28 protein-coding genes (2 of these 28 only partly in view) are annotated in these 57671 nt (G+C 71.8%); 7 read left to right on the top strand and 21 right to left on the bottom strand.

Annotated features, from left to right (window positions below):
• The 13 genes from OHS33_RS27415 to OHS33_RS27355 form a co-directional block, all read right to left on the bottom strand.
• Positions 1-833: the 5' portion of a S1 family peptidase gene (locus OHS33_RS27415; RefSeq protein WP_330333065.1), read on the bottom strand. The gene continues 7 nt to the left of window position 1, outside the view; 833 of the gene's 840 nt are visible here — the first part of the coding sequence; its start codon is at positions 831-833; the stop codon falls past the left edge of the window.
• Between the two features lie 97 nt (positions 834-930).
• A complete protein-coding gene (locus tag OHS33_RS27410; protein WP_330333064.1) occupies positions 931-2535 on the bottom strand; it encodes an RNA polymerase sigma factor in 1605 nt (534 codons plus the stop codon).
• Positions 2536-2891: 356 nt separating this feature from the next.
• Positions 2892-3833, bottom strand: a complete 942-nt coding sequence (locus OHS33_RS27405; RefSeq protein ID WP_330333063.1) for a FadR/GntR family transcriptional regulator — start codon at positions 3831-3833, stop codon at positions 2892-2894.
• Positions 3834-3970: 137 nt separating this feature from the next.
• Positions 3971-5770: an ABC transporter ATP-binding protein gene (locus tag OHS33_RS27400; RefSeq protein WP_330333062.1), complete on the bottom strand. Its 1800-nt coding sequence runs from the start codon at positions 5768-5770 to the stop codon at positions 3971-3973.
• 110 nt (positions 5771-5880) lie between these two features.
• A complete protein-coding gene (locus OHS33_RS27395) occupies positions 5881-6630 on the bottom strand; it encodes an NUDIX hydrolase (protein ID WP_330333061.1) in 750 nt (249 codons plus the stop codon).
• Positions 6631-6905: 275 nt separating this feature from the next.
• On the bottom strand, positions 6906-8873 hold the full coding sequence (locus OHS33_RS27390) for a glycogen debranching N-terminal domain-containing protein (protein WP_330333060.1): 1968 nt from the start codon (positions 8871-8873) through the stop codon (positions 6906-6908).
• A 146-nt stretch (positions 8874-9019) separates the two neighbouring features.
• Positions 9020-10345: a DUF4192 domain-containing protein gene (locus tag OHS33_RS27385; protein WP_330333059.1), complete on the bottom strand. Its 1326-nt coding sequence runs from the start codon at positions 10343-10345 to the stop codon at positions 9020-9022.
• Between the two features lie 128 nt (positions 10346-10473).
• Positions 10474-11130, bottom strand: coding sequence for a helix-turn-helix transcriptional regulator (locus tag OHS33_RS27380; RefSeq protein WP_330333058.1), 657 nt, complete (start codon positions 11128-11130; stop codon positions 10474-10476).
• A gap of 210 nt (positions 11131-11340) precedes the next feature.
• On the bottom strand, positions 11341-12861 hold the full coding sequence (locus tag OHS33_RS27375) for a long-chain-fatty-acid--CoA ligase (protein ID WP_330333057.1): 1521 nt from the start codon (positions 12859-12861) through the stop codon (positions 11341-11343).
• Positions 12858-14090, bottom strand: a complete 1233-nt coding sequence (gene hemA, locus OHS33_RS27370) for a 5-aminolevulinate synthase (protein ID WP_330333056.1) — start codon at positions 14088-14090, stop codon at positions 12858-12860. Before hemA ends, OHS33_RS27375 begins: the two co-directional genes overlap by 4 nt.
• A 69-nt stretch (positions 14091-14159) precedes the next feature.
• The gene (locus OHS33_RS27365) at positions 14160-15725 is read right to left on the bottom strand and encodes a class I adenylate-forming enzyme family protein (RefSeq protein WP_330333055.1); all 1566 of its coding nucleotides are present in this window, start codon (positions 15723-15725) and stop codon (positions 14160-14162) included.
• Positions 15726-15988: 263 nt separating this feature from the next.
• Entirely contained in the window at positions 15989-16978 is a 990-nt protein-coding gene (speB, locus tag OHS33_RS27360) for an agmatinase (protein ID WP_330333054.1), read from the bottom strand.
• A 136-nt stretch (positions 16979-17114) separates the two neighbouring features.
• On the bottom strand, positions 17115-18671 hold the full coding sequence (locus OHS33_RS27355) for an acyl-CoA carboxylase subunit beta (protein WP_330333053.1): 1557 nt from the start codon (positions 18669-18671) through the stop codon (positions 17115-17117).
• 555 nt (positions 18672-19226) lie between these two features.
• On the opposite strand from OHS33_RS27355, the gene OHS33_RS27350 reads away from it, so the two are divergent.
• The 4 genes from OHS33_RS27350 (at position 19227) to OHS33_RS27335 (ending at position 25964) form a co-directional block, all read left to right on the top strand.
• The gene (locus OHS33_RS27350; protein ID WP_330333052.1) at positions 19227-22469 is read left to right on the top strand and encodes a helix-turn-helix transcriptional regulator; all 3243 of its coding nucleotides are present in this window, start codon (positions 19227-19229) and stop codon (positions 22467-22469) included.
• The gene (locus tag OHS33_RS27345; RefSeq protein ID WP_443065361.1) at positions 22450-23391 is read left to right on the top strand and encodes a metallophosphoesterase family protein; all 942 of its coding nucleotides are present in this window, start codon (positions 22450-22452) and stop codon (positions 23389-23391) included. The genes OHS33_RS27350 and OHS33_RS27345 overlap by 20 nt, the downstream gene beginning before the upstream one ends.
• Positions 23388-24083, top strand: a complete 696-nt coding sequence (locus OHS33_RS27340) for a 4'-phosphopantetheinyl transferase family protein (protein ID WP_330333051.1) — start codon at positions 23388-23390, stop codon at positions 24081-24083. Before OHS33_RS27345 ends, OHS33_RS27340 begins: the two co-directional genes overlap by 4 nt.
• A 219-nt stretch (positions 24084-24302) precedes the next feature.
• On the top strand, positions 24303-25964 hold the full coding sequence (locus OHS33_RS27335; RefSeq protein WP_330333050.1) for a flavin monoamine oxidase family protein: 1662 nt from the start codon (positions 24303-24305) through the stop codon (positions 25962-25964).
• A 76-nt stretch (positions 25965-26040) separates the two neighbouring features.
• Here the strand turns inward: OHS33_RS27335 and OHS33_RS27330 are convergent, their stop codons facing one another.
• From OHS33_RS27330 to rfbD, 6 genes are all read right to left on the bottom strand, one after another.
• Entirely contained in the window at positions 26041-27444 is a 1404-nt protein-coding gene (locus tag OHS33_RS27330; RefSeq protein WP_330333049.1) for a class I adenylate-forming enzyme family protein, read from the bottom strand.
• A 77-nt stretch (positions 27445-27521) separates the two neighbouring features.
• A complete protein-coding gene (locus tag OHS33_RS27325) occupies positions 27522-28166 on the bottom strand; it encodes a thioesterase II family protein (RefSeq protein WP_330333048.1) in 645 nt (214 codons plus the stop codon).
• Entirely contained in the window at positions 28163-29149 is a 987-nt protein-coding gene (gene rfbB / locus OHS33_RS27320; RefSeq protein ID WP_330333047.1) for a dTDP-glucose 4,6-dehydratase, read from the bottom strand. The genes OHS33_RS27325 and rfbB overlap by 4 nt, the downstream gene beginning before the upstream one ends.
• Positions 29146-30213 (bottom strand): glucose-1-phosphate thymidylyltransferase, encoded by a 1068-nt coding sequence (locus OHS33_RS27315; protein ID WP_330333046.1) that lies wholly within the window; start codon positions 30211-30213, stop codon positions 29146-29148. The genes rfbB and OHS33_RS27315 overlap by 4 nt, the downstream gene beginning before the upstream one ends.
• Positions 30210-30824 carry a dTDP-4-dehydrorhamnose 3,5-epimerase family protein gene (locus OHS33_RS27310; RefSeq protein ID WP_330333045.1) on the bottom strand — a complete coding sequence of 205 codons (615 nt, stop codon included), beginning with the start codon at positions 30822-30824 and terminating at the stop codon, positions 30210-30212. The genes OHS33_RS27315 and OHS33_RS27310 overlap by 4 nt, the downstream gene beginning before the upstream one ends.
• Before the next feature lie 3 nt (positions 30825-30827).
• The gene (gene rfbD, locus OHS33_RS27305) at positions 30828-31736 is read right to left on the bottom strand and encodes a dTDP-4-dehydrorhamnose reductase (protein ID WP_330335230.1); all 909 of its coding nucleotides are present in this window, start codon (positions 31734-31736) and stop codon (positions 30828-30830) included.
• Between the two features lie 394 nt (positions 31737-32130).
• On the opposite strand from rfbD, the gene OHS33_RS27300 reads away from it, so the two are divergent.
• The 3 genes from OHS33_RS27300 (at position 32131) to OHS33_RS27290 (ending at position 35159) form a co-directional block, all read left to right on the top strand.
• Positions 32131-33150 (top strand): ABC transporter ATP-binding protein, encoded by a 1020-nt coding sequence (locus OHS33_RS27300; protein ID WP_330333044.1) that lies wholly within the window; start codon positions 32131-32133, stop codon positions 33148-33150.
• Positions 33147-33998 carry an ABC transporter permease gene (locus tag OHS33_RS27295; RefSeq protein ID WP_330333043.1) on the top strand — a complete coding sequence of 284 codons (852 nt, stop codon included), beginning with the start codon at positions 33147-33149 and terminating at the stop codon, positions 33996-33998. Before OHS33_RS27300 ends, OHS33_RS27295 begins: the two co-directional genes overlap by 4 nt.
• 156 nt (positions 33999-34154) lie before the next feature.
• On the top strand, positions 34155-35159 hold the full coding sequence (locus tag OHS33_RS27290; RefSeq protein WP_330333042.1) for an ACP S-malonyltransferase: 1005 nt from the start codon (positions 34155-34157) through the stop codon (positions 35157-35159).
• Between the two features lie 73 nt (positions 35160-35232).
• Here OHS33_RS27290 and OHS33_RS27285 read toward each other — a convergent pair whose 3' ends face one another.
• Complete coding sequence (locus tag OHS33_RS27285; protein WP_330333041.1) at positions 35233-46899, bottom strand: type I polyketide synthase; 11667 nt, start codon at positions 46897-46899, stop codon at positions 35233-35235.
• 67 nt (positions 46900-46966) lie between these two features.
• On the bottom strand, positions 46967-57671 hold the end of the coding sequence (locus OHS33_RS27280) for an SDR family NAD(P)-dependent oxidoreductase (protein ID WP_330333040.1). Its footprint extends 11798 nt past the window's final position; 10705 of the gene's 22503 nt are visible here — the last part of the coding sequence; its start codon lies off the right edge, out of view; its stop codon occupies positions 46967-46969.

The raw sequence follows: 57671 nt of genomic DNA, 5'->3' as shown, positions 1-57671 counted from the left end.
CGCCGGCCCGTCTCCCCGACGAAGCCGATCAGCGGGGCGATCCGCGTGTACACCCCAGGGCTGTCTGCGCGCCCGCAGCCGCGCCCCCAGGACACCAGCCCGATGAGCCTGCCCTGGGCCACCAGAGGCCCCCCACTGTCCCCCTGACAGGCATCCTTGCCGCCTTCCCGGGCCCCCGCGCAGACCATGGACGCCTCCTGGTACTGACCGTCCGCGTCCCCGGGGTAGGAGCGGCGGCACTCCTCGTCCGCCAGCACCGTCACCCGCGCAGCCCGCAGCGCGTACGCGTAGTCACCGAAACCGCTCGTGTCCCCCCAGCCGTATACGGTCGCGTCCGCACCGGGGGCGTAGCCCGGATGCCCGGTGGCGGCCATCGGCAGGACGTACCCGGCGGGGACGGTCTCGCCCAGTTCCAGTACGGCGAGGTCCCCGGCATTGGTCACCGGGTTGTAGGCGGGGTTCACCCGGGCTCCGCGCACCGGGATCTCCCGGCCCTCGGCGCCCGTCAGCTCGGTCCGGCCGGTGATCACCACGAAATCGGGCACCGACCCCACCGGGCCGCCCAGCACGTTCTCGCCCAGGCAGTGCGCCGCGGTCAGCACCTTGGCCGGGCCCACGATCACTCCCCCGCAGAACTGCCCGGCCCGGGTACGCCCGAACCGGTCACGGCTGGCCAGGGCCACCACCCAGGGGCTGTCCGCCACCTTCACGGGCTGCCCGCCGATCACCACACCGTCGGCGAGGGCGCGGGGCGCCTGGACCAGCGGGGCCACGCCCGCTCCCGCCACCAGGGTCAGCGCACCTGCCAGAGCACGGGCAAAGGGACGACGCATAGGGCCTCCTGACTCTGTGTGTACACGACTGCACCCAGAGTGGAATGACCCGTGGCCGCGCGCACCCCCGCACGGCCACCGTCACGGCTCCCGCCGGCTAGTCCAGGTAGTCGCGCAGGACCTGGGAGCGCGACGGGTGCCGGAGCTTCGACATCGTCTTGGACTCGATCTGGCGGATCCGCTCACGCGTGACGCCGTAGACCTTGCCGATCTCGTCGAGGGTCTTCGGCTGGCCGTCGGTGAGGCCGAACCGCATCGAGACCACGCCCGCCTCGCGCTCGCTCAGGGTGTCGAGCACCGAGTGCAGCTGTTCCTGCAGGAGCGTGAAGGAGACCGCGTCGGCCGGGACGACGGCCTCGGAGTCCTCGATGAGGTCACCGAACTCGCTGTCGCCGTCCTCGCCGAGCGGGGTGTGCAGGGAGATCGGCTCGCGGCCGTACTTCTGGACCTCGATGACCTTCTCGGGGGTCATGTCGAGTTCCTTGGCCAGCTCCTCCGGGGTGGGCTCGCGGCCCAGGTCCTGGAGCATCTGGCGCTGCACGCGGGCCAGCTTGTTGATCACTTCGACCATGTGCACCGGGATGCGGATGGTGCGGGCCTGGTCGGCCATGGCGCGGGTGATCGCCTGCCGGATCCACCACGTGGCGTAGGTGGAGAACTTGTAGCCCTTGGTGTAGTCGAACTTCTCCACGGCACGGATCAGACCCAGGTTGCCCTCCTGGATCAGGTCCAGGAAGAGCATGCCGCGGCCGGTGTAGCGCTTGGCCAGGGAGACCACGAGGCGGAGGTTGGCCTCCAGCAGGTGGTTCTTGGCGCGGCGGCCGTCCTCGGCGATGATCTCCAGCTCGCGCTTGAGCTTGGGCGCGAGCTTGTCCGAGTTGGCGAGCTTGTCCTCGCCGAAGAGTCCGGCCTCGATGCGCTTGGCGAGCTCGACCTCCTGCTCGGCGTTGAGGAGGGGGACCTTGCCGATCTGCTTGAGGTAGTCCTTGACCGGGTCGGCGGTGGCTCCCGCGACCGCGACCTGCTGGGCGGGGGCGTCGTCCTCGTCGTCGGAGAGCACGAAGCCCTTGCTCTCGCCGCCCTCCTCCTCTTCGCCTTCCTCGGCCTTGGCGGCGCCGGGAGCGCCCTCGGCGGACTCGTCCTCGCCCGCGTCGTCGCCGTCCTTCTTGGCCGCCGTCTTCTTCGCCGCGGTCTTCTTGGCGGTGGTCTTCTTGGCCGCCGTCTTCTTCGCCGCGGTCTTCTTCGCCGCCGCCTTCTTGGCGGGGGCGGGAGACTCGGTTCCGGCTTCCGTCCCGGTCACGTCTTCGGCGGCGGTTCCTTCCACCGGTGCGTCCACCTGCTCCGGGTCCGCCGCCCCGGCCTCCGGGGCCGTGGTGGCGGCGGGAGCGTCCGCCGTCTTCGCCGCCGTGACCGTCTTCGTGGCCGTCCGCTTGGCGGGGCTCTTCGCCGCGACGCTCTTACGAGGGCGCTTGGGCGACTCCGCGGCACTGACCATCAGCGTCACACCCTCTTCCTCGAGGATCTGGTTGAGGCTGCGCAGAACATTCTTCCACTGGGTTGGCGGAATCTGGTCAGCCTCGAAGGCCCGACGCACGTCATCGCCGGCGATCTGCCCCTCGGCCTTGCCCCGCTCGATGAGCGCCATCACGGAATCCGACTCGGCGATCTCCGGCGGGAGCGTACGGGATGTGCTGGCCGACACGAACAACCTCTCGGAACGATGGAAACGGCTTCCGACCCCGGCCTGGTCCTGCAACCGGAGCCGACGACCACCGACTGGGGATGGGCCGGCGGCGCGAGGAACAGCCGGGGAGCTGCACAGCACCGGGAACGGCTGCTGTGTTCCTTCCGTCGGCCATCACCTAGGTCATCGCGTGACCTCGCAGAGCGTTACGCCCAATCTTCGTGGCCCGAGTCACATCCCGCGTGCTCCCATGCCGGTCATTCGGTCACGGGTAACCGAGTTCGCGGCCGGCCCGGACGCCGGTGTCGCCGGACCCGACCGGGTCCGGCGACACTCGTCCACCCCATGCTCGCGCCCGTCCGCCGTCCGGCGCGTCAGTGCTCGCGCGGTGCGGGGACCACGCGCTCGACCTCCGGATGGACCGTCAGGAGCTGACGCATGGCCGCCTCCGCGCCAGTGGCGTCGCCCGCGGCGAGCGCCTCGACCATCCGCGCGTGGTGCGCGACGCAGGTCTCGCTCGGCCGGTCGCAGGCGGTGATCGGGCTGCCGGACACCTGGAGGGCGGAGGAGACGATGCCCGAGAGGTGTTCCAGCATCCGGTTGCCCGCGACCTGGATGAGCAGCGCGTGGAACTCGTTGTCGGCGCGGGCGAAGGTGATCGCGTCACCCTGGCCGAGGGCGTGGCCCATGATCTCGACCATGTCGGCGAGCCGCTGCTGGATGTCCGGGCGGCCGTGCCCGGCCGCGAGGCGGGCGGCGAGGGGCTCGATGGTCCAGCGCATCTCGTTCAGCTCGCGACGCTGGTCGTCGCGCTGGGGACCGTACGCGCGCCACTCGATGATGTCGGGGTCGAGCAGGTTCCAGTCGGCGACGGGGCGGACCCGGGTGCCGACGTTGGGGCGGGCGCTGACGAGGCCCTTGGCCTCCAGGACCCGCAGGGATTCGCGGACGACCGTGCGGGAGACCTCGAAGCGCTGGCCGATCTCCTCGGGGACCAGCGGGCGGTCCGCTCCGAGGTCGCCGGAGACGATCATCTGGCCGAGTTGCTGGACGAGTTGGCCGTGCAGCCCGCGGCCGCGGCTGCCCGCCGTGCGGCGGCCCACCCGGCTCAACTCGACGTCGGCTCCGTCCCAGTGGGGTGCACCGACGCGGTCGGTGCCGGAGGCCTCCGCGTAGGGGTAACGGTCGAGTTCGCCCGGGCCGGCGAGGCCGGTGTCGGCGTGGCGGGCGGCGGTCATCATGGTGTGCGCAAGGGTACTCACGAATCCTTTGTCGGCCGTGCTCCGGCGACCCTTGAGGTCTTTGGTGAAAAGCACACGAAAGGGTGATCGGTGCCACCTACGCAATTGACGACTTATCGTAAAGAACCGGGCCTTTTACGGGGAGTTGCGATCCGGTTCGAGTGAAGCGGGCTCCAACGGTCTTCCGGGGGCACAGTTGCGCCCCGCAGCGGTCACCAACGGACTCTGCCGCGCAGTCCGGTGAACCCATAGGCGCACAACAGGACCAACAGCGACAACACCAGCGCGGTGCCGACAGGTTGGGCCATCACCCGCAGGGCGCCCAGCACGAGCCGGTCGGCTTCCGGGGGCCACTGCGCCCAGGACAGGGCGCGCAGTCGGCCCGCCAGCCCGGACGCCGGGTAGGCGGACGGACCGTCGAGCGCCTTGCGTACGAGCGGTACGACGAGCACCTGTACGGAGACCACCGCGCCCAGTCCCGCCAGCGCGGAGCGGAACACGCCGGCGGCGAGCACCCCGGACCAGGCGCAGCCGACGAGCAGCCCGGCCCATCCGGCGGCCGGGGCGATCCACTGCGCCGGGGGCCGCAGCGGGCCCTGATCGAAGACCAGCCCGAGGGCGGCCGCGTCGGCGGTGACCGTGAGGGCGCCCAGCACCAGGGCGAGCGCCCCGCAGACCCCGAGCTTGGCGACGAGCAGGCCGAGCCGCCGGGGCACGGTGCCGCGGTCGGCGGCGAGCGCGGGGTAGCGGTACTCCTCGCCGAAGGCCAGCGCGCCGAGCAGTCCCGCGCCGAGGGCGGCCGGGGGCAGCGGCAGCAGCTCGGGCCAGCCCGCGAGCAGCCGGTTCTGCGGGGTCCCGCCGAACCGGGCCAGCAGCAGGGCGGTGACCACGGAGACCGTCACCACGACGGCCGCCGTCAGGAGCGGGGTGGCGGTGCCGAAGACCCGGCGCAGCTCGTAGCGCAGCGGCCGCAGGGGCCCGCCCACGCGCCGGACGGGTGACGGAGGCGGTGCGGAGCCCGGGCGGCGTCCGCGGCCGTCCGGACCCCCGCCGGGGGCCGGTACGCGGGCTTCGGCGCGCGCGCCCTGCCGCTCTTCGGCCGGACCCGGCGCCGCGGTGCGGGCCTGTGGCACCGGGGAGCCGCTGTCACCGGTCTCGTCGGCCAGCTGGTGGACGAGCACGCCGTGCCGGAAGGCGGCCTCGCCGACCTCGGCGCAGTTGCTGCCGTAGACGGAGAGGCGGCTGCCGCTCTCCTCGACGATCTCCACCGTGCGCCGGGCCGCCCGGGCCTCGCGGCCCAGGACGTCGGCGAGGCGGGCCGCGTGCGGGGTCCGGACGGCAACCCTGGGGCGCAGCCGGGTCCGGGCGAAGTCGGCCGCCTCCTGGTCGGCCACGAGGCGGCCCGCGGCGATGCTGACCACCCGGTCGGCGCTGCGGGCGGCTTCCTTGGCGTCGTCGGTGGTGAAGAGCACGGCCCCGCCGAGGTCGGCGTGCCCGCGCAGCAGCCCGTGCAGCCAGTTCCGCTCCCGCGGGGAGAGCCCGGCGGCGGGCTGGTCGAGGAGCAGGGTGCAGGGATCGGCCAGCAGGGCTGCGGCGAGCCCGACCCGGCGGTCCATGCCGAGCGAGAGCGCGCCGAGCCGCTGGTCGCGCAGGCCCGAGATGCCGACGACGTCGAGCACCTCGTCCGCCCGGGAGGCCGGGACCCCGGCGGCGGCGCAGAGCATCCTCAGCTGACCGCGGACCGTGCGCGAGGGGTGTCCCGGCACGTCGCCGAGCAGGACGCCGACCTCGCGCCCCGGATGCGGGATCCGGTGCAGGGGGCGACCGCGGAAGTAGGTGACGCCGCGGCCCGGTTCGAGTTCGAGCATGAGCCGCAGCGCGGTGGTCTTGCCCGAACCGGGCGCGCCCAAGAGGGCGGTCACCTGCCCGGGGCGGGCCTCGAAGGTGAGGTCGTCCACCATGGGGGCGAGGTCTCGACGGGGTGCACTGGTGAGTCCGATGGCCTGGAGCATCGCTTCTCTCGCGGGGGGTGAGACCACTGTGCGGCAGGGTGAGTACCACGAGCAAGATAGCGCGATATGTCCGATTTACTCGGTAACCGGACCGTCGTTGTGTCGGATCGTCAGACTTCCGGGCGCAGCATCGGCGGGTTGAGCAGCGTGGCCCCGCCGGCCCTGAACAACTGTGCGGGGCGCCCGCCCTGACGGGTCGTCGTCCCCCCGGCGGGGACCAGGAACCCCGGGGTGCCGGTGACCTTGCGGTGGAAGTTGCGCGGGTCCAGGGCCACTCCCCAGACGGCCTCGTACACCCGGCGCAGCTCTCCGACGGTGAACTCGGGCGGGCAGAAGGCGGTGGCCAGCGAGGAGTATTCGATCTTCGACCGGGCCCGCTCCACCCCGTCCCCCAGGATCCGCGCGTGGTCGAAGGCGAGCCCCGCGGACTCCTCCTCGGCGGCGGCGAGCAGCTCGTCGACGGGGGCCCAGCGCGCGCTGTTGGCGTCCCCTCCGGCCCGGGGTGCGGGCAGGTCGGGTGCCAGCACCAGGTGCGCGACGCTGACCACCCGCATCCGCGGGTCCCGCCGCGGATCGCCGTAGGTGGCGAGCTGTTCGAGGTGCGCGCCGTGCACCCCGTCGCCGGTCGCGGCGGGCTCGTGGGCGCACAGCCCGGTCTCCTCGGAGAGCTCCCTGGCGGCCGCGGCCGCCAGGTCCTCGTCCCCGCGGACGAAGCCGCCGGGCAGCGCCCACCGGCCCTGGAACGGCTGCTCACCCCGTCGTACGACCAGCGCGCAGAGCGCGTGGCGGCGCACGGTGAGCACGACCAGGTCGACGGTGACGGCGAAGGGCGGAAAGGCCGACGGGTCGTAGGGCGACATGCCGCGATCATAGTCGTCTGCCTGACGATAAACAGCGCTTCCAGCAGACACCGCCTAGTGCTGTGGCCGGAAAGGTTTGCCGGGTCGCGGTGTTCGGTGCCCTGGGGTCTCCCCAGGCCCGAAGGGCCGAGGGGACGCATCGCAAGGCGGAGGGCCGCGACTCGTACTGGACGTACCGTCGTGGTCCGACAACGCCGGGGGCACCTCCCAGCGGTAGCTGGGGGAGAGGTGCCGTGCCGGGCGCCGTGACACGGTGAACCTTTCCGGTCACAGCACTAGACACCCAGCTGAAGCGCATCGCAGGCCTCCTCCACCATGCCCAGGCCCAGTCTGCTGACCCGGACCGCGAACGGTTCGCCCGCCACCCGCAGACCGGAGAGCCGCAGCTCCCCCAGCGGCGCACCGGGCAGCGGAGCCAGCGCCACGGTGCCCGCCGGGGCATCGGGGCGGATCCCGGCGAGAGCGGCCAGCACATGGATCGCGGTGGCGGCCGCCACCGCCGCGGGGCGGCAGGCCGCCGGGTGCGGCAGCGGGGCACTGCCCGCGGTGCGCTGCTCGGCGGCATACATCTCGGGCAGCCGGTACCCGAACCGCTCGGCCGCGTCGAGGAGGCCCCGCAGCAGTCCCACCGCCTCCTTCTCGAACCCGGCGCCCGCCAGTCCCGCCACCGCGACGGCGCTCTCGTACGCCCGCACGGCGCCCGAGTGGTGACCGAACGGGTTGTGCCCCGGCTCCCGCACCGCCATGCTCCGCAGCCCCCAGCCGGAGTCCATCGGCGGCGCTCCCAGCAGCCGGGCCAGCTGCTCGGTCCGGATCCGGTCCAGCAGCCCGGGGGCGAGCCGTCCCCCGCCCAGCAGACCGGTGTCCAGCAGGTGCGCGGCGGCCCCGGTCAGCCGCGGCAGGGGCCGCCCGTCGGGGTGCAGGGCGGCCGCGGGCCGTCCGCCGTCCGGACCGTCGAGCCAGAAGGCCTCCACGAACCGGACGCGCAGGGCGGCGGCCCATTCGCGCCACTCCTCGGCGCCGGACCGACCGCACCCGGCCAGCAGATCCGCCCCCAGCAGCGCGGCCCGATGGGCATGGGCCTGGGTCTCGCACCGCCGCGGTCCCGGATCGGGGTCGGCCAGGAAACCGTCCTCGGACAACGCCCCGCGCAGCCAGTCCAGACAGCGCTCCGCCGTCGGCAGCAGCCGCTCCACCTCCGGCTCCGGCAGCCCCCACCGCCGCGCCTCGGCGAGCACCACGGGGAAGGCCAGGGTCGCCTCCGTGCCGGTGCAGCCGGGCGGCAGCTGCGGGCCCGCGCCCCGCAGCGGTCCGGGAATCTTCCCGGCCCCGGGTCCTCTCCCGGTCTCCTGTGTCCGGGCCAGGACGCGCAGGGTCGCGGCGGCGAGTCCGGTGCCGAGCGGAAGCGCCATCCGGGCGGCCCACAGCGATTCGGCGGGAGCCAGCCCGCACCGCCACGGGACGCCGGCCGCCGCGTAGGCGTCGGAGGGATCCTCGGGATCCCTGAGCAGCAGCGCGCCCAGGTCGTCGAGACCGGTGCGCAGCCAGGGGTCGACCCGGGGGTCGTCGCATTCGGCGCGGGCCGGGGCGAGCGGGTTGGCGACCTGCCCGGCCGATGCCCGCGCGCCGCGGTCCTGGGAGGTGCGCAGTTCGATGGTGCGCGACTCCCCCGGGCCCAGTTCCAGCTGCCAGCGCAGCAGGCCGGTCGCGGCGAGAGCGTCGTCGGGGGCGGGCTCCGCCGTGGTGACGGCCTGGGCCCGGCCGGTGCTCCAGCGCAGGCCGCCCGCGTGCACCGCGGCGGGCAGTTCGGGCCCGCCGCGCCCGGCGGCGATCGCGGCCAGCTCGGCCAGGTCGGTGGCGAGCGAGATCTCCACGGGCAGCCGCACCCGGCGGGCGGTGTAGCTGCGCAGGGTGATCCGCTCGGTGCCGTCGGCGTGCCGGATCCGCTCCACGCCGATGTCCGGGTCCGGCCCCGGCTCCGCCCCGATGCGGACGGTCGCGGTGAAGGCGGCGCGGTCCGCGCCGAGGCTGCGGCCCTGGACGGCGACCGGGTCGCGGCCGCCGATCCGCAGGACGCAGCGCGACAGCAGCCGGCGGCCGGAACGGTAGATCCCGTCGATCCCGTGGCCGGTCAGCTGGCCGTGTTCGGGCGAAATGACGAGACAGGGCGCGGCGACGCAGATGAGGGCGCCGTGCACGGGCGGCAGCTCGGGCCGTCGGGCGGGGGGAACGGGGTGAACCATGCGTCGCCTTGTCTGCACTCCGGTCGGTTTCGCAGGGCGGCGGCGCGACCAGATCCCCGCCACCCCACAGCTGAACGCCCGCACCCCCGCCCGGGACACGGGCCGTGGGGGCGGCTGCGCCCGAGGGGCGGCTCCCCGGGGCCGGTTCACTGCTCGCTCCCGGCCGTGCGGCGCCGGGCGGGGGGGGTGGGTCGGGTGGTCCGGGGTCGCCGCCCCGGCGGCCGGGTGACTGCGGCGGCCCGCTCGCGGCGCGGCTCCCGCCGTCCCCGCTCCGCGCGCAGGCACTCCCGCAGCCCCTCCGGGTCGATGCCTTCGTTGCAGGCGTGGTGCAGCAGTTGGGCGAAGCGGTAGTCGGCGTCGGCCCGCAGGGCCAGTCCCAGGGCGATGCGGGCGGTCGGCTCGTCACCGATCGACCAGTACACCCAGCCCGCCAGGGTCAGCGGGGCGGCCGCGTGCTCGCCGTAGGCGCCGACGCAGCGCCGGGCGAGGGCGCGCCACAGACGCAGCGCCGGGGCGGCTTCCTCGTCCTCCATCCACTCCGCGGCGATGTCCCTGATCTCGCGGTCCTGGAGGCCGAGGATGAGGGAGGCCGCCTCGTCGTGTCCGAGGAGCGCGTCGTCCCAGTCCTCCGCGCAGGGTCCGCCGTCGGCGGGCGGGGCGAGGGTGAGCCGCCGCATCAGGGTCCGGGCGAGTTCCAGGGTGTCCGCGCCCACTTCCTCCCGGGTGGCTCCGTCGAGGATCTTCGGTACGAGGGCGGTGGCGGCCAGGTCCAGGGCCCGCTCCTGTTCGTAGGCGAGCGGTCCGCGCAGTGGTGTCAGGCGGCCCTCGATCTCCTGGAGCGAGCCCCTGACCCGGAGTCCGGCGTAGGTGGCGGCCGCGGCCATCACCGAGGTGCCGGGCACGGTCAGGGCGGTCCCTTCGGCCGGGCAGCACCGCGCGTCGGGGCAGCAGTAGGACCAGTACCGGCCGCCGGAGAGGCACAGCGCCTCCAGCACGGGCACGTCCAGCGCTCCGCAGGCGAGCCGGATGCGCTGGGCGAGCGGGCGCAGCCGGGTCATCACCCGCTGCCCGCTCTCCCCGCTGCGCGGATCCTGGCAGAGGAAGACGACGATGCCGTCGGGCTTGCCGCCGCGCCGTTCGCTGCCGTGCACCAGGCAGTCGGCGACCTGGCGGGCGGTGTCCTCCCATTCCCCCCGGTCGGTGGGAATGCCGACCCGCAGCCGGCCGCCGAAGCGGCCTCCCTCGCCGTGCAGGGCGACCATGACGAGGGAGTCGGTCGGATGGAAGCCGAGCATGTAGGGCAGGGCGTCGGCCAGTTCGGCCGGGCTGCGCAGGGTGATCTGCGAGTCGGCGGCCGCCGCGGGGCCGCCCGGCCCCGTGGGGGGCGCCGCGTGGTGGAGGGAGGGCTTGCCGGACGCCGCCTTGCGGGGCCGGGTACCGGACGGGTCGCGTGATTCCTGATTCTTCGTCATGGCTCGACGGTCCCGTGGGCCCACGGATCGCGAAACCCCTGTGGATAACGTTATCCACAGGCCAGGGACGTCATGGGCGCGATGTCACGGACATCGGGTTGCATGGGTGCATGAGCACAGGGGGTACGTCACAAGGTGAGGAGACCCGCGTCGATGGCGCGCACCACGGCCAGCGTGCGGTTCGGGCAGTTGAGCTTGGCCAGGACGATGCCGACCAGGCGTTTGACACCGTGTTCGGAGATGTTCAGCGACCGGGCGATCTGCCGATTGCTCAGACCTCCCGCGATCAGGCGCAGGACCTGGAGTTCACGTGCCGTCAGCGCGATCGGGGCTCGCGCCGGAGCCGCACCGCCATCCGTCTGCTCCGCCGCCGTCACCGATCGCCGCGCCAAGGTCTCCGACGCGTAGAAGCGCCCGGCCGCCACATCGGAGATCGCGTCGTGCAAGGTGTCGGGGCGCAGATCCGCCCAGTCCAGGAAGCCGCACGCCTGATCGGCCCAGGACTGCTCGACCGGAGCGGCGGCCGAGTCGACCAGGATCAGCACGCGCATCTCATGCGTCCGGAGGCTTTCGGCGGTCTCGGCGGAGAGGGGACCCACGTCATCGCTGGAGAGGATGACCAACTGGCCTCCGGAGAACGGGGCGAGATCATCGAAATCCGCGTAGGACCGCGCTTCGAGGGGGGTGTCCAGCGAACGGAACATTCCCTCGACGCCATAGCGCCGCATGTCGTCGCGGATGACCAGGACTATCTCTGTGTCTTCCTCAAGAGTGCGGGTCGGCACGCTACCTCACTTCCCTGCGGCATTGCGCAGGCACCCTGCGACGGCGGTTCCGTGGGCGCCGAAGGCCCACACCGAGTCATTCAATCGGCCGGGAGAAGGCCCCGTCACCGCCGACCACCCCTAATCTCCGCGCGCGCCCCCCTAACGGCAGTTGTCAAGAGGGTCGGCCGCGGCGGGGGCGGGTCCACAGGACCCGCCCCCGCGACGGCGTCACGCGTAGCGGTGTGCCAGCTCCCGCTTGAGGACCTTGCCGCTCGATCCCAGCGGGAAGCTCTCCACGAACTCGACGCGGCGCGGGTACTTGTAGGCCGCCATGTGCACCTTGCTCCAGGCCACGATCTCGTCCGCGAGCATCCCGCTCGCACGCTGACCGGGCTTCACCCGGACCACGGCGCACACCTCCTCGCCGTGCCTCGCGCTCGGCACGCCGACCACGGAGGCGGCGGCCACGGCGGGATGACCCAGCAGTACGTCCTCCACCTCACGGGGGTAGACGTTGTACCCACCGCGGACGATCATGTCCTTCTTCCGGTCGACGATGGACAGATAGCCGTCCTCGTCCTGCACGCCCATGTCCCCGGTCCGGAACCAGCCGTCGACCAGCACCTCGGCGGTCTCCCGCAGCCGGCCGAGATAGCCCGCCATCACGTTGTGCCCGCGCACGACGATCTCGCCTATGTCGCCCTGCTTCAGCAGCCTGATGCGCCCTTCCACCTCCGCGTCGGCGATGGCGACCCGTACGCCTTCGATGGGCAGCCCCACCGTGCCCGGCTTGCAGGGGATGCCCGGCTGGTTGTATGCCACGCAGGGCGAGGTCTCGGTGAGCCCGTACCCCTCGTACACCTCGCAGCCGAACGCGGCCCGCACCCGGTCGAGCACCGGCACCGGAAGGGCCGACCCGCCGCTGTACACGCGGGTGAGGCGCGGCGCCGGGGCTCCGGCCGCGATCGCTTCGAGCAGTGCGTGGTACATGGTCGGCACGCCCATGAAGACCGTGCAGCCGTGCTCGCGCATCAGCCGCAGGGCGTCGTGCGCCTCGAAGCGCTCCATGACCACCAGCGTCGCGCCGGCGTGGAAGGTGACGGCCATCCCGCAGATCTGGCCGAAGGTGTGCGACAGCGGCAGCGCGCCGAGCAGCACGTCGTCCTCGCCGAAGGCGAAGGGGGACACGGCGGTCACGGCGATGTTCGTCGCGACGTTGCCGTGCGTGAGCATCGCCCCCTTCGTCCTGCCCGTCGTACCGGAGGTGTACAGCACCAGCGCGAGGTCGTCCGTCCCCCGCTCGGCATACGTGTCGATGGGCTCGGCGCCGTCGTCGAGGAGGACGGAACCGTGCGGGGCCTCCCCCACGGTCAGGAGCAGGGCCCCGGCCGCCTCGGCGTCCCGCGCGGTCTCCTGCGGGAGCGTCCCCGCCCATACGAGGGCCCGCGCTCCCGAGTCCCGCAGGAGGTGGGAGATCTCCGCGGGCTTCAGCAGAGTGTGGACCGGGACGACGACGGCGCCGAGGGCGAGGATCGCGAAGTACAGCGCCGCGAACTCCGGCGTGTTCGGCATCAGCAGCGCGACCTTGTCGTCGGGACCGATGCCCTGGCCGCGCAGCGCGGCGGCGTACCGGCGGGCCCGGTCCCACAGACGCGCGTACGAGATCCGCTCCGTCCCGCACACCAGGGCGGTGTGGGATGGCCGCCGCGCCGCGGACTCTGCGAGGACGGCGGCCACCGACCGGGTCACGAAAGCCAGTTCCTGTCGGTGGCCGTCGGGATGTTCAGCTCTTTCCAGATCCCGCGGAGGGCCTCGGCGAAGTTCTCGACGTCCGCGCGCTCGTGCACCGTGGACGGCGCGATCCGCAGGATCTCCTCACCGAGGCGCACGCTGGGGGCGTTGATGGCCTGGACGTAGATCCCGTGCCGCTCGAAGAGCAGCCGCGACGCCTGCTTGCAGGTCTCGTCGTCCCCGATGAAGGCGGAGACGATGTGCGAGTCCGCCGAGATGAACGGGATGTCGGCCTCGTCGAGCAGCCGGTGCAGCAACTGGGCGTTCTCCGCCAGGGTCTTGCGCTCGATGTCGGAGGACCGGAGGTAGCGCACCGCCTCCAGCGCCCCCGCCGCGACGGCCGGCGGCAGCGAGGTGGTGAAGACGAACGCGCGCGACAGGGTGCGCACGGCGTCGACGAGGGCGGCGGGACCGGCGATGTAGCCGCCGACGGTGCCGTAGCCCTTGGCGAGCGTGCCCATCACGACGGTGAACTGGTCGGCTATGCCCTCGCGGGCGGCGATGCCCGCGCCCTGCGGGCCGTACATGCCGACCGCGTGCACCTCGTCGATGTACGTGGTGGCGTCGTACCGGCGCGCCAGCTCGGCGAACTCGGCCAGCGGCGCGATGTCGCCCGACATCGAGTAGACCGACTCGAGGACGATCAGCTTCGGACGGTCGGCGGGGGCGGCCGCGAGCAGTTCTTCCAGGTGAGCGACGTCGTTGTGGCGGAAGATGTGCTTCTGCGCGCCGCTGTGCCGCAGCCCGTCGATGATCGACGCGTGGTTCTTCTCGTCGGAGAAGACGATCGTGTCCTTCGGCGTCCCGGCCAGGACGCTCAGGGCGCCGTCGTTGGCCGTGTAGCCGGAGGTGAAGAGGAGCGCCGCCTCCTTGCCGTGGAGGTCCGCCAGCTCCTGTTCGAGCAGCACGTGGTAGTGGTTGGTGCCACCGATGTTCCGCGAGCCGCCGGAGCCCACGCCGTGGGTGTCGATGACCTTCTTCATCGCCTCGATGACATGGGGGTTCTGCCCCATCCCGAGGTAGTCGTTGCTGCACCAGACGTTGATCTGGGAGTCCACGCCGTCCTGGCGGGCGCTGGCGCTGGGGAAGCTTCCGGAGCGGCGCCCGATCTCCAGGAATTCACGCCGCCGCTCGGAAAGTTCCTTGGCGGTCACGCCGGTCGAATACGAATCCAGGTGCAGGTTCATGAGACTTACCTTCTCAATGCGGAGAATCAGAACAAGAGGGAGGGAAAACGGAAAGCTTGGACGCTTTGATCAGGCGCCTAGCAGCTGCAGTCGCACCTTGTCGGGCTTTCCGTTGTCGTTCAGCGGCAGATCGTCGACGACGCTGATCTTTTCGGGCACGTGCAGCCCGGAGAGGGACTGGGCGAGGTGCGCGCGAATGGCGTCGGTCTCCACCGGCACCGCCGGGTCGCAGACGATCGTGGCGTGCAGGTGCTCGCCGCCGCCTTGGTCCCGCACGCCGTACACCGCGGCGTGCCGGACGCCCGCGAGCGAGATGAGTTCGCGTTCGACGACCGTCGGGTGGACCTTGACGCCGTTGACCTTGACCACGTCGGCCACCCGGCCCAGGAGGTGCAGATAGCCGTGCTCGTCGGTGTAGCCGATGTCGCCGGTGTGGTACCAGCCGTCCCGCAGGACCTTCGCGGACGCCGCCGGGTCCCCGGTGTAGCCGTCCATCGTGTACGGGGAGCGCACGCGGACTTCACCCACCTCGCCGGTGGCGAGCGGCGCCCCCGATTCCTGGTCGCCGACGACGACCTCCACATCGGGAAAGGGCCGCCCGACCGTGGTCGAGAGCCACGGGTCCAGGTGCTCGTGGGGGAAGAGCGTGGTGAGCCGGCCGGTCTCCCCCGTGCCGTACGCCTGCACCATGATGAGACCGAAGGCCTTCACGGCCTGGGCGATCCTGGCCGGAGCCGCCGCGCTGCCGCTGTAGATGAGCCGCTGCAGCGAGGCCAGGCGCCCTTCCTCGACGTCCTTCAGCCCGCGCCCCTCCAGGTGGTCGAGCAGCTGGAACAGGTGGACCGTCGCCATGAAGGTCCAGATGATGCCCTCGTCGGCCACCGCGTTCACGAACTGCTCGGCGTTGAAGTTCTCGTGCAGGTGGACGACGCCGCCCAGCGCCAGGGCGGTGTCCGCCATGCTGCCGACGGTGTGGCTGAGCGGCGTGGTCACCAGGAGCTTGAATCCCGCGGCTTCGCCACCGGCGGCCACCATGCCCTGGACCAGGCCGTTGTACGCCCGGCCCGCCAGCCGGATGCCCTTCGGCCGTCCGGTGCTGCCGCTGGTGAAGGTGATGAGGGCCAGTGCGTCCGGGTCCCAGGGTGCGGTGCGCGGAGCATCGCCCGTACGGTCCTTCTCGCCGGCATCGCCCGTCACGCGCGTCACGGGCAGTCCCCCGGCGCCCTCGGCGAGTTCGGCGGCGCGCGGGGCGTTCTCGGCGTCCGTGTAGACGGTCACGGCCGCGGTGTCCCGCAGGATCTGGACCTGCTGGTCCAGCGGAAGGGTCACCTCGCTGGTGCCCGGGTTGGTGGACCGCAGGTAGCACACCGCGCCGCCGAGCAGATGCGCCGCATACCGAGCCGTGAGCATTTCCGGGCTGTTGGGCGCCACCAGAACGGCCACGACATCGCCCGCGCGGACTCCACTGTCGTGCAGTGCGTGGAACGCATCGGTCACCGAGCGAATCATTTCGCCGCCGGTGGAGGTTTCGCCTCGCCAATTCACGGCGGGGCTGTCCGGCGCGGCCGCGAACACCGAGAGGATGTCCGAGACATAACTGTGGCTTGCGCTCCACCAATGGTCCTGCGGGGTCACAAAACCCTCCCTTTCCATTCCTGCTCCCGGACAGCGATCCACTGGTCCGGGCTCGGTTCCCATTCTGTTCGCGCGGAAAGGCCGGGTGTGAGTACGTTCGGCCCGCTGGAACGGCGCACCGCATCGGCGCCTCCGGGCGGTGTAGCCGATCGGGTACCCCGCCGTGCGCGTGCGCGTGTGCGCGTACGACGGAGCCCGGCACCGCAGTGCGCGGTGCCGGGCTCTGGTTCTGCTTCTGGTTCTGCTTCTGGAACGACGGTGGTTTACTGCGTCGCGCCCCAGCGGACCGGGGCTATCTGCTTGGACATGATGGTGATCAGCTCATAGGCCGCGTGGGACGCGGCCACCGAGGTGATGTCGGCGTGGTCGTAGGCCGGCGCGACCTCCACGATGTCGGCGGAGACCAGGTGGCAGTCGGCGAGCCCCCGCAGGATCTCCAGCAGCTCGCGGGAGGTGAGGCCGCCCGCCTCCGGAGTGCCGGTGCCCGGGGCGTGCGCCGGGTCCAGGACGTCGATGTCGATGGAGATGTAGAGGGGACGGTCGCCGACGCGCTCGCGCAACTGCTGGGCCACCTCGTCCACCCCGCGCCGCATCACATCGGCCGAGGTGACGATGCCGAAGCCCAGCTTCTCGTCCTCGTCGAGATCCTTCTTGCCGTAGATCGGGCCGCGCGTGCCGACGTGGGAGAGGGCGGAGGTGTCGAGGATGCCCTCCTCCACGGCGCGACGGAACGGCATGCCGTGGGTGTACTGCTGCCCGAAGTAGTCGTCCCAGGTGTCCAGATGGGCGTCGAAGTGCAGGACGGCGAGGGGACCGTGCTTCTTCGCCACGGCCCGCAGCATCGGCAGGGCGATGGTGTGGTCGCCGCCCAGGGTCATCAGCCGGGCGCCGCTGGAGATCAGGTCGTCGGCCGCCGCCTCGATCGTCTCCACCGCGTCGTTCAGGTCGAAGGGGTTGGCGCTGATGTCGCCGGCGTCCGCGACCTGGCTGAAGTGGAACGGGTAGACGTTCTGCGCCGGGTTGTAGGGGCGCAGGGTGCGGGAGGCCTCCCGGATGGCGTTGCCGCCGAAGCGGGCGCCCGGCCGGTAGGTGACGCCGCTGTCGAAAGGCACGCCGACCACGGCGATGTCCGCCTTCTCCACCTGGTCGATCCGCGGGATGCGGCCGAACGTCGCGGGACCCGCGAAGTGCAGCGTCCTGTCGGTCTCCGTCGGCGGCAGCGGCGGGGTCACTCCGTTGGGGTGCGCGGTCATGGTGCGATCAGTGCCTTTCCATGGATACGGCGGCCCGGCGTCCGGGCCGGACCACGGGGGGCGATCGGGGGCGATCAGGGGCGCCGGACCCGCTCGGGCGGGTCGGACACGTGGGGGCGCGAGCGGACTCGGCGGGTCACTGCGGGGGGTTGCCGTGCTTGCGCGACGGCAGGTCCGCGTGCTTCGTACGGAGCATGGCGAGGGAGGCGATCAGCACCTCGCGGGTCTCGGCGGGGTCGATGACGTCGTCGACCAGGCCGCGTTCGGCCGCGTAGTACGGGTGCATCAGCTCGGTCTTGTACTCCTTGACCATGCGCGCGCGCATCGCCTCGGGGTCGTCGGCCTCCGCGATCTGCCTGCGGAAGATCACGTTGGCGGCGCCCTCGGCGCCCATCACGGCGATCTCGTTGGTCGGCCAGGCGTAGGTGAGGTCGGCGCCGATGGACTGCGAGTCCATGACGATGTAGGCGCCGCCGTACGCCTTGCGCAGGATCAGCGAGATCCGCGGCACGGTCGCGTTGCAGTACGCGTACAGCAGCTTCGCGCCGTGCCGGATGATTCCACCGTGCTCCTGGTCCACGCCCGGCAGGAAGCCGGGTACGTCGAGCAGCGTCACGATCGGGATGTTGAAGGCGTCGCACATCTGCACGAAGCGTGCGGCCTTCTCCGATGCCCCGATGTCCAGCACGCCGGCCAGGTACTGCGGCTGGTTGGCGACGATGCCGACCACCTGGCCGTCCAGCCGGGCCAGCGTGCAGATGATGTTGCGGGCCCAGCCCTCGTGGATCTCCAGGTGGTCGCCGTCGTCGACGAGCTCCTCGATGACCTGGTGCATGTCGTACGGGCGGTTCCCGTCCACCGGTACGAGTTCCAGCAGGGCGTCGGAGCGCCGGTCGGCCGGGTCCTCGGCGTGGACGGCGGGCGGGTTCTCCCGGTTGTTGGAGGGGAGCATCGCCAGCAGATAGCGGACCTCGGCTATGCAGGTCTCCTCGTCGTCGTACGCGAAGTGCGCGACGCCCGAGGTCCCGGCGTGCACGTCCGCGCCGCCGAGCCCGTTCTGCGTGATCTCCTCGCCGGTGACGGCCTTGACCACGTCCGGACCGGTGATGAACATCTGCGAGGTCTCACGGACCATGAAGACGAAGTCCGTCAGGGCGGGGCTGTAGGCCGCGCCGCCCGCGCACGGGCCGAGCATCACCGAGATCTGCGGGATGACCCCCGAGGCCTTGGTGTTGCGCTGGAAGATGCCGCCATATCCGGCCAGCGCCGAGACGCCCTCCTGGATACGGGCCCCCGCGCCGTCGTTCAGCGACACCAGCGGAGCACCCGCAGCGATCGCCATGTCCATGATCTTGTGGATCTTCGTCGCGTGGGCCTCGCCCAGCGCCCCGCCGAAGATCCGGAAGTCGTGCGCGTAGACGAAGACCGTCCGGCCCTCGACCGTGCCCCAACCGGTGATCACACCATCCGTGTAGGGCCTCTTCGCCTCCAGACCGAAACCACTGGCCCGGTGCCTGCGCAGCTGCTCGACCTCCCTGAACGATCCCTCGTCCACCAAGAGCCCGATCCGTTCACGGGCGGTCAGCTTGCCCTTGGCATGCTGCGCCTCCGTCGCCCGGTCGCTGGGCCCACGCACCGCCTCCTCACGAACGGCGTACAGCTCGGCCACTTTCCCGATGACGGTCGTCGTCATGCGCCATCTCCACCCTGGCCCGGCGATGCGGGCGGCTCTGCGGTCCAATGGGCCTCGAAGGCTCACATCAGGCCATTCAAACGAGTGGCGCAATGAGTTCTCCACCATCACCTACCCCTAGTCTTCGCGCGACCACCCCTAGAAGTCCGCCGACGCGCAGCTGACATACTTCCGCGGCCGATTGCGGAACTTCACGTGATCCGCGCCGCATCTCGCCGCCGTGCGGCAGGGCGGCGAGTTGGGGGACCGGCCGGATTTCTCTGAGGTTTTCCTGAGGTTCCTTTTCCCGGCCGGAGCGCCGGGTTCGTGACCAGCCGCGATCGATGACACGCGGCAACCAACTGTTCATTCGGCCGAGTTACTCACGAAGCACTTTGACGCGATCCTGCAATGGCACGGGCACAATCGACCGGCGGGACGGGGGTACAGTTCGAACGGACCCGCCGAACGGGAAGAACTGGGGTGTCGTCCGACCTGTGGTGAGCGCAGGAATCCTCGTGCGCCCCTTAGGCGTTGACAGCTCTTCCCGTGCGCGCAGGAACGGGGAGAGTGTCCATGGTGCAGGAATGGCATACAACGTGCGCCACTTCACATCTCATGGGGAAGGCTTTTGCAGCTGTGTTGGTGGAGCGAGATGAACAGACCGGAAGGCTGACCACCTTCGTATCCGGCGCCGTATCCGGCACGGTGGCCGGAAATGCCGCCGGGACCGGCCGAATCGCCGTGATCGACGGGCCTGTGGCATCGGGGAAGACGGCGCTCCTCCAACACGTACTGGAGCTGACGGCCGGGGCGGGGCCACACGTCCTCACCGCGGTCACCTCACCGGCGGAACAGGCGATGCCGTTCGGCGTGGTGGAGCAGCTGGTGCGCGACGCGCAGGCCGTCTCAGACCGGCTGCCGCTCCACCCGTCGGCCGGCCCGGACGCGACGCTGGACTCGGCGCCGCGGCCGACGTCGGAGCCGGTCCCCGCCGAGATCCTCATGGCCTTCCACCTCCAGCTCGCCGAGGTCCGCGCGCGGGGGCCCGTACTGATCGTCGTCGACGACGTGCAGTACGCCGACCCGCAGTCGCTGTACTGCCTCGCCCACGCGCTGCTCCGGGCGCCCGCCTCGGGCGCGATGATGTCGCTGATGGTGACCCGCGGCCCGGACGTGGGCGGCACGCCGCCGGTCATCCTGGAGGAACTGCTGTACCAGCTGCGGGGGGTGCACGTCCGGCTGAGTCCGCTCAGCGTCGACGGCGTCGCCCGGCTGCTCGCGGCCCGGGCCCTGGAGGCCGGCCCGAAGAAGCCCGCCGCCCACGCCTCACGGCGCGCTCCGCTGGCCGCCTCCGTCCACGCGGCGACCGGCGGCAACCCCCTGCTCGTCCACGGGCTCATCGAGGACCACCTCAGCCGGCAGCGGCTTTCGGCGGGCGGCCCGGACGCCAAGGACCACCCGCGCCCGTCGGCCGTCGTGGACGGCCGGTTCTCCGTGACCCCGATGAGCGCGGTGGACCCGCTGGACGCCGCGGACGTCGAGGGCATCGAGGACGACGGCGGCGCGGGCACCCGCCTCGGCATCGACATCGACCTCGACATCGATGTCGACATCGCCGCGGACACGGACCTCGACGTCGACGTCCCCCTCGACGGCAAGCGGGACGCGCCCGGTGCGGGCCCCGCGTCGGCCGGGGTCGAGGACGTCTTCGGCGGGCCGCCCCACGCGGGCGAACAGTTCCTGCAGAGTGCACTGATCTGTGTGCACCGCACGGGATCCGACGGTCTGCGGGTGGCCCAGGGCATCGCCCTGCTGGGCGGCGTCGGATCGATGTCGCTGCTCGCCCGGCTCGTGGAGGTCGAGGAGTGGACCGCGGAGCAGGTGGTCACCGCCCTCCACGAGGCGGGGGTCCTGGAGAAGGGCAGGTTCCGGCACGGCAGCGTGCAGACCGCGGTGGTGGAGAGCCTGACCGATGACGCGGCGACGCGGCTGCGCCAGCGGGCGGCCGTGCTGCTGTACGAGGACGGGGCTGCGCCGTTGATCGTCGCGGCCCAGCTGCTCAGCCATGAGATGCGCGCTCCCGACGAGGAGTGGGTGCCGCGGGTGCTGAGCGAGGCCGCGCGTGCGGCGCTGGCCATGCAACGGGTGGGGTTCGCGGTGCGCTGTCTGCGGATGGCGGAGAGCTGCTGCCGTGACGAGACCGAGCGGTTGCTGCTGCGGGCGGATCTGGCCAAGTTCATCTGGCGGGTCCAGCCGTCCGCGTGGCCGCAGCAGCTGCGTTCGCTGCTGGGGGCCGTACGCAACGGCCTGCTGCCGCCCGTCGACACGGTGCGGCTGGTCTACGACCTGCTGTGGAACGGCTGGATGGACGACGCGGCCGCCGCGATCCGCCAGGTCGTCGGCGTACTGCACCGGTCGCCCGACGCCCGGCTCGCCACCGAGCTGGGGACCCTGCGGCTCGCCCTGGCCTGCACGTATCCGACGCTGCTCGAACACATGGGGGACGGCGGACCGGCCCCGGCACACGGCGGGGGCGAGCGTCCGTCGGCGCTTGAGGAGAGCCCCCTGACCCCGGCGAGGGTGCTGCACGGCGTGCTGTGCGGCGGCGAGGGGGCGCGGGACTCGGACGCCGACACGGACGCGGCTACGGAGGACTTCGCCGAGAGCGCCGAGCGGACGCTGGCCGCCACGCGGCTGACGGAGGAGACCCACCTCGGGCTGCGCGCGTGCCTGCTGACGCTCTTCTACGCGGACCGGCTGGCCACGGCGACGCTGTGGGCCGACCGGCTACTCGTGGAGGCGGCGGACCGCAAGGCACCGGGGTGGACCGCGGTGCTGCGGGCGCTGCGCGCGCACATGTCCCTGCGCCGGGGCCATCTGGCGGAGACCAGGCGGCTGGCGGAGATGGCGCTGGACCAACTGCCGCCGCACGGCTGGGGCGTGGGCATCGGGATGCCGCTGTCGGCCCTCATCGAGGCGCGGACGGCGATGGGCGATCACGAGGCGGCGGCGGAGCTGGTGGACCGCCCGGTGCCCGAGGAGATGCTCACGACGCGCTACGGGCTGCACTATCTGTACGCGCGCGGCCGGCACCAGCTGGCCACCGGACGCCATCACGCGGCGCTGACCGACTTCACGGCCTGCGGCGAGCTGATGCGCCGCTGGGGCATGGACCGGTCGACGCTGGTGCCCTGGCGGGTCGGCGTCGCCGAAGCCTGGCTGGCGCTGGGCAGCCGCGAACAGGCGGAACGTTTCGCCAGGGAACAGCTCGCCGGGGACGCCGGGCAGCGGGTGCGCGGACACGCGCTGCGGGTGCTCGCGGCGGCCCGGCCGCTCCGCGAGCGTCCGGCGCTGCTCGCGCAGGCGGTCGCGCTGCTCCAGGAGGACAGCGACTGGTACGAGCTGGCCCGCGCGCTGACCGATCTCGGGCAGGCGTACAAGCAGCTCGGCGACCCGGCCCAGGGCAAGGTGCACACCCGTAGGGCGTGGCGGATCGCCAAGGGCTGCGGCGCCCGGGAGCTGTACCGCTCCCTGCAGCCGAGCCAGCCCTCGCCGCCCGCCGCACAGCCGCGCCCCGCCGCTCCGGCCGATGCCGCGCGCCCCCCGTCCGCCGCGGTGTCGTCGCTGACGGACGCGGAGCGCAAGGTGGCGGCGCTGGCGGCCCACGGTTACACGAACCGGGAGATCGGGGCCAAGCTCTTCATCACCGTCAGCACGGTCGAGCAGCATCTGACCCGGGTCTACCGGAAGATCAACATCACGCACCGACAGGACCTTCCGGTCAGTTTGGATATCGATGTCGCACATACCGCCTGACCCCCTCACGGCGGCCGCGCCCGCCCCCGCCCCGGCCCGGGAGGCCGGCCCCCGGCTGCTCGCGGTGAGCGATCTGCACATCGGGATGGCCGACAACCGGCCCATCACCGAGTCGCTGCGCCCGTCCCACAAGGACGACTGGCTGATCGTGGCCGGGGACGTCGGCGAGCTGACCGAGGACATCGAGTGGGCGCTGCGCCTGCTGGCCGGGCGGTTCGCCAAGGTCGTGTGGGCGCCGGGCAACCACGAGCTGTGGACCCCGCGCGAGGACACGGTGCAGCTGCGCGGCGAGGAGCGCTACCGGTACCTGGTGGAGATGTGCCGGGGGCTGGGCGTGGTCACGCCCGAGGACCCGTGGCCGGTGTGGGAGGGCCCCGGAGGCCCGGTCGCGGTCGCCCCGCTGTTCCTGCTGTACGACTACACGTTCCGGGTGGCGGGCACCTCGACCAAGGAGGAGTCGCTGGCCCGGGCGCACGAGGCGGGTGTGGTGTGCACGGACGAGTACCTGCTCCACCCCGACCCGTACCGGACCCGTGACGACTGGTGCCGGGCCCGCGTCGCCGCGACCCGGCGGCGGCTGGTGGCGCACGATCCGTCGGTGCCGCTGGTGCTGGTCAACCACTTCCCGCTGGTGCGCGAGCCCACGGACGTGCTGTGGCACCCGGAGTTCGCGCAGTGGTGCGGCACGGTGCTGACCGCCGACTGGCACCGCAGGTTCACCACGGCCGCCGTGGTGTACGGGCACCTGCACATTCCCAGGACCACCTGGTACGACGGGGTGCGGTTCGAGGAGGTGTCGATCGGCTATCCGCGCGAGTGGCGCCGGCGCGGCCATCCCAAGGGACTGCTGCGGCAGATCCTGCCGTACACCCCGGAGCCGGAGACCGCCGCCGGGACCGAACCGCAGGAGACACGGACGTGATCGAGGAACTGCTCCCCGAAGGAGCGGTCGCGAGCGAGGCCTTCGGGCCGGACGGATCGGCGCTGCTCTACCCGGAGGAGGCGGCGCTGGTCGCCCTGACGACGGATCTGCGCCGCGAGGAGTTCGCCACCGTACGGGCGTGCGCGCGGCGCGCCCTCGCCGCACTGGGGCTGCCGTCGGCTCCGGTACTGCCCGGGGTGCGCAATGTGCCCCAGTGGCCCGACGGCGTGGTCGGCAGCATGACCCACTGCACCAACTACCGGGCCGCCGTCCTCGCACGGGACACCGACCTGGCGATGATCGGAATCGACGCGGAGCCCGATCTGCCCCTGCCCGAAGGGGTATTGGAGTCGATCGCGCTGCCGCGCGAGCTGGCCTGGGCGCGCTCGGGGGGCTACTGGGAACAGCTGCGCCGGGACCGGCTGCTGTTCAGCGCCAAAGAAGCCGTATACAAGACCTGGTTTCCGCTGATGGGCACGGAGCTGGATTTCGACGACGCCGACATCTCCTTCCGCCACGAGGTCGGCCCGGCCGGCCGGCCGCAGGGCACGTTCAGGGCCCGAATTCTGCGTCCGCGGCCCGGTCCCGACGGCCTGCCGGTGAATGCGTTCACGGGCCGTTGGCTCTCGGACCGCGGCATCATCGTGACGGCCATCACCTTGCCCGCCTTTCGCGTGGCGACCACGCGGTAAAGCCGTCCGGGCACGGCCCGTTACCGGGGTGGATAGGGGTGGGCTGGGGTTGTGACGTCAACCGCCGGTAAATAGCGTGGGGTCACCGGACCGAGAGCGCGCGACCGCTTCGATGCCCCGCCTCGCGGGGCCCGGCTCGACGCCGTGATTTCCGGCTCAGCTCGGAATGTCTCCGGTTTCCCTGGAAGCGATGCCGAACCGGCCCGAGAGGTTTTCCAGATGACGTCATTCAGTCCGGCTCCGACCACCATGCTCGTGCCCGACTTCCCGTTCTCCTACGACGGCTGGCTGCGCCATCCGGACGGGCTCGGCACCCTTCCGCCCGAGCGCGCCGGTACTCCGGTGGCCGTGGTCGGCGGGGGAATGGCGGGGATGACCGCCGCGTACGAACTGATGCGGCTGGGCCTGCGCCCGGTCCTGTACGAGGCGGAGCAACTGGGCGGCCGGATGCGCTCGGTGCCCTTCCCCGGGCAGCCCGGCCTGGTGGCGGAGATGGGGGCGATGCGCTTCCCGCTCTCCGCGCGCTCCCTGTTCCACTACATCGATCTGCTGGGGCTGCGCACCAGCCCCTTCCCCAACCCGCTGGCGGCGAGCACCCCGAGCACCCTCATCGACCTCGGCGGCGAACGGCACACCGCGCGGACCGCGGAGCAACTCCCCGATGTGTACCAGGAGGTGGCCGCGGCCTGGGAGAAGGCCCTGCAGGAGCGGGCCGAGCTGGCGACCATGCGGGACGCGATCCGGCGCCGCGACGTCGAGACGGTGAAACAGATCTGGAACCGGCTGGTCAGGGAGTTCGACGACCAGTCCTTCTACGGTTTCCTCGCGACCAGTTCGGCGTTCGCGTCCTTCCGGCACCGGGAGATCTTCGGGCAGGTGGGGTTCGGCACCGGCGGCTGGGACACCGACTTCCCCAACTCGCTCCTCGAGATCCTGCGCGTGGTCTACACCGAGGCGGACGACAACCAGGTCGCCATCGAGGGCGGCTCCCAGCGGGTGCCGCGCGGGCTGTGGGAGCACCGGCCGCGGGACTGCGCGCACTGGCCGGCCGGCACCTCTCTCGCCTCCCTGCACGGCGGGACGGCCCGGCCGCGGGTACGGGCCGTGGCCAGGGACGGTGACGGCTTCCTCGTCACCGACGCCGACGGGCACCGGGAGCGGTTCGCGGCGGTGGTGTACACCCCGCACGTGTGGACCCTGCTGAACCGGGTCGCGTGCGATCCGGCGCTGCTGACGCAGCCGCTGTGGACCGCGGTGGAGCGCACCCACTACATGGGCGCCTCGAAACTGTTCGTCCTGGCCGACCGGCCCTTCTGGAACGACACGGACCCGCGGACCGGCCGTCCGGTGATGAGCATGACGCTCACGGACCGGATGCCGCGCGGGGTCTATCTCTTCGACGACGGACCGGACCGCCCCGGCGTGATGTGCCTGTCGTACACCTGGAACGACGACTCGCTGAAGATGGCGACGCTGAGCGCCGCCGAGCGGCTGGACGTGCTGCTGGAGAAGCTCGGCGTGATCTATCCCGGTGTCGACATCCGCTCCCACGTCATCGGTGATCCGATCACCATCACCTGGGAGAGCGAGCCGCACTTCATGGGCGCGTTCAAGTCCAATCTGCCGGGCCAGTACCGCTACCAGCGCAGGCTGTTCACGCAGTTCATGCAGCGTGGGCTGCCGCGGGCCGAGCGCGGCTTCTTCCTGTGCGGCGACGACGTGTCCTGGACGGCGGGCTTCGCGGAGGGCGCCGTCACGACGGCGCTGAACGCGGTGTGGGGCGTACTGGACCACCTGGGCGGGGCCACCCCTCCCGGCAATCCGGGCCCCGGTGACCTCTTCGACGCGCTGGCTCCCCTCGACCTCCCCTACGAAGGCTAGGGGGGCACACGCCCCGGACATGCCGATGGCGCCCCCACCCGCGGGTGGGGGCGCCATCGGCGCGTCCGGCCGGTGCCTATTCGGCGGCCAGCCGCGTCAGCTCCTTCTTGTCCGGCTTGCCGTTGCGGTTGAGCGGGAACTGCTCCAGCACGATCACCTTGTTGGGCTGCTCGAAGGCGGGCAGCAGCGCGCACAGCCGCTCCCGCCAGTAACCGGCGTCCCGCTGCTCCTCGTCCTCGACGAAGAAGACCAGCTGGGAGCCCCGCAGTTCGTCGGGCAGGGGCACGATCCGGGTGGGGCAGCCCTCGGCGGCGACCTTGCGCTCGATCAGCTCGGGATAGAGCGTGTAGCCCATGCGGTGCACGGCGAACTTGCGTCCCAGGACGTAGAGGTTGCCGTCCGCGTCGAGGTGGCCGAGGTCGCCCGTGCGCTGCCAGCCGGTGGCCGCGGGAACGATCGAACCGTCGTCGGCTATCTGCCCTTCGAGTGCGTCGGGGGTGTCGACCTCGATCTCGCCCGGCTGCCCGGCCGCCAGCTCGCGGCCGTCCTCGTCGACGATCCGCAGGGCGATGCCCTCCATGGCGCGGCCGCAGGAGACCGGGTTGTCGAGGGTGGCGAAGGCGATGTTGTTCAGCTCGGTCGAGCCGTAGCTGTCGAGCAGCGGCAGGCCGAACTCCTGTACGTAGCTCTCCACCAGCGGCGCGTCGAGCGGGGCCGCGCCGACACAGAACATCCGGGTGCCGGCCAGGTGTGCGCGCAGGGCCGGCTTCCTGGTCACCAGGCCCAGGATGCTCCGGTAGCTGGAGGGGGTCGCGTCGATGACGGTGGTGCCGGAGTCGCGGGCCATGCGCAGCGCGCGGTCCAGCCGCCGGTAGGGGGCGATCACCAGGGAGCAGCGGGTGAGGTAGGCGATGAGCACCATCGACAGGCCGTACTGGTGGGCGAACGGCAGCAGGGGCATCAGGACGTCGTCGGGACGGTGGCCGACCTGATGGGCGTTGCGCCGTAGGTTGGTCAGGAACTTTCCGCCGGACTTGACCACGCCCTTGGGCGATCCGGTGGAGCCCGAGGTCCACATGATGAGGCCGTCGGACAGCTCGCCCCAGGCGTCGAACGACAGGGCGCTGTCGAGCGGCGGGCGGTTCTCGGTCGCCACCATCAGCTCGTACAGGTGGATGGGGTCGGCTTCCTGGTCGATCGGGGTCTCGTCGTCGACGAAGGTGACCTTGACGCCGGTGCGCAGCGCGATGCGGCGGGTCTCCTCCCTGTGTTCCTGCTGGTCGACGAGGACGATCGAGGCGCCGACGTGCATCAGCGCGTACAGCACACAGACGTAGCTCGCCGAGTTGCCGGCCTTCAGCATGACCCGGTCGCCGAGGCCGACTCCGCGTTCGCGGATCACATCGGCGACGCGGAGGGCGTCCTGCTCGAACTCGTCGACGGGTCGTACCGAGTCGACTGCAAAGATCTTCGCGGTCATCGGTCGCACACTGTCCTTCCTCTGGGGTGGGTCGCGGGATTCGCGGGCTTCACAAGAGATGGGGAGCCCGGCCGTGCTCAGTCGGGCTCCGGTCCGCGGAGCGAAATCAACTGGTCGTGCACGAGGTTGACGACTTCGCGACGGTGCGAGTCGAGGTACCCGCGCGTGCCGGGAAAGACCTCCAGGTCGAACCGGCCCGCCGTGCAGCGCCGCCAGGCCCGCACCCCGGACAGGGGTGCGCGGGGGTCGTGGTAGCCGGCCAGGGCGACGACCCGGCAGTTGAGCGCGGGCGGGCCGAGGCCGCCGCGGTGGGCCGGTCCCGTACGTCCGGAGACGAACAGGGTCAGGGGTGCCGCGTCGGTCTCGCGTTCCAGCCGCTGGGCGACCGCGTAGGCGAGGTCGGCGCCGAGGCGGTGCCCGAAGAGGGCGAGCGGGCGGTCGGCCCAGCCCCGGACCGCCTCGAAGATCTTGTCGGCGAGCGCCGCGTCCTCTTCGGCCGGGTGCTCCTCCTCGGAGGTCAGGGCCGGGTACTGGACGATGAGCAGTTCCACGGTGGGCAGCAGCAGCTCCGACATGGCCAGGTAGCAGATCGAGGAGTTCCGCGAGCTGGGCAGACAGATCATGCGGTAGCTGCTCGGGATCGCCGGCTGCCGGATCTGGATCAGGCTGACGTCGTCGGGGGTGGTCTCCCTCGTGGAGTGCCGGGTGCACTCATGAGTCATGCGCCCTGAAGCTCCGCCCCGGGCGCTGCCCAGAACGGGCGGTTGTTCCGGTACCAGGCGACGGTCTCGGCGAGGCCCTCGGCGAAGTCGTGCACCGGGGTGTAGCCCAGCTCGGTGCGGATCTTCGTCCAGTCGACGGAGTAGCGCCGGTCGTGGCCCTTGCGGTCGGTGACCTGCTCGACCCGGTCCCATCCGGCGCCGCAGGCGTCCAGCAGCAGGCCGGTCAGCTCCTTGTTGGTCAGCTCGGTGCCGCCGCCGATGTTGTACGTCTGTCCGGCGCGCCCCTCGGTGAGGACGGCCAGCAGAGCGCGGCAGTGGTCGTCGACGTGCAGCCAGTCGCGTACGTTGCCGCCGTCGCCGTAGAGCGGGACGGTGCCACCGCCGAGCAGCCGGGTGACGAAGAGGGGGATCACCTTCTCCGGGTACTGGTAGGGCCCGTAGTTGTTGGAGCAGCGCGTCACCCGCACGTCGAGTCCGTGGGTGCGGTGGTAGGACAGGGCCAGCAGATCGCTGGACGCCTTGGACGCGGAGTAGGGCGAACTGGGCGTCAGCGGATCGCTCTCGACGGACGAGCCGACCGGCACCGAGCCGTACACCTCGTCGGTCGACACGTGCACGAACGGACCGGTGCCGTGGCGCAGCGCGGCCTCCAGCAGGGTGTGCGTGCCGAGCACGTTGGTGCGTACGAAGGCGTCGGCCCGCTCGATCGACCGGTCGACGTGCGACTCGGCAGCCAGGTGCACCACGGCGTCGTGGGCCGCCACCAGGCGGTCCACCAGCGGCGCGTCGGTGATGTCGCCGTGCACGAAGGCGAAGCCCGGTTCGTCCTCGACCGGGGCGAGGGCCGCGCGGTTGCCCGCGTAGGTCAGCGCGTCCAGGACGGTGACGCGGACGTCGTCGCCGAGCGGCTTGTCCGGGCCCAGGATCGTGCGTACGAGGTGGGAGCCGATGAACCCGGCCGCTCCCGTGATCAGGATCTTCATGAACGGATCTGCACCTTGCTGTGGTCGCCGAGGATCAGGCGGTGGGCCTGGGGCGTGCGGGGCGCGGGGGTGACCTGCGCCTGGCGGCCGATCATGGACGCCTCGATGCGGCCGACGCCGTCGATGGCCGCGCCGGCCAGCACGATGGAGTACTCGATCTCGCTGTCGACGACCGCGCAGCCCTCCCCGACGGAGGTGAACGGGCCTATGTAGGAGCCCTCGACGCGGGTGCCGCGGCCGATGACGACGGGGCCCACGATCCGGGAGCGGGTGATCACCGCGCCCTCCTCGATCACGACCCGGCCGACCAGCTCGCTCTCGGCGTCGACGGAGCCGTTGCAGTACGGGGTCAGGCCGTCGAGCACCGAGCGGTTGACCTCCAGCATGTCGGTGGCGTTGCCGGTGTCCTTCCAGTAGCCGTTGACCGTGGAGGACGCGATGCCGAGGCCCTTGTCGAGGAGCCACTGGAGGGCATCGGTGATCTCCAGCTCGCCGCGGGCGGAGGGCTTGATGGCGTCCACGGCGTCGTGCACGGCGGCGGTGAAGAAGTACACGCCGACCAGGGCCAGATCGCTCTTGGGGAACTTCGGCTTCTCCTCCAGGCCGGTGACCCGGCCCGCCTCGTCGAGGGTGACGACGCCGAAGGCGGACGGATCGGGGACCCGGGTGAGCATGATCTGCGCGGCGGGCCGCCGGGTGCGGAACTCCTCCAGCTGCTCGCTGATCCCGCCGAGCAGGAAGTTGTCGCCCAGGTACATCACGAAGTCGTCCTCGCCCAGCCAGTCCCGTGCGATGCGCACGGCGTGGGCCAGGCCGAGCGGCTGGTGCTGCGGGATGTAGGTGACGCTGATGCCGAAGCGGGAGCCGTCGCCGACGGCCTCCCTGATCTCGTCGGCCGTCTCGCCGACGATGATGCCGACGTCGGTGACGCCCGCGTCGGCGATGCCTTCCAGGACGTAGAAGAGGATGGGCTTGTTGGCCACCGGGACGAGTTGCTTCGCCGAGGTGTGGGTCAGGGGGCGCAGGCGGGTGCCGGATCCCCCCGCCAGGACGAGTGCCTTCACGGGGTCTCCTCGCTGAGTGGTGTGGCGAGCGAGGACACGTACCGTACGCAGTCCTCGTACGCGGGCAGCAGGCCCTGGGCCTCGGCCGCCGCGACGGTGGGGGCGGCCGCGTCCTTCGGGGACAGCAGCGGTTCGGTGCCGGGAAGCCAGGTGATGCCCAGCTCCGGGTCGAGCGGGTGGACGCCGTGCTCGCGGCCGGGGGCGTAGCCCGAGGTGGTCAGATAGACGACGGTGGCGTCCTCGGTGATCGCCTGGAAGGCGTGGCCGAGGCCCTCGGAGAGGAAGACCGCCCGCCGGCTGCGGTCGTCGAGTTCGACCGCCTCCCAGGAGCGGTAGGTGGGAGAGCCGGGGCGCAGGTCCACGATCACGTCGCGCACCGCGCCGCGTACGCAGGTGACGTACTTGGCCTGGCCGGGCGGGAGGTCGGCGAAGTGGACGCCGCGCACGACGCCGCGGCGGGACACCGAGCAGTTGACCTGGGCCAGTTCGAGACGGCGGCCGGTGGCCAGCTCGAAGGCCTGGCCCTGGAACACCTCCATGAACGTGCCGCGCTCATCGTCGTGGAGCAACGGCTCGTACAGCCAGGCGCCCTCTATCGACAGGGATTTCACCCTTCAACAGCCTTTCGGGCCAGGGGAGTTCACACTCTCAGATGGATGGGATCCCGCGAGGGCCTCCGCGAGGGCCGTCCGCCAGTGGCGCATCGGAGTCAGTCCCGCGGCGGCCCAGCGGTCGTGGCCCAGGACGCTCCAGGCCGGGCGGACCGCCGCCCGGCGCAGCCGGGAGCTGTCGATGCGCCGGACCCGGTCCGGGTCGTGGCCGGTCAGCCGGAACACCTCGCGGGCCAGGTCGTGCCAGGTGGTGCGGCCCCCGCCGGTGGCGTGGAAGACGCCGTGCGCCCGGTCGGCGGGCAGGGCGGCGAGCGCGATGATCCGCGCCGCGACATCAGGGGTCCAGCTCGGCTGTCCGTGCTGGTCGTCGACCACGTCCACGGTCCGTCCCGGCTCGCGCGCGAGGCGGGCCATGGTGTGGACGAAGCCGCCGCCGTCGCGCCCGTAGAGCCAGGAGGTGCGCACCACGGCCGCGGTGGCGGGGAGTTCGGCGAGGACGGCGCGCTCGCCGACGAGCTTGGTACGTCCGTACGCGGTGGACGGGTCGGGTTCGGCGTCCTCCGCGTAGGGGTGCCCGGCATCGGCCGGGGCTCCTCGGAAGACGTAGTCGGTGGAAACGTGGAGGAGCCGGCTGCCGGTGGCGGCGCAGGCCCGGGCGAGGTGGCCCGCTCCCGTCCCGTTGACGGCGAGGGCCGCCTCCTCCTCGGTCTCGGCCAGGTCCACGGCGGTCCAGGCGGCGCAGTTGACGACGACATCGGGGCCGCCGTCGGCCACGGCCGCGGCGACCGCCCGGGGGTCGGTGAGGTCCATGTCGGCCCGGCCGATCCCCACCGGGTCGGCGCCCCGGGCCGTGAGCTGGGCGGCCACTTCGCCGCCGAGCATGCCCGTCGCGCCGATCACCATCCACCGCAGCGATCCGGGATCCACCCCGAAGTCCGCGGACACACGACCCGCCGACGCTCTATTTTGCGTTAAGTAATTCGGCGCGATCACGCGCCGATGCTATGAGGACATTCGATGGAACCGCAACACTCGCCACCCGGGAGACTTTCGAATAGGGGTTTTCCGAATACCCCCTCGAACAACCCCTGATCCGCCTCCTCACCCCCTATTCCCCCCTAGGAATCCACATCTCCCCCTATCGGTCCGGGCAGTTGAGGCGTGGCGCCGCCCTGCGTGTTAGAAAGATTCCGCACCACTTCTATGCCCTATTCAGTCGCCGCTCGACGCGCGGCCGGTCACGCGACATTCCCGCGCGAATCCCCCGGACTGCCGTCGCCGCGTCCCGCTTGATTCGCAGGCGTAAATGAACTCTGAACGACCCGTGGATTCCGCCGTCGTGGTCGACGGACTAGTCAAGAAGTACCGGAGCCGCGACCGACCAGCGGTGGACGACCTGAGCTTCTCGGTCCGCAGGGGCGAGGTCTTCGGATTCCTCGGCCCGAACGGGGCGGGCAAGACGACGACCATCGGCATCCTCACCACCCGCGTGGCCCCCACTGCGGGACGAGCGTTCGTCCAGGGCGTCGACGTCGTGGCCCACCCGGCCCAGGCGCGCCGGGCCTTCGCCGTCGTACCGCAGCGCAACAACCTCGACCGGTCGCTGACCCTCCGACAGAACCTCACCTTCCACGCCGGCTACCACGGCATGAGCCGCTCCGAACGCGGACGGCTCGCCGACGAGTGCCTGGAGTGGGTGGGCCTCGCCGACCGGGGCAAGGCCCGCGGCGACGAACTCTCCGGCGGCCAGGCCCAGCGCGTGATGATCGCCCGGGCCCTGATGCACCGACCCGAGGTGCTCTTCCTCGACGAGCCCGCCACCGGACTCGATCCGCAGGCGCGGCTGTTCATCCACGAGCGCGTGGCCGAGCTGAGCAAGCGCGGTGTGACCACCGTGCTGACCACGCACGACATGGACGAGGCCGCCAAGCTCTGCGACCGCGTCGGCATCGTCGACCACGGCCGGCTGCTGGCCCTCGACACCCCGCAGGCGCTGACGCGGACCCTGAGCAGCACCACCCTCACGCTCACCGTCCAGCCCGCCGTCCAGCCCGCCGGGCAGGGACCCGAGGGCATCGTGAGCCTGCTGGAGCGGATCGAGACCGTCGAGCGGGTCGAACTCGCGCACCAGGAACACGCCAAGGAGCAGGGCGGCGCGCCCGCGCCGGTACGGCTCCGCCTCTACAGCGACGCGCCGTCCGGCGCGGTGCTGCCGGCCGCCATCACGGCCCTGACGGAAGCGAGTCATGACATCAAGGACGTGAGCGTCGGAACCGCGACACTGGAGGACGTCTTCATCAAGCTGACCGGCCGGGAGCTGCGATGACGGCCACCCTCACCGCGCCCGACCCGGTCGCCGACTTCCCGCCGGAACTGCGGCCGGCGCGTACCGACGTACGCACCGCGACCCGCACGTTCTTCTTCATCCTGTGGCGGGACATCTTCGTCACCGGCCGCGAACTGGGCCCGTTCCTCGCCCAGGTGCTCGTGGAGCCGTTCTTCATCCTGTTCGTCTTCGGCAAGGTCCTCGGCGAACTCGGCTACACCGGCGGCGGGTTCCAGCAGATCCTGCTGCCGGGCGTGGTGGCGCTCAACAGCTTCCTGGTCAGCCTGCAGAACACGGCGCTGCCCCTGGTCATCGACTTCTCCTGGACCAAGGAGATCGAGGACCGCCTCCTCGCGCCGATCCCCACCAGTCTGGTGGCCGTCGAGAAGCTGGTCTTCGGCGCGCTGCGCGGGATCATCGCCTCGCTGGTGATGATCCCCGTCGGCTTCCTGATCCTCGACGACGTGTCCTGGCCGATGGACCGCTTCCTTCCCACGCTGGGCGTGCTGCTGCTGGGCGCGCTGGCGGGCAGCACGGTGGGCCTCACGATCGGGACGCTGGCCCCGCCGCGGCACATCAGTGTCATCTTCGCCGTGACGCTGACCCCGCTGATGTTCACCGGCTGCACCCAGTTCCCCTGGCACAGCCTGGCGGACATCCGCTGGTTCCAGGTGCTGTGCGCCATCAACCCGCTGACCTATGTCAGCGAGGGGATCCGCGCCCTGCTGCTGCCGCCCGGCGGTCCCGGTTCGATTCCGCTGTGGGTCGATCTGCTCGCCCTGAGCGGGGCGATCGTGCTCTTCGGGCTGATCGGCATCAAGGGGTTCCACCGCAGGGCGCAGGACTGATCGCACCCTCCCCCGTCCCGTCCCTCCCGTCCCTCCTGGCCTCGTGCCCGGCCCGGCGCACTCGCGTCCGGCCGGGTGCGGGGCCGTTCCTCGTCAGTGACGCCGGCAGATGTCTGCTGCCGGCGCCGTCCCCGTAAGCAAAGGCATTCACGGATCATGACCCCTTCCGATTCCGATTCCGTCTCCGATTCCGTTTCCGTTTCCGTTTCCGTTTCCGAGCAGGCTCCCGCGACCGCGACCGCGATCGTCTTTCCCGGCATGGGGCCCTCGTCCTTCGCGGAGGTCGGGAAGTTCCTGCTGCTCGACCCCTATGCGCGCCAGCGCCTCGCGGAGGCCGACGAGGCGCTCGGCTATTCGGTGTTCGACCGTTTCCGCACCTCCGAGGACGACTACTCGGTCTATTCGCAGATCGCCTTCCTGGTGAACTCGATGGCGATGGCCGACCGGGCGGTGGACGCGCTCGGCATCGCTCCCACCGTCTGCGCCGGCCCGAGCTTCGGCCAGAAGGCCGCCTCCGCTTTCGTCGGATCGCTGCCCTTCGCGGACGTCGTCCGGCTCACCGCGGAGCTGGCCCGCTGCGAGGAGGAGTACTTCGCCGGCGCGTACGAGGACGTCGTCACGCACTGCTTCGTCCGCACCCCGCAGGACCGGCTGGACGAGATCCTCGCCGGTTTCGACGATCGCGGCGCCTGGTACGACATCTCCGGCCGGCTGGACGCCGCTTTCCACATGGTGTCCGTACCGGAGAAGGAGCTGGACGGGCTGAAGGCGGGCATCAGCGCGGCAGGCGGCTACTCCATGTACTCGATGCGCCCGCCCGTGCACGCGGCGGCCTTCTCGGCGCTGCGCCACAAGGTGGAGGAAGAGGTCTTCGCCGCCTACGAACTGGCCGACCCCACCCTGCCCGTGGTCAACGACCAGGACGGCGCGGTCGTCCGGGACGCCGCCGGGATGCGCACGATGATGCTGGACACCTTCGACCGGCCCGTCAACTGGCCGGGCGTGGTGGACGGGCTCAAGGGGCTCGGCGTGGGCACGGTGTGCGTGGCCGGGCCCGACAACCTCTTCCACCGCCTCGACCTCACCAAGGACAGCTTCGAGGTCGTGACGGTGGGGCTGCCGAAGAAGCGCTCCCGCGAGCGCGAGCGGCGCGTCGCCTGACGACCGGAAGACGACCGAGGGCCGGGCCCCACCTTTACGGTGGGGCCCGGCCCTCGCTGCGTGTCCGGCGCCGTCAGCCGATGGTGTCCAGCCACCCCTCGACGGCCTGCGCCGTCGTCGGAGCGTGCTCCTCCATCATGGTGAAGTGGTTGCCCGGCACGTCCGCGGCGGTGTGGTCCAGGTCCCAGTACGAACGCCAGTCGCCGTCCGTGGACCGGGTCCAGTCGAAGAACCGCTCACCCGCCCGGAGCAGCAGGGTCGGCGTCTTCACCGCCTCGGGCTTCCAGCCGCCGAACAGCCGGAAGTACGCGCCCATCGCCAACAGCCGGTTGTCGTCGACCGGTACGTAGGTGTCCTGCCGCTCGTCCATGCCCTCGGAGAGGCCGGGCTGGATGCCGATGATCGCGTCGTCGTCGTGCGAGTAGATGTCGATCATCACCAGCGCCTGGGGGAAGACCCCCGCGCTCTCCAGCTTCCCGGCCACCGCGTGGGCGAGCATGCCGCCCGAGGAGTGGCCGAGGAGCACGAACGGCGCACCGTCCGCGTGCCGGAGCACGGCCTCCGCCTGGGCCTCGATCACCGCGTCGGTGGTCGAGGGCAGTTGCTCGCCCCGCAGGAAGCCGGGGGCACCGAGCGCGTGAACGTCCCGGCGGCCCCGGAACGCGGAGGCGAAGCGCGCGTACTGGTGCGGGCCGGAGATCGACAGGATCGAGGAGAAGCAGACCAGCCCCGGCCGGGTGTCACCGCGGGAGAGGCGCACCAGGCTCGGCGCCTTGCGCAGCTCGGCCGGTGAGGCGAACGACGGCCGGAACCGCGACGCCTGCATGAGCAGTTCCATGAACTGCCCGGACGCACCTTGCGTTCCGGCCTCTTGGAGCATGGCCCCGAAGACACCCGCGGACTCCTCTCCCCCGCTGTCCGTCGCTTCCTCGCGGGCCGACGGGCCGGAGGCTCCCGCGAGTTCGGCGCGCAGCCGCCCGGCGACCAGCGCGGGGGTGGGGTGGTCGAAGAGCAGGGTGGCGGGCAGCCGCAGACCGGTCGCCGCGTTCAGCTGGTTGCGCAGCTCGACCGCGGTCAGCGAGTCCAGACCCAGCTCCAGGAACTCCTGCGACTCCCCCACCGCGTCCGGCGACGGATAGGCGAGTACGGCGGCCACCTGGGCGCGTACCAGGTCGAGCAGCACGCGCTCCTGCTCCTCCTGCGGCAGCCCGGACAGACCCGCGAGGCGTCGCGCGGCGGTGGACGCCGCCGAGTCGGCGGCCTGATGCGCGGCGGCCCGGCGAGGACCTCCTCGCACCAGCCCGCGGAAGACCGCCGGAAGGGCTCCGGCGTCGGCCTGGGCCCGCAGGGGTGCGGTGTCCAGCCGCATGGCGACGAACACTCCGTCGCCGGTGGCGGTATCCGGGGCGCCCACGGGCGCGAGGGCACACGCCGTGTCGAAGAGGGCCAGGCCCTCCTCCGAGGAGAGGGGTGCCAGTCCGGCACGGGCCATCCGCTGGACGTCCGCGTCCGACAGCGCGCCGGTCATCGCGCTGCGCTGCTCCCACAGCCCCCAGGCCAGCGACACCGCGGGCAGGCCCGCCGCGCGCCGGTGCTGGGCCAGGGCGTCCAGGAAGGCGTTGGCCGCCGCGTAGTTGGCCTGCCCGGGGTTGCCGAGGGTTCCGGCCGCGGAGGAGAACAGCACGAACGCGGCGAGGTCCAGCCCGCGGGTCAACTCGTGCAGATGCAGCGCCGCGTCGGCCTTGGGACGCAGCACCGTGTCGATCCGCTCCGGGCTCAGCGACGCCAGGAGCCCGTCGTCGACGCGGCCCGCCGTGTGGACGACCGCCGTGAGGGGGTGCGCGGCCGGGATGCCGGCCAGCAGTGCGGCCAGTGCCTCCCGGTCGGCGGCGTCGCACGCGGCCACGGTCGCCTCGGCTCCCAGCTCGGCCAGTGCGGCGACGAGTTCCGGGGCGCCCTCGGCGGCGGCCCCGCGCCGGCTGGTCAGCAGCAGGTGCCGTACACCGTGTTCCACGACCAGGTGGCGGGCCAGCAGGCTGCCGAGCGATCCGGTGCCACCGGTGATGAGGACGGTGCCGTCGGGGTCGAGGGCGGGGGCGCGCTCCGTGCCCGCCACCCCCTCGTCACCGGCTGCCCCGTCCGGCTGCGGCGCGGTGGGGGCGGCGGGAACCCGTCCCAGCCTGGCGGCGCGCAGGACACCCGCACGGACGGCGAGCTGGGGCTCCCCGCTCGCCACGGCGGCGGCCATCAGCGGAGAGAGGAGCGTGCCCTTGGAGCTGTCCTCGTCCGCGCCCTCCGGGTCGAGGTCGAGCAGCACGAATCGTCCGGGGTTCTCGGACTGCGCGGACCGCAGCAGGCCCCACACCGGCGCGTGCGCCAGATCGGGCACGCCCTCGCCGGGCCGCGCCTCGACCGCGCCGCGGGTGACCACGACCAGTCGTGACCCGGCGAACGAGTCCTCGGCGAGCCAGCCCTGGACGAGTTCCAGCGCGTCGTGAGCCGCCTGCCGGACGGCGTCCGCCGTACCCGCCGACGTCGTCCCGGTCGCTGTCCCCGTCCCCCCATCGGGGCCCGAGGAGGCGTACGAGACCACCACCGTGTCCGGGAGCGGCTTGCCCGCGGCCACGACTCCGGCGAGCGCGGACAGGTCCGCGTACCCGTCGACGCCGACACCGTCGTCCCGCAGCCCGGCTTCGAGGCCGAGCGGGTCGGCTCCGATCACGGCCCACCGGCCGCCGTCCCCGGAGCCGTGGTCCGTGCGCGGGCCCGTGCCCAGCGACGGCCACTCCAGCCGGAAGAGGGACTCGTGGAACACCGGCCGGTCCGCGGGCTTCAGCCGTGCCGGGTCAACCACCCGCAGCAGCAGCGATTCCACGGATACGACGGGCGCGCCCTGCTCGTCGAAGGCCGCGAGCGACACCGCGCCGGACCCGGCCGGGGCGAGCCGTACGCGCAGCGAGCCCGCGCCGACCGAGTGCAGAGCGACACCGCTGAAGGAGAACGGCAGCCGGATCCGGGTGTCCTCGTCGCCGCCGTCGGTCCCGGCGCCGGTGGAGGTGAGGAACGCGCCGAGCGCGATGCCGTGCAGACCCGCGTCCAGCAGCGCCGGGTGCACACCGAAGTGGGCGGCCTGAGCGAGCTGTCCCTCGGGCAGCAGCAGTTCGGCGAACAGCTCGTCGCCGCGCCGCCAGGCAGCACGCAGGTTGCGGAAGGCAGGACCGTACGCGAACCCGCCCGCGGCGAACCGGTCGTACAGGTCGTCGGCGTCGAGCGGTTCGGCGTCCGCGGGGGGCCAGACGTCCAGGCCGCCCGGCTCCGGCGCGGCATCGGCCGCCTCCGGCGCGGCGAGCACACCGCCCGCGTGCCGCGTCCACGGCGCCCCCGGCCCCGTACGGTCCTCGCCGCCCAGGTCCTCGGGACGCGAGTGCACGTGCAGCGCGCGCCGCCCCGCCTCGTCGGGCGCGGCCACGGACACCCGCAGCTGGAGCGCCCCGCGCTCGGGAAGCACCAGCGGTGCCTCCAGGGTCAGCTCTTCGAGCGGGCCGCTGCCCACCCGCTGCCCGGCGTGGAGCGCGAGCTCCACGAAGGCGGTCCCGGGCAGCAGGACCGTGCCCGCGACGGCGTGATCGGCCAGCCAGGGGTGGGACAGGAGCGACAGCCGACCGGTGAACAACATCCCTTCGGAATCGGGCAGTTCGACGGCCGCGCCCAGCAGCGGGTGCTCCGCCGCACCCAGTCCGGCGGAGGCCACATCGCCGACGGAGTGGACGGGCACGTCGATCCAGTAGCGCTCGTGCTGGAAGGCGTAGGTGGGCAGCTCGACGCGCTGGGCGCCGGTGCCGGAGAAGTACGTCTCCCAGTCGACGGACGCACCGTGGGCATGGGCGTGAGCCAGGGCCGTTGTGATCGTCTCGGCCTCGGGACGGCCCTTGCGGAGAGCCGGCGCGAAGGTGGCTCCGTCACCGGTGAGGCAGTCCTGGGCCATCGCCGACAGGACGCCGTCAGGGCCGAGTTCGATGTAGGTGGTGACTCCGTGGCCCTCCAGGGCGCGGATGCCGTCCAGGAAACGGACGGCCTCGCGGACGTGCCGGACCCAGAAGTCGGCCGAGGCCATCTCGTCGGTGACGAGGGCGCCGGTGAGGTGGGAGACGACGGGGATGCGCGGAGCTTCGTAGGAGAGGCCCTCGGCGATCTCACGGAAGTCGGCGAGCATGCCGTCCATGTGCGGCGAATGGAACGCGTGACTGACCGTGAGCCGCTTGGACTTGCGGCCGGTGAAGGACTCTGCGATCGCCACCGCGTCGGCCTCGTCACCAGCGATGACCACGGCCTGGGGGCCGTTGACGGCGGCAACGCTCACCCGGTCGGTGAGGAGCGGGAGGACTTCGTCCTCCGACGCCTGTACGGCGATCATCACGCCGCCGGTGGGCAGCGCCTGCATGAGCCGCCCGCGCGCCTCGACCAGAGCGCAGGCGTCGTCCAGAGACAGCACCCCGGCCACATGAGCGGCCGCGATCTCACCGATCGAATGACCTGCCAAGAAGTCCGGCTTCAGACCCCACGACTCGACCAGCCGGAACAGCGCCACCTCGACCGCGAACAACGCAGGCTGCGTATACGCGGTCTCGCTCAGCAGCGTCGCATCGGTACCGAACAGCACATCCTTCAGCGGCAGTTCCAGCCGCGCACACACCGCATCCAACGCATCCGCGAACACCGGATACGCCTCATACAGCTCACGGCCCATGCCCGGACGCTGACTCCCCTGCCCCGTGAACAGGAAGGCAAGCTTTCCGCCGACTACCGCCGCGCCCTCCGACTCCAAAGCGGCCAGAGAACGCAACAGCTCCTCACGGTCACCAGCCACCACCACCGCACGGTGATCGAAGACGGCACGACGCGTCGCCAGCGAATACGCCACATCAACAACCCCGGCCCCGGCCACCTCCGGCGAAGCCTCCACATGCGCCTTCAGACGCGCCGCCTGACCACGCAACGCCCCCGCCGACTTCGCCGACAACACGAACGGCAGCACCGGCGAACCCGAACGCGACGCCTCCTCGACGGCCGTTTCCGCCGCCTCCGGCGCCTGCTCGATGATCGTGTGCGCGTTGGTGCCACTGATGCCGAAGGAAGAGATCGCCGCGCGGCGGGGACGGCCGGTCTCCAGCCAGGCCATCTGCTCGGTGAGGAGCGAGACCGCGCCCGCCGACCAGTCCACATGCGGAGACGGCTCGTCCACGTGCAGGGTCTTGGGCAGCACGCCGTGGTGCATCGCCTGGACCATCTTGATGATTCCGGCGACACCGGCGGCGGCCTGCGTGTGACCGAAGTTGGACTTGATGGAGCCCAGCCACAGGGGGCTGTCCTCGGGACGGTCCTGACCGTAGGTGGCGAGCAGCGCCTGCGCCTCGATTGGGTCGCCCAGGGTGGTGCCGGTGCCGTGCGCCTCGACGACGTCGACCTCGGCGGCCGAAAGACCCGCGCTGGCCAGCGCCTGGCGGATCACCCGCTGCTGGGACGGACCGTTCGGGGCGGTGAGGCCGTTGCTCGCGCCGTCCTGGTTGATCGCCGAGCCGCGGACCACCGCGAGCACCGGGTGACCGTTGGCCCGCGCGTCCGACAGGCGCTCGACGAGCAGCATGCCGACGCCCTCGCCCCACGCCGTACCGTCGGCGGCCGCGGCGAACGGCTTGCAGCGGCCGTCGCTCGCGAGGCCGCGCTGACGGCTGAACGCGACGAACGTGCCGGGCGTGGCCATCACCGTGACACCGCCGGTCAGCGCGAGATCGCACTCGCCGTTGCGCAGCGCCTGCACCGCGAGGTGCAGGGTGACGAGCGAGGACGAGCAGGCCGTGTCGACGGTGACCGCCGGGCCCTCCAGGCCGAAGGTGTACGAGACCCGGCCCGAGGCGACGCTGCCCGAGCTGGAGGTGCCCATATAGCCTTCGAGGCCCTCCGGGGCGCGGTGCAGGAGGGTGCCGTAGTCGTTGTACATGACGCCCGCGAAGACGCCGGTCCGGCTGCCGCGTACGGTCGCCGGGTCGATCCCGGCCCGCTCGAACGCCTCCCACGACGTTTCCAGGAGCAGCCGCTGCTGGGGGTCGGTGGCGAGGGCCTCGCGCGGCGAGATCCCGAAGAACGTCGGGTCGAAGTGGTGGGCGTCGTGCAGGAACCCACCCGCCCTGCTGTAGCTGGTGCCCGGCCGGTCGGGGTCGGGGTCGAAGAGCCCCTCGACGTCCCAGCCGCGGTCGTCCGGCATGTCCGAGATGGCGTCCCGGCCGTCCAGGACGAGCCCCCACAGATCCTCGGGCGACCGCACGCCGCCGGGGAAGCGGCAGGCCATCGCCACGATCGCGATCGGCTCGTCGTCCCGGGCCGTGAAGGCCGTCGGGGCTGCCGCCGCTTCCTGACCGCCGAACAGTTCGCCATGCAGGAAGTCGGCGAGGACGGCGGAGGTCGGGTAGTCGAAGACGAGGGTGGCGGGGAGCCGTACGCCGGTCGCGGCGCCGAGCCTGTTGCGCAGCTCGACGGCGGTCAGCGAGTCGAAGCCGACCTCGCTGAACGATCGCGCCGGATCGACCGCTTCGGGCCCGGCGAAGCCGAGTACGGCCGCGACCTGGGCACGCACGAGCTCCAGCACGGCTCCGGACCGCTGGTCCACCGCAAGGGCAGCCAGCTTCCTGGCGAACGTGCCCCCGGAGGCCGAACCGCCCCGGGCGGCGCGGCGGGTGGGGGTACGGACGAGACCGCTCAGCAGCGGCGGCAGCATCCCGCTGCCCGCCTGCGCTCGCAGAGCCGCGAGATCCAGCTTCACCGGAACGAACAGGGCCTGCCCGGAAGCGGAAGCGGCATCGAACAGCGCCACACCCTCCGGCGCGGACAGCGCACTGACACCACCACGGCCCAGACGCGACACATCATCGGCGTCCAGCGCGCCCGCCATACCTCCGGACTCGGCCCACAGACCCCAGGCGAGGGAGGTCGCCGCCAGGCCCTGCGCCCTGCGGTGCTGAGCCAGAGCGTCCAGGAACACATTCGCGGCCGCGTAGTTCGCCTGACCGGCACCACCGAACACACCAGCAGCCGACGAGAACAACACGAACAGCGAGAGATCCAGGTCGCGGGTCAGCTCATGCAGGTTCCAGGCCGCGTCCACCTTCGGACGCAGCACCGCCGACACCCGCTCCGGCGTCAGCGACGACACCACTCCGTCGTCCAGCACACCAGCCGTATGCACCACACCCGACAACGGATACTCAACAGGAATCCCATCCAGAACACGCTCAAGCGCAACACGGTCGGCGACATCACACGCCGCCCACCGCACATCAGCACCCAACGCGGCCAGTTCTGCGCCCAGTTCAGCAGCACCCTCAGCAGCCCCACCACGACGACTCACCAACAACAGCCGCCTCACACCACGCTCAACCACCAAATGCCGTGCGAACAAAGCACCCAACGTCCCACTCGCACCCGTCACCAACACCGTGCCACCAGCACCGAGTTCGGGCGCGGAAGCATCAACAGCGGCAGCAGCCCGGGCAAGGCGCGGAACGAGCAAGGACCCCTCGCGGACCGCCAGCTCCGGCTCACCAGTAGCGAGCGCAGCCGACAACACATCCGCGTCCACATCGCCATCGACGTCGATCAGAGCGAAACGGCCCGGGTTCTCCGACTGGGCGGAACGCACCAGACCCCACACCGGAGCGTGGACCAGATCGGCCACGTCCTCGCCCGGCACCGCGGCCACCGCACCCCGCGTCAGGAACACCAGACGCGCATCCGCGAACCGCTCGTCCGACAACCACTCCTGCACCAGACCCAGCACACGCTCAACCTCCGCATGCACCGCACCCGCCACGTCCGGCGAGGCCGAGTCCGGAGCCACACACGGCACCACCAGCGCCGCCGGAATCCCGCCGCCCTCCGCAACAGCCACACCCAGCCCCGCAAGATCCGCATACACCTGCGAACCCGCACCCAACATCATCCAGTCGTCCACCGAACCCACAACGCCACCCGCAGGCAACGCCGTCCAGTCCACCCGGAACAACGCGTCGCCGTGACCGCCGCCGTCCTGGCCGGTCAGCTGGTCGGGTGAGAAGGCCCGCAGGGCCAGGCTGCGTACGGAGGCGACGGGCACGCCGTCCGCGTCCGCGATCTCCAGGGCCACCGCGTCCTGACCGGCCCGGGAAAGCCGTACACGCAGGGTGTCCGCGCCCACGGCGTGGACCGCGACCCCGCTCCATGCGAACGGCAGTCGCCCCTGCCCGGTGTCCTCGACGAGGCTGCCGAGGTTGATGGCGTGCAGGGCGGAGTCGAGCAGGGCCGGGTGCACGGTGAACTGCGCCGCTCCAGGCTTCACTCCGTCCCCGAGGCTCACCTCGGCGAACACGTCCTCGCCCTGACGCCAGGCGGCACGCAGCCCCTGGAACACGGGGCCGTAGCCGAAACCGGAGTGCGCGAGCCCCTCGTACAGGCCCTCCACCGGGACCGGTTCGGCCCCGGCCGGCGGCCAGACGCCGAAGTCGAACGCCGGGGTGTCCGCGCCCTGCGCCAGTACCGCGGTCGCGTGCCGGACCCACGCCTCGTCGTCCGTGGCGCTGTCGGCGCGCGAGTGGAAGACGACGGACCGGCGGCCCGATTCGTCGGGGGCCGCGACGGTGATCTGGAGTTCGACTCCGCCGTGCTCGGGCAGCACCAGCGGGGCCGCGAGGGTGAGTTCGTCGATCAGGTCGCAACCGACCTGGTCGCCGGCCCGCAGCGCGAGTTCGACGAAGGCCGTACCGGGCAGCAGGACCGTCCCCGCCACGGCGTGATCGGCGAGCCAGGGGTGGGTATCGAGCGAGAGCCGACCGGTGAGGAGGAGGCCCTCCGCATCCGCCAGGGCGACGGAGGCGCCGAGCAGGGGGTGATCGGCGGATCGGAGACCCGCCGTGGTCACGTCCCCGCCGAGGGTTCCCGCGTCGAGCCAGTAGTGCTCGCGCTGGAAGGCGTAGGTGGGCAGGTCGACGCGCTCGGCGCCGGTCCCGGCGAAGAACGCCTGCCAGTCGACCGCGATCCCACGGACGTGCACCTGAGCGAGGGCCGTGGTGACGCTCTCGGACTCGGGACGGCCGGAGCGCAGGACCGGAACGAAGACGGAGTTCTCACCGGTCACGCACGCCTGGGCCATCGCCGACAGGACACCGTCCGGGCCGAGTTCGACGTACGCCGTGACCCCCGCGGCCTCCAGGGCGCGGATACCGTCCAGGAAGCGGACGGCCTCGCGGACGTGGCGGACCCAGAAGTCGGCCGAGCCCATCTCGTCGGTGACGAGAGCGCCGGTGAGGTTCGAGACGACGGGGATGCGCGGAGCCTCGTACGACAGGCCCTCCGCCACCACCCGGAAGTCCTCCAACATGCCGTCCATATGCGGCGAATGGAACGCATGACTCACCGTGAGCCGCTTGGACTTACGGTCCTTGAAAGCGTCCACGATCCTCGCCGCGTCGGCCTCGTCACCCGCGATCACGACCGATTGCGGGCCGTTGACCGCGGCAATGCTCACCCGGTCGGTCAGCAGCGGCAGGACCTCGTCCTCCGAGGCCTGGACGGCGATCATCACGCCACCGCCCGGCAGCGCGCCCATCAACCGCCCACGAGCCTCAACCAGAGCGCACGCGTCATCGAGCGACAGCACCCCGGCCACATGCGCGGCCGCGATCTCACCGATCGAATGCCCGGCCACGAAGTCCGGCTTCACACCCCACGACTCGACCAGTCGGAACAGTGCCACCTCGATGGCGAAGAGAGCCGGCTGGGTGTGGGCGGTCTCGTCCAGCAGACCCGCATCTGTACCGAACAGGACACTCTTCAGCGGCAGTTCAAGCAGCGCGCACACCGCATCCAGCGCATCCGCGAACACCGGATACGCCTCGTACAGCTCACGGCCCATCCCCAGCCGCTGACTCCCCTGACCCGTGAACAGGAACGCGGTCTTGCCCCGCGCCCCCGCCTCGCCGAGCACGACGCGCGCCGTAGTCTCGCCGGACGCCAGCGCGGCGAGATCGGCGAGCGCGGTCTCCCGGTCGGTGGCGACGACGACGGCGCGGTGTTCCAGCGCGGCGCGCCCCGTGGCCAGGGAGAGAGCGATGTCCACCGGGGCCTGGTCTGGGTTCGTCCGTACATGGGCCAGCAGGCGCTCCGCCTGGGCGTGGAGGGCCTCCTCCGTACGGGCCGAGACGGGCCAAGGCAGTACGGGAGGCACGGACACGGGCCGCACCCCGGTTCCGGCACCCTCTGTGCCCTCTGTGCCCTCTGTGCCCGCAGGGCCGTCCGTCTCGTCGTCGGTCGGCTGTGTCCCGGCATCCGGCAGCGGGGCCTGCTCGATGATCGTGTGCGCGTTGGTGCCACTGATGCCGAACGACGACACGGCGGCGCGGCGCGGACGGCCGGTCTCCGGCCACTCCACGGACTCCCGCACCAGCGAGACGGCGCCCGCCGACCAGTCGACGTTGGTCGAGGGCTCGTCGACGTGCAGCGTCTTGGGGATCCGGCCGTGGCGGATCGCCATGACCATCTTGATGATGCCGGCGACGCCCGCGGCCGCCTGCGTGTGACCGAGGTTCGACTTGACCGAGCCGAGCCACAGCGGGCTGTCCTCGGTGTGCTCCCGGCCGTACGTGGCGAGCAGGGCCTGGGCCTCGATCGGGTCGCCCAGGGTGGTGCCGGTGCCGTGTGCCTCGACGACGTCGACGTCGGCCGCCGTGAGGCGGGCGTCGGCCAGGGCCTGGCGGATGACCCGCTGCTGGGACGGGCCGTTCGGGGCGGTCAGGCCGTTGCTGGCACCGTCCTGGTTGACGGCCGAGCCCCGGACCACGGCCAGTACCGTATGCCCGTTCTTACGGGCGTCCGACAGCCGCTCCACGAGGAGCATGCCCGCGCCCTCGGCCCAGCCGGTGCCGTCCGCGGAGTCCGCGAAGGACTTGCAGCGGCCGTCGAAGGACAGACCGCGCTGGCGGCTGAACTCCGTGAAGGTTCCCGGTGTCGCCATCACGGTGACACCGCCCGCGAGGGCGAGCGAGCACTCGCCCTTGCGGAGCGCCTGCATGGCCAGGTGCAGCGTGACGAGGGACGACGAGCAGGCCGTGTCCACGGTGAGCGCCGGGCCCTCCAGGCCGAAGGTGTACGAGACCCGGCCGGAGGCGATGCTGCTGGAGCCGCCGGTGCCGAGGTACCCCTCGACCTCCTCCGGGACGGCACGCAGCCGCGAGGCGTAGTCGTGGTACATGACGCCCGCGAAGACGCCGGTCCGGCTGCCGCGCACCGAGGTCGGGTCGATCCCGGCCCGCTCGAAGGCCTCCCACGAGGTTTCCAGCAGCAGTCGCTGCTGCGGGTCCATCGCCACGGCCTCGCGCGGCGAGATCCCGAAGAACGCCGGGTCGAACCGGTTGGCGGAGTGCAGGAAGCCGCCTTCCTGCACATAGCTCGTGCCCCGCCCGTCGGGGTCCGCGTCGAAGAGCCGCCCCATGTCCCAGCCCCGGTCGGTGGGGAAGGGAGAGATGGCGTCGGTCTCCTCGGACACCAGCCGCCACAGGTCTTCGGGCGACTCGACGCCTCCCGGATAGCGGCAGCTCATCCCGACGATCGCGATCGGCTCCTGCTCCTCCGACTCGACCTCCTGAAGACGGCGGCGCGTCTCGTGGAGATCGGCCGTCACCCGCTTCAGGAAGTACCGGAGTTTTTCCTCATTCATGCGTGCATCCCTCGTACAGAAGCCAGAAAGACAGAGCCGTCGGAAAGGGCGGAGCCGAGCCGTCGCATCACGAGATCCCGAACTCCTTGCCGATGAAGTCGAAGAGGTCATCGTCGGTCGCGGTCTCAAGCGCCTCGGCCACATCGGCTTCGCCGGTGTCCGCGGGTTCGCCGGCCTCGCTCCAGGCGGCCAGCAGGGCCTGCAGGCGCTCGGTGATACGGGTGCGTCCGTCGTCGTCGGGCACGGACGCTACGAGCGTCTTCTCCAGCCGGTCGAGTTCGGCGAGCAGCGGGGGAACCGCCGCGGCGCCGTCCTGCCAGAGCTCGTCCCGCAGGTACTCCACCAGCGCGTCCGGTGTCGGGTAGTCGAAGACGAGCGTGGCAGGGAGCCGTACGCCGGTCGCGGCGCCGAGCCTGTTGCGCAGCTCGACGGCGGTCAGCGAGTCGAAGCCGACCTCGCTGAACGACCGCGCCGGATCGACCGCTTCGGGCCCGGCGAAGCCGAGCACGGCCGCAACGTACGTGCAGACCAGCTCCAGCAGCGCTTCGTCCCGCGCGGCCGGTGAGAGCCCGGCCAGGCGTTCCCGCAGCCCGGTCCCCCCGTCCGTACCGGTATCACCGGTGCCCGCGGCGCGGCGGGTGGGGGTACGGACGAGACCGCTCAGCAGCGGCGGCAGCATCCCACTGCCCGCCTGCGCTCGCAGGGCCGCCAGGTCCAGCTTGACCGGAACGAACAGGGCCTGCCCGGACACGGACGCGGCATCGAACAGCGCCACACCCTCCGGCGCGGACAGCGCACTGACACCACCACGCCCCAGACGCGACACATCATCGGCGTCCAGCCCGGCCGCCATGCCCCCGGACTCGGCCCACAGGCCCCAGGCGAGGGAGGTCGCCGCCAGGCCCTGCGCCCTGCGGTGCTGGGCCAGAGCGTCCAGGAACACGTTCGCAGCCGCGTAGTTCGCCTGACCGGCACCACCGAACACACCGGCAGCCGACGAGAACAACACGAAGAGCGAGAGATCCAGGTCGCGGGTCAGCTCGTGCAGGTTCCAGGCCGCATCCACCTTCGGACGCAGCACCGCCGACACCCGCTCCGGCGTCAGGGACGACACCACTCCGTCGTCCAGCACACCAGCCGTATGCACCACACCCGACAACGGATACTCCGCCGGAATCCCGGCCAGAACACGCTCAAGCGCATCGCGGTCGGCGACATCACAGGCCGCCCACCGCACATCAGCACCCAGCCCGGCCAACTCAGCCGACAACTCCGCAGCACCCTCCGCAGCCCCACCACGACGGCTCACCAACAACAGCCGCCGCACACCACGCTCAACCACCAAATGCCGGGCGAACAAACCACCCAACGTCCCACTCGCACCCGTCACCAACACCGTGCCACCAGAAGCGAGTTCGGGCACGGCCTCCACAGCGGCGCCGGAGCGCGTCAGCCTGGGCACCCGTACCGCGCCGCCCCGCACCGTGACCTCCGGCTCGCCCGAGGCGAGCGCGGCGGTCAGGGCGCGGTAGGAAGCGTCGGTACCGTCGGTGTCGGCCAGGACGAAGCGGCCGGGGTTCTCGGACTGGGCGGAACGCACCAGGCCCCACACCGGAGCGTGGACCAGATCGGTCACGTCCTCGCCCGGCACCGCGGCCACCGCACCCTGCGTCAGGAACACCAGACGCGCATCCGCGAACCGCTCGTCCGACAACCACTGCTGTACGAGACCCAGCGCACGCTCGACCGCCGTATGCACCGCACCCGCCAGGTCCGGCGAGGCCGCCGTGGAGAGCGGGACGCACACCAGCTCGGGTACCGCCCGCGCAGCGTCGGCGAGCGCCGCGAGTCCGGTGTGGGCCTCGTGACGGATACCCACGGCATCGAGTCCCGCGTGAGCGGACCCGTCGTCCGCCAGCAGGGCCCAGGGGCGCTGTTCGGCGGCGGACACCGGGGCGAGCGGCAGAGCGGTCCAGTCGATCTGGAAGAGCGACTCGTGCCGGCCGCCGCGCGCCGCGCCGATCTGGTCGGGCGAGACCGCCCGCAGCACCAGCGATTCGACCGAGGCGACCGGTGCGCCCGCCGCGTCGGCGAGTTGCAGCGACACCGCGTCGCGGCCGGCCGGGGCCAGCCGGACCCGTACCGCGGACGCGCCGGCCGCGTGCAGGGACACATTGCTCCAGGCGAACGGAAGCCGTCCCTGACCTGTGCTCTCCACGAGACCGCCGAGACCCGCCGCGTGCAGCGTCGCGTCCAGGAGGGCCGGGTGCAGCCCGAACCATTCGGCCGATTCCGCGGACTCCTCGTCCAGGCTCACTTCGGCGTACACCGCGTCACCGTGCAGCCATGCCGCACGCAGGCCCTGGAACGCCGGACCGTAGTCGAACCCGGCCGCGGCCAGGCCCTCGTACAGACCGTCGATGTCGACCGGATCGGCTCCGGCCGGGGGCCAGGCGGCGAAATCGAAGGCGGGGGCCGCCGCGCCGGTGGCGAGCACGCCGCTGGCGTGGCGCGTCCACGGCTCGTCGGCGGGAGCGTCCTCGTCGCGGGAGTACAGCGACAGACCTCGCCGTCCCGACCCGTCGGCGGCGGCGACGGTGAGCCGCAGCTGTACGCCGCCCCGCTCGGGCACCACCAGCGGCGCCTCCAGCGTCAGCTCCTCCAGTACGTCACAGCCGACCTGGTCACCCGCCCGGACGGCGAGTTCCACGAAGGCCGTGCCCGGGAGCAGGACCGACCCCAGGACGGCGTGGTCCGCGAGCCACGGCTGGGTGGCGAGGGACAGCCTGCTGGTGAACAGGAAGCCGTCCGAGTCGGGCAGTTCGACGCTCGCGCCGAGCAGGGGGTGATCGGTCGCGCCGAGCCCGAGCCCGGTCGCGTCGCCCGGACCGGCCTGCACCACGGCCGAGTTCAGCCAGTACCAGTCACGCTGGAAAGCGTAGGTCGGCAGCTCGACGCGCCGGGCGCCGGTGCCGGAGAAGTACGTCTCCCAGTCGACGGACGCGCCATGGGCGTGGGCGAGAGCGAGAACCGCAGTGATCGTCTCGGGCTCGGGGCGGCCCTTGCGGAGAGCAGGCGCGAAGGTGGCGCCGTCACCGGTGAGGCAGTCCTGGGCCATCGCCGACAGGACGCCGTCGGGGCCGAGTTCGACGTACGCCGTAACGCCTGCGGTCTCCAGGGCGCGGATTCCGTCCAGGAAGCGGACGGCCTCGCGGACGTGACGCACCCAGAAGTCGGCCGAGCCCATCTCGTCGGTGACCAGGGCCCCGGTGAGGTTCGAGACGACCGGGATGCGCGGAGCCTCGTACGACAACTCCTCCGCCACCTTGCGGAAGTCGGCGAGCATGCCGTCCATGTGCGGCGAATGGAACGCGTGACTCACCGTGAGCCGCTTCGACTTGCGGCCGGTGAACGACTCGGCGATCGCCAGTGCGTCAGCCTCATCGCCCGCGATGACCACGGCCTGGGGGCCGTTGACCGCGGCAATGCTCACCCGGTCGGTCAGCAGCGGCAGGATTTCGGCTTCCGATGCCTGTACGGCGATCATCACGCCGCCCGTCGGCAGCGCCTGCATGAGCCGTCCGCGAGCCTCGACCAGCGTGCAGGCGTCGTCCAGGGACAGCACACCGGCCACATGGGCGGCGGCGATCTCACCGATCGAGTGACCCGCCAGGAAGTCCGGCTTCAGACCCCAGCTCTCCACGAGCCGGAAGAGGGCCACCTCGACCGCGAAGAGCGCCGGCTGCGTGTGGGCGGTCTCGTTCAACAGACCCGCATCCGTACCGAACAGCATGTCCTTCAGCGGCAGTTCCAGACGGGCGCACACCGCGTCCAGAGCCCCCGCGAAGACGGGATACGCCTCGTACAGTTCACGGCCCATCCCCAGCCGCTGACTCCCCTGCCCCGTGAACAGGAACGCGAGCTTTCCGCCACCCGCCGTCCCACGCGTCAGACCAGCAGCCGTGCCCTCCTCCGACTCCAGAGCGGCCAGCGAACGCAACAACTCCTCACGGTCACCCGCCACCACCACCGCACGGTGATCGAAGACCGCACGACGCGTCGCCAGCGAATACGCCACATCAACAGCCCCGGCTCCCGCCACTTCCGGCGAAGCCTCCACATGCTCCTTCAGGCGCGCCGCCTGACCGCGCAACGCCCCCGCCGACTTCGCCGACAGCACGAACGGGAGCACCCGCGAACCCGCACCCGACGAGTCCGGCTCGGCCCCACGGGCCGGAACGAGATCGTCCGGCGCCTGCTCGATGATCGTGTGCGCGTTGGTGCCGCTGATGCCGAACGACGACACACCGGCGCGGCGCGGACGGCCCGTCTCCGGCCACGGGACGGACTCCGTGAGCAGCGAGACCGCACCGGCCTCCCAGTCCACGTGCGGAGTCGGCTCGTCGACGTGCAGGGTCTTCGGCAGCACACCATGCCGGATGGCCATGATCATCTTGATGATCCCGGCGACGCCGGCAGCGGCCTGCGTGTGGCCCATGTTCGACTTGATGGAGCCCAGCCACAGCGGCTGGTCCGCCTCGCGCTCGCGGCCGTACGTGGCCAGGAGTGCCTGTGCCTCGATCGGGTCGCCCAGGGTGGTGCCGGTGCCGTGTGCCTCCACGACGTCGATCTGGTCGCTGGTCAGCCGGGCTCCTGCGAGGGCCTGGCGGATCACCCGCTGCTGCGAGGGACCGTTCGGAGCGGTCAGACCGTTGCTCGCACCGTCCTGGTTGATCGCCGAGCCCCGCACGATCGCCAGGACCGGGTGGCCCTTGGCCCGTGCCTCCGACAGCCGCTCGACGAGCAGCATGCCCGCGCCTTCGGCCCAGCTGGTGCCGTCGGCCGCGGCCGCGAAGGACTTGATGCGCCCGTCGGCGGCCAGGCCGCGCTGGCGGCTGAACTCGGTGAAGGTGCCCGGCGTCGACATGACGGTGACGCCTCCGGCCAGGGCCATCGTGCACTCACCGTTGCGCAGCGCCTGGATCGCCCAGTGCAGCGCGACGAGCGAGGACGAGCAGGCCGTGTCGACGGTGACCGCCGGGCCCTCCAGGCCGAAGGCGTACGAGACGCGGCCGGAAGCAATGCTGCCGGAGTTTCCGGTGCCGAGGTAGCCCTCGACCCCGTCCGGGACGGAGGTGATCCGGGTCGCGTAGTCGTGGTACATGATGCCCGCGAAGACACCGGTCCGGCTGCCGCGCATCGAGGCCGGGTCGATCCCGGCCCGCTCGAACGCCTCCCACGAGGTTTCGAGGAGCAGCCGCTGCTGCGGGTCCATCGCGACGGCCTCGCGCGGCGAGATCCCGAAGAACGCCGGGTCGAACCGGCCCGCGTCGTGCAGGAAGCCACCCGACCGGGTGTAGCTGGTGCCCTTGCCGTCCGGGTCCGGGTCGTACAGCGACTCAAGATCCCAGCCGCGCCCCTGCGGGAACTCCGAGATGGCGTCGCCGCCACCCACCACCAGGCGCCAGAGGTCCTCAGGGGTCTCGACCCCGCCCGGGTACCGGCAGCTCATGCCGACGATCGCGATCGGATCGTCGTCGAGCGATGTCCCGAGGTGCGCGGGAACGATCGCGGCCGTATCCGTCGGCTCGTCCAGGCCCAGCACCTCGCCGCGCAGGAACTCGGCGAGCGCGTTCGGGGTCGGGTAGTCGAAGACGAGGGTGGCGGAGAGACGCTCGCCCGTGGCCGCGCCGAGGCGGTTGCGCAGCTCGACCGAGGTCAGCGAGTCGAAGCCGAGCTCCTTGAACGCCCGGTCGGCCGGTACCTCGTCGGTCGACGCATGGCCGAGTACGGCCGCCACCTCGGCCCGGACCAGGTCCAGCAGGGCCGCGTCCCGCTCATCGGCCGGCAGGGCGGCCAGTCGCGTCCGGAGTGCCGACCCGCCGGCCGCGCTTCCCTGTCCCGCAGCCCGGCGTACCGGTACGCGGACCAGGCCGCGCAGCAGGTCCGGGAGCATTCCGCTGCGGGCCTGGGCGCGCAGGGCGGCCAGGTCGAGCGGGAGGGGGACGAGCAGTGCGTCGGTGGTGCGCTGTGCGGCGTCGAAGAGGGCGAGACCGGTCTCGGGCTCAAGAGCGGTGATGCCGCCGCGGTTGATGCGCTCGCGGTCGGACTCCGTCAGGTCACCGCCCATGCCGCCCACACCGGCCCACAGACCCCACGCGAGGGAGGTCGCTTGCAATCCCTGCGCCCTGCGGTGCTGGGCCAGCGCGTCCAGGAAGACGTTCGCCGCCGCGTAGTTCGCCTGACCGGCACCACCGAACACACCGGCAGCCGACGAGAACAACACGAAGAGCGAGAGATCGAGATCGCGGGTCAGCTCGTGCAGGTTCCAGGCCGCATCCACCTTCGGACGCAGTACCGCCGACACCCGCTCAGGAGTCAGCGACGACACCACACCGTCATCGAGCACACCAGCGGTATGCACCACACCCGACAGCGGATACTCGGCAGGGATCTCGCCCAGGACGGACTGAAGCGCATCACGGTCGGCGACATCACAGGCCGCCCACCGCACATCAGCACCCAACCCAGCCAACTCGGCGCCCAGTTCAGCAGCACCCTCCGCAGCCCCACCACGACGGCTCACCAACAACAGCCGCCGCACACCACGCTCAACCACCAGATGACGGGCGAACAAAGCGCCCAGCGTGCCACTCGCACCCGTCACCAGCACCGTGCCGTCAGCATCCAGCTCACGACCGGCACCCTCAACGGCAGCAGCACGGGCAAGGCGCGGCACGAGCAAGGCCGCTTCGCGGACCGCCAGCTCGGGCTCACCGGTAGCGAGCGCGGCCGACAGCACCTCCGCATCCACATCGCCATCGACGTCACCGTCGACATCGATCAGACCGAAACGTCCCGGGTTCTCCGACTGCGCCGAACGCACCAGGCCCCGCACAGCCGCCTGCACCAGCCCGGCAACCGTGTCCCCGTCCCGCGCGGCCACCGCACCCCGCGTCAGGAACACCAGACGCGCCTCCGCGAACCGCTCGTCCGACAACCACTCCTGTACGAGACCCAGCGCACGCTCGACCTCCGCATGCACCGCACCCGCCACATCATCCGCAGCCGACTCCGGAGCACACGGCACCACCAGCGCCGCCGGAATTCCGCCGCCCTCTGCAACAGCCACACCCAGCCCCGCAAGATCCGCATACACCTGCGAACCCGCACCCAACATCATCCAGTCGTCCACCGAACCCACCGCGCCACCAGCAGGCAACGCCGTCCAGTCCACCCGGAACAACGCGTCACGTGTGACGTCCTGTGCCGTGCTCAGCTGCTCGCGGCTCACGGCCCGCAGCGCGAGGCCGGCCACCGTGGCGACCGGCTCTCCGGCCGCGTCGGCAATGGTCAGGGCCACCTCACCGCTTCGGGCCGTGGTGAGACGTACGCGCAGCGCGGAGGCACCGACGGCGTGCAGGTGCACACCGGACCAGGAGAACGGCAGCCGTCCTTCGCCGCCTTCGGTGTCCGTGCTTCCCAGACCCAGCGCGTGCAGCGCCGCGTCGAGCAGGGCCGGGTGGAGGCCGAAGCGTCCGGCCTCGTCCTCCGCACTCTCCGGCAGTGCGACCTCGGCGTAATACTCGCCGTCGCGCCGCCAGGCAGCACGCAGGCCCTGGAAGACCGGACCGTATCCGAAGCCGGATTCGGCCAGGCCCTCGTACAGCCCCTCCACCGGAACGGATTCGGCCCCGGTCGGCGGCCATTCGGTGAGGCTCTGCGGAATCCGCTCGGCTCCGACCGCGAGCACACCGGCGGCGTGGCGGGTCCACGGCGTCCCGGCGTCCACGTCCTCGGTCCGGGAGTGGAACGCCAGGGTGCACCGGCCCGTCGCGTCGGCGGTTCCGACGGTGAGCCGCAGTTGTACGCCCCCGTGCTGGGGCAGCACCAGCGGTGCTTCGAGGGTGAGTTCATCGATCAGGTCGCAGCCGACCTGGTCTCCGGCCCGCAGCGCGAGTTCGACGAACGCCGTGCCCGGAAGGAGCACGGAGCCCATGACCGCGTGGTCGGCGAGCCACGGGTGGGTGGCCAGCGACAGGCGGCCGGTGAAGAGGAACCCGTCCGAGTCGGGCAGTTCGACCGCGGCGCCGAGCAGCGGGTGATCCGTCGCACCGAGTCCGACCGAGGCGATGTCGCCCTGCGGGCGGCCCGCGTCCAGCCAGTAGACCGAGCGCTGGAAGGCGTACGTCGGCAGGGGCACGCGCTGGGCTCCGGCCGGGGCGTAGAACGCCTGCCAGTCGACGGGCACACCACGTACGTGAGCCGCCGCGAGCGCGGAGAGCACCGTCTCGGCCTCGTCGCGGCCCGCCCGCAGGGCGGGGGCGAAGGTGAGGTCCTGCTCGTCGGTCAGGCAGTCCTGGGCCATCGCCGACAGGACGCCGTCGGGGCCGAGTTCGATGTACGTCGTGACCCCCACGGCCTCCAGGGCGCGGATGCCGTCCAGGAAGCGAACGGCCTCACGGACGTGACGGACCCAGAAGTCCGCCGAGGCCATCTCGTCGGTGACGAGAGCGCCGGTGAGGTTGGAGACGACGGGGATGCGCGGAGTCCCGTACGACAGACCCCCCGCCACAACCCGGAAGTCCTCCAACATGCCGTCCATGTGGGGCGAATGGAACGCGTGACTGACCGTGAGCCGCTTGGACTTACGCCCCGCGAAGGACTCCGCGATCGCCACCGCGTCCGCCTCGTCACCAGCGATGACCACGGCCTGAGGGCCGTTGACCGCGGCAATGCTCACCCCGTCGGTCAGCAGCGGCAGGACCTCGTCCTCCGACGCCTGCACCGCGATCATCACGCCACCACCAGGCAGCGCCTGCATCAACCGCCCACGAGCCTCGACCAGAGCGCACGCATCGTCCAGGGACAGCACCCCGGCGACATGCGCGGCCGCGATCTCACCGATCGAATGACCGGCCAGGAAGTCAGGCTTCACGCCCCATGACTCGACCAGACGGAACAGCGCCACCTCGACCGCGAACAGCGCCGGCTGGGTGTGGGCGGTCTCGTCCAGCAAACCCGCATCCGTACCGAACAGGACACTCTTCAGCGGCAGTTCAAGCCGCGCGCACACCGCATCCAGCGCATCCGCGAACACCGGATACGCCTCGTACAGCTCACGGCCCATCCCCAGCCGCTGACTCCCCTGCCCCGTGAACAGGAACGCCAGCTTCCCGCCGACCGAGGCGGAGCCCTGGATCAGCCCGGCCGCGGTGCGCCCTTCGGCGAGGGCGGCCAGCGCGGCGCGGAAGCCGTCGCGGTCGCCCGCCACCACCGTGGCGCGGTGCTCGAAGAGGGCGCGGCCGGTCGTCAGCGAGTGGCCGATGTCGGCGAGGGCCGTCTCCGGGTGGGTCTCCAGGTGGGACAGCAGCCGCTCGCCCTGGGCGCGCAGGGCGTCCGGGGTGCGGGCCGACAGGTTCCACGGGAGGGCCGCCGGGGCCGGCTGCGGCCGGTCGGCGCGCGGGGCGCCCGCGTCCGCGTCAACGTCCGGGGCGAGTTCGATGATGGCGTGCGCGTTCGTGCCGCTCATGCCGAACGAGGACACGCCCGCGCGGCGGGGACGGCCGGTCTCCGGCCAGGCCATCTGCTCGGTGAGGAGCGAGACCGCGCCCGCCGACCAGTCCACATGCGGAGACGGCGCGTCCACGTGCAGGGTCTTGGGCAGCACGCCGTGGTGCATCGCCTGGACCATCTTGATGATTCCGGCGACACCGGCGGCGGCCTGCGTGTGACCGAAGTTGGACTTGATGGAGCCCAGCCACAGGGGGCTGTCCTCGGGACGGTCCTGACCGTAGGTGGCGAGCAGCGCCTGTGCCTCGATCGGGTCGCCGAGCCGGGTGCCCGTGCCGTGGGCCTCGACGGCGTCCACCTCGGCGGCCGACAGGCCCGCGTTGGCGAGGGCCTGGCGGATGACCCGCTGCTGCGAGGGGCCGTTGGGGGCGGTGAGGCCGTTGCTGGCACCGTCCTGGTTGACGGCGGTGCCCCGGACGACCGCCAGGACCTGGTGGCCGTGCCGGCGGGCGTCCGAGAGCCGCTCGACGAGCAGCATGCCGACGCCCTCGCCCCACGCTGTACCGTCGGCGGCCGCGGCGAACGGCTTGCAGCGGCCGTCGCTCGCGAGGCCGCGCTGACGGCTGAACTCGGTGAAGACGTCGGGGGTGGTGATGATGGTGACGCCGCCCGCGAGGGCCAGCGAGCACTCGCCGTTGCGCAGGGCCTGGGCGGCGAGGTGCAGGGCGACCAGCGACGACGAGCAGGCCGTGTCGACGGTGACGGCGGGGCCTTCGAAGCCGAAGGTGTAGGAGACGCGGCCGGAGGCGATGCTGCTGGAGCCGCCGGTGCCGAGGTAGCCCTCGACGCCTTCGGGGACGGTGTTCAGCCGGGACACGTAGTCGTTGTGCATCTGGCCGACGAAGACGCCGACCTGCTTGCCGCGCAGGTCCGTCGGGTCGATCCCGGCCCGCTCGAACGCCTCCCAGGAGGTCTCCAGCAGCAGTCGCTGCTGCGGGTCCATGGCGAGCGCCTCGCGCGGGTTGATCCCGAAGAACGCCGGGTCGAACCGGTGGGCGTCGTAGAAGAATCCGCCCTCCCTGGCGTAGGAGGTGCCGGGGCTGTCGGGGTCGGGGTCGTACAGCGCCTCGGTGTCCCAGCCCCGGTCGTCGGGGAGGTCGGAGATGCCGTCGCGTCCCTCGGCGAGGAGTTCCCACAGGTCCTCGGGGGTGCGGACGTCTCCGGGGAAGCGGCAGCTCATGGCGACGATGGCGATGGGG

This window comes from Streptomyces sp. NBC_00536 (genome assembly GCF_036346295.1).
Taxonomy (GTDB): Bacteria; Actinomycetota; Actinomycetes; order Streptomycetales; family Streptomycetaceae; genus Streptomyces.
Note: the sequence above shows the minus strand (reverse complement) of the source record. Positions and strands in the feature narration are given on the sequence as shown.

Excerpts from the sequence above, each read along its gene's own strand:
- OHS33_RS27400 (WP_330333062.1), bottom strand. The coding sequence starts at position 5,770 with ATGCTCCAGGCCATCGGACTCACCAGTGCACCCCGTCGAGACCTCGCC.
- OHS33_RS27395 (WP_330333061.1), bottom strand. The coding sequence starts at position 6,630 with ATGTCGCCCTACGACCCGTCGGCCTTTCCGCCCTTCGCCGTCACCGTC.
- OHS33_RS27390 (WP_330333060.1), bottom strand. The coding sequence starts at position 8,873 with ATGGTTCACCCCGTTCCCCCCGCCCGACGGCCCGAGCTGCCGCCCGTG.
- OHS33_RS27385 (WP_330333059.1), bottom strand. The coding sequence starts at position 10,345 with ATGACGAAGAATCAGGAATCACGCGACCCGTCCGGTACCCGGCCCCGC.
- hemA (WP_330333056.1), bottom strand. The coding sequence starts at position 14,090 with ATGAACCTGCACCTGGATTCGTATTCGACCGGCGTGACCGCCAAGGAA.
- speB (WP_330333054.1), bottom strand. The coding sequence starts at position 16,978 with ATGACCGCGCACCCCAACGGAGTGACCCCGCCGCTGCCGCCGACGGAG.
- OHS33_RS27355 (WP_330333053.1), bottom strand. The coding sequence starts at position 18,671 with ATGACGACGACCGTCATCGGGAAAGTGGCCGAGCTGTACGCCGTTCGT.
- OHS33_RS27350 (WP_330333052.1), top strand. The coding sequence starts at position 19,227 with ATGGTGCAGGAATGGCATACAACGTGCGCCACTTCACATCTCATGGGG.
- OHS33_RS27345 (WP_443065361.1), top strand. The coding sequence starts at position 22,450 with ATGTCGCACATACCGCCTGACCCCCTCACGGCGGCCGCGCCCGCCCCC.
- OHS33_RS27335 (WP_330333050.1), top strand. The coding sequence starts at position 24,303 with ATGACGTCATTCAGTCCGGCTCCGACCACCATGCTCGTGCCCGACTTC.
- OHS33_RS27330 (WP_330333049.1), bottom strand. The coding sequence starts at position 27,444 with ATGACCGCGAAGATCTTTGCAGTCGACTCGGTACGACCCGTCGACGAG.
- OHS33_RS27325 (WP_330333048.1), bottom strand. The coding sequence starts at position 28,166 with ATGACTCATGAGTGCACCCGGCACTCCACGAGGGAGACCACCCCCGAC.
- rfbB (WP_330333047.1), bottom strand. The coding sequence starts at position 29,149 with ATGAAGATCCTGATCACGGGAGCGGCCGGGTTCATCGGCTCCCACCTC.
- OHS33_RS27300 (WP_330333044.1), top strand. The coding sequence starts at position 32,131 with ATGAACTCTGAACGACCCGTGGATTCCGCCGTCGTGGTCGACGGACTA.
- OHS33_RS27295 (WP_330333043.1), top strand. The coding sequence starts at position 33,147 with ATGACGGCCACCCTCACCGCGCCCGACCCGGTCGCCGACTTCCCGCCG.
- OHS33_RS27290 (WP_330333042.1), top strand. The coding sequence starts at position 34,155 with ATGACCCCTTCCGATTCCGATTCCGTCTCCGATTCCGTTTCCGTTTCC.
- OHS33_RS27285 (WP_330333041.1), bottom strand. The coding sequence starts at position 46,899 with ATGAATGAGGAAAAACTCCGGTACTTCCTGAAGCGGGTGACGGCCGAT.